This is a genomic window from Candidatus Pantoea gossypiicola, assembly GCF_008632075.1.
Classification (GTDB): domain Bacteria; phylum Pseudomonadota; class Gammaproteobacteria; order Enterobacterales; family Enterobacteriaceae; genus Pantoea; species Pantoea gossypiicola.
Map to the genome: position 1 here is coordinate 1 of NZ_VWVM01000012.1, position 57,671 is coordinate 57,671.

The following is a 57,671-nucleotide window of genomic DNA, read 5'->3' on the forward strand; positions in this document are numbered from 1 at the left end:
AGCATGAAGTTGAAGATAAACAACTGTCGCTTCATGAGGTGTGAAGAGAGGGCTCTAAGAGTCCGAACTTAGTACGCCCCTATGGGGCGGAAAACAAAGCCGCCTTCTATGAAGGCGGATTTTTACTTTATCAGTCAGTTACCTTTCAGTCACCAGTCGGACGATCAACTATCCCGGCCCGGTGAGCACCTCGATCTTCAGCCCGGTCGTAAAACCCATCGTCAGACGCGATCTGACGGTAACCGGCTCGGCGGTGGCCGCCGACCAGGATGTGAACCTGCGGGCCGGGCGCGACGTGGAAATCGGCGCGGCGACGGAGACCGAGAGCCATTATCAGCTGGAGGAGAAGAAAAAGAGCGGCCTGCTGGGCAGCGGCGGCATCGGCTTCACCGTCGGCAAACAGTCGACCCGCCATGAAATCGATGAGAAGGGCACCACCCAGAGCCAGAGCGTCAGCACCGTCGGCAGCAGCCAGGGCAGCGTAAACATTACGGCGGGCAACCGTCTGCACGCCGGCGGCGCGGACCTGGTGGCGGGGAAAGACCTGAACCTGACGGGCGACAGCGTAAGCATCGATCCGGGCTATGACCAGCGGACGCGCACCGAGAAAACCGAGACGAAGCAGAGCGGACTGAGCATCGCCCTGTCAGGCACGGCGGGCAGCGCGCTCAACACGGCGGTCAGCACCGCGCAGCAGGCCAGGAAGTCGGGTGACGGGCGGGTCAGCGCGCTGCAGAACACTCAGGCGGCGCTGAACGGGGTGCAGGCGGCGCAGGCATATCAGATGGACGGGCTGAACACCGCCGCGGCGGACGCACATAATGCAGCCGGCGACCTGAAGCCGGGTCAGGACGGCTATCAGGCGGGATCGACCAGCACCCTCGGCGTCAGTGCCTCGTACGGCAGCCAGTCGTCGAAAAGCGAAACGCGGACTGAGAGCAGTCAGTCGAAGGGCAGTACGCTGACGGCGGGCCGGAATCTTAACGTCACGGCAACCGGCAAAAACGGTACGGCCCAGAGCGGCGACATCAGCATCACCGGCAGCCAGCTGAAGGCGGGCGGCGACCTGAGCCTGGCTGCGGCGCGTGACATCCTGCTGCAGTCGGCGCAGAACACCCAGCGCACCGACAGCAAGAACAGCAGCAGGGGCGGCAGCGCCGGGGTCGGCATCGGCGCAGGGTCGGGCGGCTACGGCATCAGCGTGTCGGCGGGCGTCAACGCGGCGAAGGGCAGCGAAAACGGCAACGGGCTGACGCACAGCGAAACCACGCTGGACGCGGGCAGTCAGCTCAGCCTGACCAGCGGGCGCGACACCACGCTCACGGGCGCGCAGGCAAACGGCAACAGCGTGAAGGTGGACGCGGGCCGCAACCTGACGCTGACCTCAGAGCAGGACAGCGACCGCTACGACAGTAAGCAGCAGAGCGCCAGCGCGGGCGGCAGCTTCACCTTCGGCTCAGCGACCGGATCGGCGGGCGTGAACGTGAGCCGGGATAAGATGCACAGCACCTGGCAGAGCGTGACGGAGCAGACCGGGATTTTTGCGGGTCAGGGCGGCTTTGACGTCACTGTAGGTGAGCACACGCAGCTGAACGGTGCGGTCATCGGTTCCACCGCCACCGCCGGTAAGAACAGGCTCGACACCGGCACGCTGGGCTTCAGCGACATTGAGAACCACGCGGACTATAAGGTGGAGCATCAGAGCGCGGGGATAAGCAGCGGCGGAAGTATCGGGGGTGAGTTCGCCGGGAACATGGCGAACGGGATGCTGGCGGGGCTGAACGGCAGCGGCAGCGCTTCGTCGGTGACGAAGTCGGCGGTGAGCGAAGGCACGATAATCATCCGCTACCCGTCGAAGCAGGTGCAGGACGTTGCAGAGTTAAGCCGCGACGCGGAGAATGCAAATCCGGGCCTTGAGGTTATCTTCGACAAGGAGAAGGAGCAGAACCGGCTCAAGGCGGCGCAACTCATCGGGGAAATCGGGGCGCAGGCGGGGGATATCGCCAGAACGCAGGGCCAGATAGCGGGCCTGAAGGCGCAGCAGGACCCGTCAGCGCTGGCGGCGGCGAGGGAAGAGCTGGCCGGAAAAGGGAAGCTGAACCCGACGTCAGATGAGATAGCGAAGCAGGCTTACGACACGGCGATGAAGCCGTTCGGCACGGGTTCGGCCCTTCAGCAGGGCATCAGCGCGGTGACGGCGGCGGTACAGGGGCTGTCGGGCGGTAACGTTGCACAGGCGCTGAGCGGCGCGGCCAGTCCCTACCTGGCGACAGAAATACACAAGCTGACAGAAGGCAGCCCTGAAGCGCAGGCGATGGCGCACGCGGTACTGGGTGCGGTAACCTCTTACGCATCCGGCAACTCAGCGCTGGCGGGTGCGGCGGGCGGAGTCAGCGGCGAACTGATGGCGAAGCTGGTGATGAACCAGCTGTATCCGGGCAAAGCGGTCAGTGAACTGACTGAATCAGAGAAGCAGACGATCAGCGCGCTGGGGACGCTGGCAGCGGGCCTGGCAGGCGGCGTAGTGGGTGGAAGCACGGCGGATGCGGTGGCGGGAGCGCAGGCGGGCCAGAACGCGCTGGAAAACAACGCGTTAAGTGATATTGCGCAGGCGCAGTCTGAAGGTAAAACGCCGGAACAGAAGGCCGGTAAGTACGTTGAGGCGGAAAACGAGCGCTATAAAGAGGTCAACTGCGGCGGAATGAGCGCCGAAGCCTGCTCGGTGAAGATGTACACGGAGCGGCGTGAAGCACTGAAAGATATGGCTTCGCTGGGCACTGACTTCGTGCCTGTTGTGGGTGATATCAAAAGCTTTGCTGAGGCACAGAGCGCGCTTGATTACCTTGTGGCTGCAATCGGTATCATTCCAGGCGCGGGAGATGCGGCAGGTAAATCCATCAAGGCGGCACAAACGGCGCTGGCTAAAGGTGATGTAGCGGAAGCATCAAAACTGCTTAATAAAGCCAGTGATGAAATATCAGGATATTTACCGAGTCCTGGCCAAACATCTTTACCAGGTTCTGGAATTGGATCTAATGCTGCATTCTCAGTTAACAATGCACAATTAGGTAAAAAACTTGGAAAACACGTTGAAGATTTTGGTGGTAATGCATCGAACGCAGCAGATAGGCAGCGCGTATTAGATATTATCAATGATATCGGTTCTCATCCAGATAAAGTTATTGCTGGAAAGTTTGCGGGACAAGGTACTGACGTTGGTGCCAGTCGTGGAAATGTGTTTTTTAGGATAAAGGGTAATAATGTTGTTGTTACCAAGCCAGATGGTAGTTTCGTCACTATCCTTAAAGATGGTATTAATAATACATCAGTAAAAAATGCACTAAAGGGTGATCCGAAATGATTAATATTGTAAAGGGATATGAAGAATGGACTCGCAGTGTTGTTGAGAAAAAACTTCTAAGGGTTAATGGGGTAATTTATTCGCTTGAAAACCATGATTATATTCACCCTCAACAATTACAGCTTGTTTTTTCAGAAGTTGAAGAGATGGAGAGCTTTAAATGTGGAAAGGATGGCTCGACGCTTGAATTAACAGACTTGCCTCTCCAGGGAAGTGATCTTGGTGAATATGGAAAAGAAACGGTTGTTGATATTTCACACATTTATCCGATCGTTAATTATATTGGAAAAATACTTTTAAAAGTATTTTTAATGTCTTCTTCATTAGAGGATGCATTTGTAGGTGTGAAACTTGTATTTGAAGGTGAATTAAGCCTCTTTATTATGAATGTTGGGGATGAAATAAATATGTTGGAATCTTTGTCGTCATCATATGAACAAGACGAAGGTATTAAATATCAACAGTTATAAATTAAAATCTGAACCTCGCTTTACTGACGTCCTTTTTTACTTTAATGAGCAGTTTTTCGCGTACAGCAGGTTGGGAGTAGAGAGTAAGGCGTAGTAGGCCATCGTCATCGGCGTGAGCACACGCAGCTGAACGGTGCGGTCATCAGCTCGACGTCCACCGCCGATAAGAACCGGCTCGACACCGGCACGCTGGGCTTCAGCGACATTGAGAACCACGCGGACTATAAGGTGGAGCATCAGAGCGCGGGGATAAGCACCGGCGGCGGCATCGGCGGTCATTTCGAAAGCAACATGACTCAAAACGTGCTGGCGGGGCTGAACGGCAGCGGCAGCGCGGAGAGCACCACGAGGTCGGCGGTGAGCGAAGGCACTGTCGTTATCCGCGATAAGGAAAAACAGGCTCAGGACGTTGCAGATTTAAGCCGCGACGTGGCAAACGCGAATCCGGGGCTGGACGTCATCTTTGATAAAGAGAAAGAGCAGAACCGGCTGAAGGCGGCGCAGCTGATAGGCGAAATCGGGGCGCAGGCGGGGGACATTGCCAGAACGCAGGGCCAGATAGCGGGCATGAAGGCGCAGCGTGACCCGTCAGCGCTGGCGGCGGCGAGGGAAGAGCTGGCCGGAAAAGGGAAGCTGAACCCGACGTCAGATGAGATAGCGAAGCAGGCTTACGACACGGCGATGAAGCCGTTCGGCACGGNGAAAGAGCAGAACCGGCTGAAGGCGGCGCAGCTGATAGGCGAAATCGGGGCGCAGGCGGGGGACATTGCCAGAACGCAGGGCCAGATAGCGGGCATGAAGGCGCAGCGTGACCCGTCAGCGCTGGCGGCGGCGAGGGAAGAGCTGGCCGGAAAAGGGAAGCTGAACCCGACGTCAGATGAGATAGCGAAGCAGGCTTACGACACGGCGATGAAGCCGTTCGGCACGGGTTCGTCGCTTCAGCAGGGCATCAGCGCGGTAACGGCGGCGGTGCAGGGGCTGTCGGGCGGGAACGTGGCGCAGGCGCTGAGTGGGGCGGCCGCGCCGTATGTGGCGGAAAAGATACATGAGCTGACGACGGACGCGAACGGTAAGGTGAATACCGAAGCGAACCTGATGGCGCACGCGGTGCTGGGTGCGGTAACCTCATATGCGTCGGGCAACGCGGCGCTGGCGGGCGCATCGGGCGCGGCGATGGGCGAGTACATTGCGCAGCAGCTGTATCCGGGCGTTAAGCGTGAGGACCTGTCTGAGGAGCAGCGACAGACGATAAGTGCGCTGGGTACGCTGGCGGCGGGTCTGGCTGGCGGCTTCGCTGGTGACAGTACGGCGGATGCGGTGGCGGGCGCGCAGGCGGGAAAAACGTCGCTGGAAAACAATAATCTTTTACTGCCAAGACCAGTAGTTGTGCCTGTTCCTGGATTACCAATGAGTCCGGGCGACAAAGTTGTTCAGGACGCTAACAACAATATTGCATCGGAACTGGATAAGGCTGTGAAAGGGTCAGGAACTGAGGCGGATACGCCGCCGATTACGGATGGCCCTTCGATCGTTGAAGCACGTGACGAAGCTGCAAAGACCCGCGATCCGAATGTGGCGAAGGCTCTGACAGATGCGGAGAAAACGGAGCTGGGTGGTTCAGGCTCAGGAACGCCAGGCGGCTGGGGACCTCAGGATGAGGAGAATGCGCGGAGTAATAAAAGTAACCAAAACAATAATTTTGATCGTTTCAAAAAAGATGACCTTGTTTCTTCAGCCAATGAGCCAATTAACGAACAGGGTTTATCCGCAGCGGCGAGAGCATGGGAGAAACATGCTGGCAGGCCTGGCGGTGTTTTTGAACCATTAAAAGGTAATCCAGCTCAAAAAAGCGAAGCTGCGAATAAGTTTGTAAACGAAGTTTTGAATAATACAAATACTGTAAAAACAGATCTTTCCAGAGGAGGTGTAGAGTATAGGCTTCCTGATGGAAGAGGAATACGCTATAACTCTGATGGTTCATTTTCTGGTTTCTTAGATCCTAAAACGCCGAGATAAAAATATGGATAATAGCTTCGAAATAACCTTCTTCAGTGATTCTAAATACGAAGAAATTACAGCAGAGATCTCTTACAAGGACCAAATACTTTGCCAATTAAATAAAGATAAGGGACCCGAGAATATTGAAATTGAGTTTTTTTCGGATGCTAGGTTATTAGCTGATCAGGATAGAATGAAGTTCAGCTTGAGTACTTTTTTACAAGTAATAACTGAAGCAACGGAAGAATTAAAAATATCTTAACTTGCTGTGAATCCTGGCCAGTCTGGCAAAACGTGCTGGCGGGGCTGAACGGTAGCGGCAGCGCGGACTCGGTAACGAAGTCGGCGGTGAGCGAAGGCACTGTCGTTATCCGCGACACATCGAAGCAGATGCATGACGTGGCGGACCTCAGCCGCGACGTAGCAAACGCAAATCCGGGGCTGGACGTTATCTTTGATAAAGAGAAGGAGCAGAACCGGCTGAAGGCGGCGCAGCTGATAGGCGAAATCGGGGCGCAGGCGGGGGACATTGCCAGAACGCAGGGCCAGATAGCGGGCATGAAGGCGCAGCGTGACCCGTCAGCGCTGGCGGCGGCCAGGGAAGAGCTGGCGGGAAAAGGGAAGCTGAACCCGACGCCAGATGAAATAGCGAAACAGGCTTACGACACGGCGATGAAGCCGTTCGGCACGGGTTCGGCACTTCAGCAGGGCATCAGCGCGGTGACGGCGGCGGTGCAGGGCCTGTCGGGCGGGAACGTGGCACAGGCGGTAAGCGGTGCGGCCGCGCCGTACCTGGCAGAAAAGATACATGAGCTGACCACGGACGCGAACGGTAAGGTGAATACCGAAGCGAACCTGATGGCGCACGCGGTGCTGGGTGCGGTAACCTCCTATGCGGCGGGCAACGCGGCGCTGGCTGGCGCATCGGGCGCGGCGATGGGCGAGTACATTGCGCAGCAGCTGTATCCGGGTGTCAAGCGTGAGGACCTGAGTGAAGAGCAGCGGCAGACGATAAGCGCGCTGGGTACGCTTGCGGCGGGTCTGGCTGGCGGCGTCGCTGGTGACAGTACGGCGGATGCGGTGGCGGGCGCGCAGGCGGGTAAGAATGCACTGGAAAATAACGCACTGAGTGATATTGCGCAGGCGCAGGCTGAAGGAAAAACGCCGGAACAGAAGGCCGGTGAGTACGTTGAGGCGGAAAACGAGCGCTATAAAAAGGCCAACTGCGGCGGCATGAGTGCCGAAGCCTGCTCGGTGAAGATGTACACTGAACGGCGTGAAGCACTGAAAGATATGGCGTCAGCGGGTGTAGAGTTCGGTAGCGACTTCATCCCTGTTTACGGCGACATAAAGAGTTTTGCGGAAGCGCAGTCGGCTCTCGATTATTTGGCAGCGGTAGTCGGTATTATACCGGGCGCAGGTGATGTTGCCGGTAAGGCCATCAAAGCAGCAGAAACGGCACTGAAGAAAGGTGATGTTGCTGAAGCATCGAAGCTGATTAATAAGGCCAGCGATGAAATATCGGCCTACAGTTCAGCTACCTATCCAAAACTGAAAGAAGATCTGATCCAGCAAAATCTGAATAATATCGCGAAGCAAGATCCCAGACTGGCGGCGGTTGTCAAAGGTGATAATGGAAAGCTGAACTATGGTGTTGGTACTGGCACTAAAGAGGAAGCTGATCGGCTGGGTAAAATTTGGGTGGGAGACGGAGCCAGACCAACAAGTGATGGCACAGGATTAGTCAGTGCTGATGGAACCAGAATTTATAGATCCCCTAAAGAAAAGCCAAATGCTCCAGATTCATTAAATCCAACGGGAACTCAGGCTAACTTTGAAAGTTATACAAAAAATATTGAAACAGGAAAAATGGATAAAACTGGTAATGGTCATTTGAATATTTCAGGGGGAAATAAATGAAAGCATCTCTGAGAAGTATTAGTTGTGATTGGCTTGATTTATCAAGTTATGAACCTGAAGAAGATGATTGTTTTCAATTTTTAGCCCATTTATGTATAGGGCCATCAGGAGAAAAAGGAATAAATCATTTTGAGGTTTATGTTTGTACCCCTGAATGGCTCTGCAAACACCACTGGCTGCCAGAATTGATGCGCCATACGCTTCTTGTGCGTAAATACGATCTGGATGAGATCACCAAAACCATTACGGATTATATCGACCAGTGCGAAGGGAGAGACTGGATGGATATAGCGCATAAACTCTCCCGCGTCTTTGCCTGGGAATATGAAGATTATCAGCCTTAAACGTTAAATCCCGGCCAGTGAGCCACAGCAACTGGCAGAGCGTGGCCGAACAGACCGGGATTTTTGCGGGTAAGGGCGGCTTTGACGTGACGGTGGGTGAGCACACGCAGCTGAACGGTGCGGTCATCAGCTCGACGTCCACCGCCGATAAGAACCGGCTCGACACCGGCACGCTGGGCTTCAGCGACATTGAGAACCACGCGGACTATAAGGTGGAGCATCAGAGCGCGGGGATAAGCACCGGCGGCGGCATCGGCGGTCATTTCGAAAGCAACATGACTCAAAACGTGCTGGCGGGGCTGAACGGCAGCGGCAGCGCGGAGAGCACCACGAGGTCGGCGGTGAGCGAAGGCACTGTCGTTATCCGCGATAAGGAAAAACAGGCTCAGGACGTTGCAGATTTAAGCCGCGACGTGGCGAACGCAAATCCGGGGCTGGACGTCATCTTCGACAAGGAGAAGGAGCAGAACCGGCTGAAGGCGGCTCTGCTGATAGGCGAAATCGGGGCGCAGGCGGGGGATATCGCGCGGACGCAGGGTGAGATAGCGGGCCTGAAGGCGCAGCAGGACCCGGCAGCGCTGGCGGCGGCCAGGGAAGAGCTGGCCGGAAAAGGGAAGCTGAACCCGACGTCAGATGAGATAGCGAAGCAGGCTTACGACACGGCGATGAAGCCGTTCGGCACGGGTTCGGCACTTCAGCAGGGCATCAGCGCGGTAACGGCGGCGGTGCAGGGGCTGTCGGGCGGTAACGTTGCACAGGCGCTGAGCGGGGCGGCAGCGCCGTACCTGGCGCAAAAGATCCACGATCTGACCCAAAACAACCCGGAAGCGCAGGCAATGGCGCATGCGGTTATTGGTGCGGTAACGTCTTACGCGTCGGGTAACTCAGCGCTGGCAGGCGCAGCCGGAGCGGTCAGCGGCGAACTGATGGCGAAGCTGGTGATGAACCAGCTGTATCCGGGTAAAGCGGTTGGTGACCTGTCGGAAACCGAGAAGCAGACCATCAGCGCACTGGGTACGCTGGCGGCGGGCCTTGCGGGCGGCGTGACCGGTGACAGCACGGCTGATGCTGTGTCGGGTGCGCAGGCGGAACAGAACGCCGTTAACAATAACCTGTTTGGCGGAACGGAAGACGGTCAGGAGACGTTCGTGCGGGAGCACGGTAAAGACGTGCTGTCATGTACAGACGATCCGTCTTCAGCCAACTGCCAGCGTGGTGAGGCGGTGAATAAAGCGATAGCGGTCGCTTTAGGTGCCGGTGCCGCAGGCGGTGCGGTTGTTGCGGCGACGCCGGAGCTGATAGCGACGGTACAGGCGGCGATAAGCGGATGCGGAGCAAATCCGGTGCTGTGTGCCAATGAGGTCAGCATCTGGGTAGCAGAAATGGCCGCAGGTGATGCTTTACCGGCGGGACTGACGGTCGCCACGGTCAGCAAAATGCCTGCTGAAACGCTATCAGAACTGAAAGCACTGATGACCGTTGAGAAACAGACCGGAAGTAAGGTTACGAATGAATCGCTGGAAAGCGTAGTAACAACTTCCGGCGGTAAAGGAAACTGGAATAAGGATCTCAATAATCCTCAGCCTAATACTGTTTATAACGTTGATGGTGATAAAATTTATAAAACGGATCACTTATCAAGACCAAGTCAGGTAGAGGCCACTCTCAGCCCTAACGTTAAAGACAGAAATACTTATCAGCAATGTAAAGCAGGTAAGTGTGGGGTTGCAGGAGATGAAGGTGGCCATTTAATAGCCTCCATTTTCAACGGGCCTGGCGAAAAGCTGAACCTTCTGCCAATGGATGGTAATCTGAATAAAGGTGCCTGGAAACAGATGGAAAATACCTGGGCAAAAGCGCTGAGTGAAGGCAAGGAAGTGAAGGTCAATATTCAGCCATCATATGTGGGTGATAGTGTCAGGCCGGACAAGTTCTACGTAGAATATACGATAGACGGGGGACGACCTATCGAGGAAACCTTCAAGAATGCACCGGGAGGAAAATAGTGCGGACAGACCAAGAAATCTACAATGATATTGGTTCAATATTACTGGCAGTAGTTCCTGATGCTGCATTAAAGGTAATCATGCGGGCAGAATTATCCTCTGAGAATGATCACTGTAAATGTGAATTTGATTATGTAGATAAACTTACAGGAAATACGAAATGGTTTTCTGCGGGATCAAGAGCTAACAGTGATCTACTAGATCTTCTTGTTGAGCTAAGAAATTATTTTGTTGCTAACTTTAACTCTCAGGAAAAGCCGTTCTGGCACGGTTGTGAAGTCACTGTAGATATTGAAACGCTCAAGATAAATATTGATTTCAAATATGATGATTAAGTAAAAGATCCCGGTCATTGCACCGGGATCTTTGCTTTTAAGCCCCTAATCCTCCCACTTACCGCCGCTGCAACCGAATCACACCGGGCGCAGTGGTAACCTCCAGCTGTTCCGCCTCAGTGATACCGAAACCGGTCAGCCAGTCGCCGCCGATAATCACTTCGCCGTTATCCCGTACCCAGTCAGCTCCCGGATTTTGCCACTGCTGGCTGGCTTCGCAGAGTTCTTTCCACTCCGCTTCATCGGTCACGGTTGTCACTGTCAGCGCGTTATCCCGCAGCATCAGCCGGATCGGTGTGCCGGTGGTAAATCCGAGTGCGGCCAGCTGACCGCCTGTGATGGTCAGCTCCGGGACGGGTTCCTCAATAAAAGTGATGTTCATACGTTCTCCTCCGTGAGGTGAGTAGTGCGGATAATCAGCTGGCCCTGTTCGGCGATGATGCTGACCGGCTGGCCTTTAATAAATCCTAACTGTTCCAGCCATCGTCCTTTGATGGTCAGTTGAGGTAAGGGGTTCGGTCTGCCGCCGTTGGGGCGGTATCCGACGATGCTTTTGCGTGCTTGGGGTACAGCAGGTTCTGACGTAGAATCTTTTCCAGCCATAATTAACTCCTACCTAGTTAGTTGTGGTCAGCGGGCTGCTGGTGTTCCACCACCTTCAGCCCGCGCTAATAATCTTTCGTTATGCTCTTCCTTTCCTGTTTTCTCCTGTTCAAATATACATCGTCCGCTTTGTAAACTCGCTGAAAGCTAAGTAATAGATTGCGAGGCATCTCTGAAAAACGGATTGTTTTTCCATTAACCATTTCGTTTACATCCTCTTCCCCATATCCTCTCCAGCATCCGTAATCGGCTATTTAGTTCTATTGGTGTGTCGATTTCCGGCATCGCATGCGAGCGAAATGGAGATGACAGAGAAAGGGATGACAGGCATGATGACACCACAAACGACACCACACGAGAGTCAGGCTATGAGCACTATCCACTTCAGGATTGATGACGACGTTAAACGACTTGCCATGCAGGCAGCCGAGCGCCAGAAGAAGACGCTGACTGAGGTTATGCGTCAGCGAGCGGAAGAGCTGGCTGCTGAAGAGCGGCACTATCAGGACAGTAAACATGATGCATGGCTGGAAGAGCAGATAGCGGCGGCATTCAGTCGTTATGATGCCGGCGAAAGTGAGTTCATCAGTAACGATGAAATGAATACCCGCATGGAAGAGCTTAAAGCGCAGGCCGCGCAGGGAACATTGTGATATCAGCCGTTCAATGGGAAAAACAGGCGCAGGCGGACAGGGAAATAATATTTCGTTATCTGTATCGTGAGGCTGGCCTGCTGGTAGCCAGTGCAACAGACGATAAGTTTACCCGGTTGGCCAGTCTGCTTAGCGAAAACCCGCGGGCTGGCACTAAAGTCGGAACAGAAAAACAGCTTAAACTGGTGGTGCCACGCTTACCGTTCATTATCATCTATGTAGCTGAAACAGATGCGGTTCGCATCCTGCGTATACTGCACACATCCCGAAAAATATCGGGTCGCTATCAAAGATAGTCTGCCACTCGAGCCTGCATCAGGTTGTCAGGCTCACGAGCTACGGTAGAGAGAGCGGTGCGCTCAGGAGGCCGATGAAATCATCAGCCCCAGCCACCGCACCCATTACGCCGCAGGCGGCGTCGTCCGCGCAAAGCTCTCACGCTCAAACAGCGTTTCCGCCAGCTTCACCAGCGCCGGACGCTCAACGCACCAGTTTGGCACCACGCGGCGGAAATTGAGGTAGCCAATCATGCAGCCAGTAGCGATATCCGCCAGATTAAGCTGGCCGTTGTTAAGCCATTTGCCCTCCGCGGCCTTTGCTTCCAGCATATCGAGACTGCGCTGAATCTTTTCACGATTGCGCAATAGCACCTCTTCCGACTGCAAATCCCCCGGACGCATTTGCTCGCGCACGATCACCAGCGCGGCATCACTGACCCCATCCGCCAGCTTCTCCAGCTGGCGAATGTTAAGTGCCTCAAGCGGATCGGCAGGGAGTAAAGCCGGCTCCGCGCCGCGTAGTTCCAGAAACTCGGCGATGATGCTGGAGTCGAACCAGATTTGCTTATCGTCAGCAACCAGCGCCGGGACTTTGCCCAGCGGATTGTAGTGCGGCACGTGGCTGTCATCGCTGTAAGGCGATGCGTTAACGAATTCAAACGTAATGCCTTTTTCCAGCATGATAATCGAAATCTTACGCACAAACGGGCTGGTATAGCTGCCAATCAGTTTCATCGGGTTCTCCGGATTCAGTGACTATTCGCCAGGAAACATAAAGGGATTGAGACTGCTGCGAGCGAAGCCTTCCTGCTCCATCCGTGCATCCAGTATCAGCGACGCCAGGTCATCGGCCACCGGTTCGATCGCCGGATCTCTCTCCTGATAAAGCATCTTCAGGTAGGTGCCGCAGTCGCCACAACTCTCCGCCTTCACCGCCGCATGCTCGCTGTCGAGCGACCAGTAGTGCAGATCACGGGACTGCTCGCACTGGGTACATTTGCTGCGCACCACGTGCCATTCACTTTCGCATAGATTGCAGTGCAGATAGCGCGCACCTTCATGGCTGCCCATATGTACCACGCTGGCGACCGGCATACTGGCGCAGACCGGACAGAACTGGCGCTGATCGCCCATCTCAGCGCGTGCTTTGCCTGGGATCAGGGCCGCCATCTGCGCCCAGTAGAGCGAAAGCGCCGCCCAGATAAAGGGCGCTTTATCGCTGCTGACCAGCGCATAGTCGCCGGTAAACAGCGCGCTGGCCAGTGTCTCCAGCTCGTTGGCGGACGCCTTTTCCAGATTCTCCAGCACCGCCAGCGCCTGCCCGCTCATCTCCGGCTTCAGTTCGGCAATCAGCGAGTGCAGCAGCCGTTGCCAGTGCGCATCGCGCGGCAGGGTGTGAATGTTCAGTGGCGGCTTGCCCTCGCTGGCACTCTGCGTCAGTCGGGCATGCAGGTCGATGTGCAGCGGATGGTCATACAGCACAATCTCCTGCGCTTCAGCGATCATCGCCGCAAAGCGCAGATAATCGCCAAGTGGATTTTTCGCCGCCAGGTCGCGCAGTCGCGCGGCACGACGGCTGTATAAATTTTTCAGCCGTGGAAAAAGTAACGGCGGAATCATCTCCGCCGTTGTCTTTTCGCTTTTCTCCAGCTGGTCCTGCGGGATTATGCGAATACTCATCAGGGGCGTTTTTCCTGTTTTATTGACGGATTACGCTGCTCACGATACCAGCGAGGGTGATGCTGTCTGGCCCATTCCGAGCTGACCCAGCCTTCCACCATCGCGGTCAGTGTGCCTTTGACCCACAATGCAGCATAAATATGCACCATAATGACGATGATCAGCGCAACCGCTGACACCGAATGCACAACCAGCGCCAGACGAATCAGCGGAATGGCAAAGGCATCAGCAAAGTAGGGTCGCCAGATCACAATGCCGCTGGCAAGCAGCAATACTAAGCTGATGATAGCAGCCCAGAACACACACTTCTGACCAAAGTTATATTTACCGGTATCGCCGACCTCTTCGTTCAGCGCAATCCGGTGAATATTTCTGGCCCAGTAAAGGTCATCGCGATTGATCAGGTTGTGTTTCCAGTAACGTAAAAACATCAGCATAAAAGCGGCAAACATCACCACGCCAACAAAAGGATGCAGAATACGCGCCAGTTGTGGCGTGCCAAAGATCTGCATCAGCCAGTTAAACGACGGAAAGAAAAACCCTAATCCGCTTAACGCAGCCATGACAAAGCAAATCGCGACGATCCAGTGATTGATACGTTCAGGTGCGCGATAGCGCACCAGATGATCGGGCTTTTTCATTATTGATGTTCCTCAGGCTGATCGTCGTTGTCGTCATGCTCTTCAGTGACGCGATTCGGGCCAACGCCGACATAGTGGAAAATGGAGGCGGCAAACGTGGCGGCAAAACCGACCGCCGCCAGCGGTTTCCAGATCCCCTTCCAGAAGGTCACGGTCGGGCTGATGCCCGGATTAGCAGGCAGACCGTGATAGAGCTGGGGCTTATCAGCATGATGCAGCACATACATCACGTGAGTGCCGCCCACGCCTTCCGGATTGTAGAGACCCGCCTGCGCAAACCCGCGTGACTTCAGCTCCGCCACGCGTTCCTCCGCCAGCGTCAGCATGTCGCTTTTACTGCCGAAATGAATGGCACCGGTCGGACAGGTCTTCACACAGGCAGGTTCCTGGCCGACACTGACGCGATCCACACACAGCGTGCATTTGTAGGCGCGGTTATCCTCTTTGTTTAGCCGTGGCACGTTAAACGGGCAACCGGCGATACAGTAACCACAGCCGATGCACTGCTCAGACTGAAAATCGACGATGCCGTTGGCATACTGAATGATGGCGCCTGCCGACGGACAGGCTTTCAGGCAGCCGGGATCGGCGCAGTGCATGCACCCATCTTTGCGAATCAGCCAGGCCAGCTTGCCGTTCTCTTCGACTTCGGAAAAGCGCATCACCGTCCAGGATTTGGCGGTCAGGTCGGTGGGATTGTCATAAACCCCGATGTTGTGGCCAACTTCATCGCGGATGTCGTTCCATTCGGAACAGGCGACCTGACAGCCTTTGCAGCCGATACAGGTGGTGACGTCGATAAGTTTCGCCACTTCGATCTTGTGATCGCGCGCCTGCGGCGGCGGGGTAAAACCATTGGTCGCAGAGCGACGGATAATATCTTGTGATTGATAAGCCATAGTCATCTGCCGTTACGCTTTTTCTACTTTCACTAAAAATCCCTTGTACTCCGGGGTCTGTGAGTTGGCATCGCCAACCGAAGGCGTCAGCGTATTGGCGAGGAAGCCTTTACGCGTGGTGCCTTCAAAGCCCCAGTGGCAGGGAATGCCCACGGTATCAACCGGCTTGCCGTCAATCATCAGACGCTGCAGACGACGCGTCACCACCGCTTTAGCTTTGATATAGCCGCGACGTGATGTGACCTTAACGGTGTCTCCGGCCTGAATGCCTTTCTCCTCAGCCAGCTCGGTGCCGATCTCGACAAACTGCTCCGGCTGCGCAATCGCATTCAGCAGGGCATGTTTGGTCCAGTGGCGGAACAGCTCGGTGATGGAGTAGGTGGTGGCGACGCAGGGATAGTCGGCGACCTCACCCAGATGCGCGGCGTCGCTGCTGAACAGACGGACCACCGGACTGTGACGCTGCTGCGGATGCAGGGGGTTGTCGGCGAGCGGGCTTTCCATCGGTTCGTAGTGCTCCGGGAACGGGCCGTCGGCCATTTTATCGAGTGCAAACAGGTGGCCGAGACCATCGGGCTGCATGATAAACGGCCCGGCCTGCTTCTGCGGCGACAGCGTTACCGGATAATCCGGTACGTCGATGCCGTGCCAGCGTGCGCCATCCCACTCAATCAGGCGGCGCTGCGGATCCCAGGCTTTCCCCTGCGCATCAGCGGAGGCGCGGTTATAGAGAATGCGGCGGTTAGCGGGCCAGGCCCAGGCCCAGCCTGAGACCGCTCCCAGTCCCGACGGATCGGCGTTGTCGCGTCGGGCCATCTGGTTGCCTTCTGACGTCCAGCTGCCGCTGTAGATCCAGCAGGAACTGGCGGTGGTGCCGTCGTTACGCAGCTCAGAGAAGCTGTTTAGCTGCTGACCTTTTTTCAGCAGCAGTTTGCCACTGGCGTCGTAAATATCGGCCAGCGCCTGACCGTTGTTCTCCTGCGCCACCTCTTCCGGCTCAGGGTTAAACGGATCGCGGTAATCCCAGCGCATCGCCATCAGCGGCTCAGGGGCTGCACCGCCTTCCTGACGATAGAGCGCGCGCAGACGCATAAACAGGTTGCCGAGGATTTTGCCGTCGTGCAGCGCTTCCGCTGGCGGCTCGGCGGCTGCCCAGTGCCACTGCAGCCAGCGCGACGAGTTCGCCACCGAACCTGACTCTTCCGCGAAGCAGGAGGAGGGCAGACGAAACACTTCGGTCTGGATGGTCGATGGATCGACGTCGTTGAACGCATCGTGATGCTGCCAGAAGCTGGCGGTTTCCGTGCGAAGCGGGTCGATCACCACCATATATTTGAGGCGGGAAAGGGCCCGGACCGCTTTGTTTTTGTCCGGGAAGGCAGCCAGCAGGTTGAAGCCCTGGATCAGACAGCCGTTCAGCGCACCCTGCTCCATCATCTCTGCCTGCGCCATGCAGTCATAGGCCTTGTCCCACTTCGGCAGCCAGTCGTAGCCCCACTGGTTCTCCGCCGTGGCGTTATCACCGTAGAAACTCTTCATCAGGCTGACGAAAAACTTGTCGGTGTTCTGCCAGTAGTTGACCTGGTCCGGCAGTGTCGCCACCGGGGTGGCCTGTTGCAGGTAAGTTGCCAGCGTCGTCATCTTCTCAGACGGCAGCGGCAGATAGCCCGGCAGGCTCTGCGCCAGCAGGCCGAGGTCGGTATAACCCTGCACGTTGGAGTGACCGCGCAGCGCGTTAATACCGCCACCCGGCATACCGATGTTGCCCAGCAGCAGCTGGATCATCGCCGCCGTGCGGATAATCTGCGAACCGTTGGTGTGGTGGGTCCAGCCGAGCGCATAGAGGATGGTTGCGGTGCGATTGGGCACGCAGGTTGAGGCGAGCTGCTTGCACACCGTAATAAAGGCGTCCTGCGAAGTGCCGCACATCCGCGTCACCATTTCCGGGGTGTAACGGCTGGCGTGGGTTTTCAGCAGGTTCAGTACACAGCGTGGATGGCTGAAGCTCTCATCGCGTCGGGCGTGGCCGTTTTCATCCAGCTCATAGTGCCAGCTCTGGCGATCGTACTGACGGGTTTCCGCATCGTAGCCGCTGAATAACCCGTCGCTGAAGCTGAAGCCTTCGCTGACTATCAGGGCCGCGTTGGTGAAGGCGCGAACATACTCCTGCTGAATCTGATTGTGTTGCAGCAGATAGTTGATCACCCCCATCAGGAACACCACATCACTGCCCGCTCGCAGTGGCGCGTAGAGATCGGCGACTGCCGCAGAGCGGTTAAAGCGCGGATCGACCACGATGACCTGCGCATTGTTACGGGTTTTGGCTTCAATCACCCATTTAAAGCCAACCGGATGCGCCTCGGCGGGGTTGCCGCCCATGATCATCACCACGTTGGCGTTTTTGATGTCATTCCAGTTGTTGGTCATCGCACCGCGACCAAAGCTCGGGGCCAGCGCCGCCACGGTCGGGCCGTGACACAGGCGCGCCTGGTTTTCCAGCGCCAGAATACCCAGCGCGCGGGCAAATTTCTGATCGAGCAGGCCGGTTTCATTACTGGCGGCGGAGGAGCAGAGCATCGACGTGGTCGGCCAGCGGTTTACCGTCACGCCAGCGGCGTTGGTCGTCTGGAAATGAGCATCGCGATCCTGCTTCATCAGGCGGGCAATGCGGTCAAATGCCTCATCCCAGCTGATGCGCTGCCATTTATCGGAACCCGGTGCACGGTATTCCGGGTATTGCAGGCGCTGTTCGCTGTGAATAAAGTCGAGCACGCCTGCGCCTTTCGGGCAGAGCGATCCGCGACTGACCGGATGGTCAGGATCGCCTTCGATATGGTAAATCGAGGCACGGGCATTTTTTGCGCCATCGCCCAGGCTGTAGATCAGCATCCCGCAACCGACTGAACAGTAGGTGCAGTTATTGCGTGTTTCTCTGGCACGAATGAGTTTGAATTCTCTGACGCTGGCTAACGCTGTGGTGGGGGCAAAACCAAGTAATGCCGCGCTGGTGCCCGCCAGCCCGCCAGCACAGATTTTGAAAAAACTCCGTCTGTTAATCTGCATCTTATCGTTCTTCTTTATTGGCTTCATTGCGAAGCCTTGCAAAATAGCAGTCCTGATTGCCTGTAAGTTGACCAGGGTCAACAGGTTAGTCATTAGTAATTCTTTTTCTCAATTTTGTTAAAAATCCTCGGTGGTGGATTTGCGCTGCAAGCAGATTTTCAGACAGCGCAGATAATTACTGTTGTTTTATGCTTACCGATGTTAATGCGTGAAAGAGAACCATTCGCATTGTGCCCGCCAGCAGGCGTGGCTACGCCTTTTGGGGGAGAAAACCGCATGAATTGCCCCGCTGTTTATTTGCGCTGAATGGGGCTAAAAGGCAGAATCAAAGCACGCCAGTGCCCGGCCTCACCGGGCACTGAATGACATAATTTATTAACAACAGGTCATACTTTTTGAAAGCTATCCAGCCTGACTCAGGCGAAGATTTAACAATTCAGGCCGGCGTCAGCAGGGCGCAGGTGTGGCAGCGTAAAGATTTGACCGATGCGCAGGATGACTGGCTGGCGGATGAAGTGCCGGTGGCGCTGGTCTATAACGGCATCTCACACGTGGTGATGATGACTACGCCCAAAGATCTGGAGGCGTTTGCGCTGGGCTTCTCGCTGTCAGAGGGCATTATCGATGCGCCGGGCGACATTTTCGGCATGGACATCGTGCCGGGCTGTGACGGCATTGAGGTTCAGATTGAGCTTTCCAGCCGCCGTTTTATGGCGCTGAAAGCGCAGCGTCGCGCGCTGGCAGGCCGGACCGGCTGCGGCGTGTGTGGCGTTGAACAGCTGGATCAGATTGGCAAGCCGCTCCCTCCGCTGCCGTTTACCCAGACCTTTGCGCTGGAGCAACTGGATCGGGCGCTGGGTCAGCTGAAAGATTATCAGCCTGTCGGACAGAAAACCGGCTGCACCCATGCGGCCGCGTGGACCCAGCCCGACGGTCAGCTGGCCGGGGGTTGTGAAGATGTGGGTCGCCATGTGGCACTGGATAAGCTGCTGGGGTATCGCAGCCAGTCAGAGTGGGGACCGGGCGCGGTGCTGGTCTCCAGCCGCGCCAGCTATGAAATGGTGCAGAAGTCCGCCATGTGCGGCGTCGAGATCCTGTTCGCGGTTTCAGCCGCGACCCGCCTGGCGGTTGAGGTGGCTGAGCGCTGCAATCTGACGCTGGTCGGCTTCAGTAAACCCGGCCGCGCCACGGTCTACAGCCATCCTCAGCGACTGCGTTAAACCACCATCACCTCTGGCAGCGTCTGCTGCAATGCTTCAAGGGCGGCACCGTTGTCGCCGCCGCTGTCGGTAATCAGCATGGTGATCGTCTGCGGCGGCGCGTAAACCGTGCGGCTGACTACGCCCAGTTTGGTGTGATCGGCCAGCAGATAGCAGGCTGCAGATTGCTGCACCATCGCTCTGGCAATAGCCGCTTCATGCGGGTGAAAACTGCTGGCACCGCGATTCGCCTCAATGCCGACCGGCGACAGCAGCGCGACGTCGGCGCGATAGCGGACGATTTCACCCACGGTGATTTCGCCACGCGTCTGGTGCGCACCCGCTGTCATCATCCCACCGAGCAAAATAATCTGATTATTCAGCGGCCGATCTTCTTCTCCGGCGCTCAGCGCCAGCGCGGCCTGCAGGCTGTTGGTGACTATCGTCAGGCCGGAAAGGGCGTGGAGCGCCTCTGCCAGCAGGGTGGTGGTGGTGCCCGCATCCAGAAACAGCGTCTGTCCCGGCTGCAGCAACTGCGCAGCGGCGCGGGCAATGGCGCGCTTCTCGCGGGTCTGCGTACTGCGGCGTTGCGTCAGCGGCGGTTCAGCCGCCGTTTCAATCGCTACCAGTCCACCGTGAACGCGGCGCGCCAGACCCTGCGCTTCCAGCTCAATGATATCGCGGCGCGCGGTTTCGCGAGACACCCCCAGCTCCCTGATAATGCGCTCGGTACTGACCTGATTAAGTCGGGTCAGTAAGGCGCGAATACGATGAAGGCGCGTTTCCTGCAGCATAGAGGTTTCCTTATAAAGCGCGAAGAGCACGGATGATACGCCACTGACGCGAAAGATGCCGTCTGAATCAGAGGGAAGCTTAGCGCGGGGAACGGCCAGCGCCATGTGTATTTTGTTGTATTTGTGTATTTGGTTGCATTTTGGATTCAGGAAGGCATGATACAGGGGTCAACTCTTCCTCCTTCATCCTTGTCACGGGAGTCATTATGGCCACGCGTTCCACCATTATGGATACCAACAGTTTCCGCGCCGAACATGCCGATGCGCTCGACAGCGAAACGCGCAAACTCACCGATAAACGCAGCAAAGTGCTTGGCGAATCCTATCGCCTGTTCTATCGCAAACCGGTTCATCTGGTGCGGGGTGAAGGGCAATATCTGTGGGACGCGGCGGGCGATAAATATCTCGACGTCTACAACAATGTGGCGAGCATCGGCCATTGTCATCCGGCCGTGATTGAGGCGGTGACGCAGCAGATGAAAATGCTGAACACCCACACCCGTTACCTGCATGAGAATATCCTCGACTACAGCGAAGCGCTGCTGGCGACTACGCCTGCGGCGATCGATCGCGCGATGTACATGTGCACCGGATCGGAAGCGAATGATCTTGCTATCCGTGTGGCGCGCGCTTTCAGCGGCGGTACCGGGATTATTGTCAGTAAAGAGGCTTATCACGGCACCAGTGAGCTGACCTCCGGCGCTTCTCCGGCGCTGGGCAGTGGACAGCCGCTGGCACCCACCACGCGGCTGGTAATGCCGCCGGATGCGTATCGTGTGGATGCGCCGGAGTTGGGCGACTGGTTCGCTGACCAGATTCAGCAGCAGATTGATGATATGGCGGCGAACGGCATTAAATTTGCCGGTTTCCTGGCGGACTCGATCTTCTCCTCAGACGGTGTGCTGCCCAATCCGCGTGGCTTCCTGAAAAAAGCGGTCGAGGTAGTGCATGCCAATGGCGGCATCTTTATTGCCGATGAAGTGCAGCCTGGCTTTGGCCGTACTGGCGACGCCTTCTGGGGTTTTGGCCGCCATGATGTGGTGCCTGATGTGATTACTACCGGCAAGCCGATGGGCAATGGCATTCCGGTGTCCGGGCTGCTGGCAAAAAGTGAGGTGCTGGCCGCCTTCAGCGACTCAATTCCCTACTTCAATACCTTTGGTGGCAATCCGGTGGCGATGGCGGCGGCGCAGGCGGTGCTGAACGTGATCACCGAAGAGGGATTACAGGAACACAGCCGCGTGGTCGGCGCGAAGCTGCTGGCGGAGTTGCGGACGCTGATGGATCGTTATGAGTGCGTGGGCGATGTGCGCGGTGCCGGGCTGTTTATCGGCTTCGAACTGGTCACCGATCGTCACAGCAAAACGCCGGACAAAACCCTGGCGCTGAACCTGATCGAGAAACTGCGTGAACATCGTGTGCTGACATCTGTCGCCGGCCCGTATGGGAATGTACTGAAACTGCGTCCGCCATTGGCTTTCCAGGAAAGCGACATCGACTGGCTGGTTGGCGCACTCGACAACTCCCTGCGCGAGCTGGGTCAGTAAGGCACAGGGCAGGGCAGATGCGGCGTCCGGCCGGAACGCATGCCCGCTGACGGCCAGGCCACAGCGCGCCGCACGTCCTGTCGGATGAGGCAGAAAAGGCAGGGTCAGCAGCAGCATGCTGTAAAAACAACGGGTTGCTTTTGCCGGGTTTCGCAAATCCTTATGGTTAATAGGGCATTGATTACCCTTTTACGCTACATGAATTTAACTATAATGATTCGACTGCTTACGCGGCACGCCCCGAATTCGTCGTGCTGCTCACACTAAATGGAGAGGAAGAACATGAGTTATTCACTGCCATCCCTGCCTTACGCATACGACGCACTGGAACCGCATTTCGACAAGCAGACGATGGAGATCCATCATACTAAACACCACCAGACCTACGTGAACAACGCGAACGCGGCGCTGGAAGGTACTGAATTTGCTAATCTGCCGGTAGAAGAGCTGATCACCAAACTGGATCAACTGCCAGCAGACAAAAAAGGCCCACTGCGTAACAACGCTGGCGGCCACGCTAACCACAGCCTGTTCTGGAAAGGCCTGAAAACCGGCACCACGCTGCAGGGCGACCTGAAAGCGGCTATCGAGAAAGATTTTGGTAGCGTGGAAAAATTCCAGGAAGAGTTCGAGAAAGCCGCTGCGACCCGTTTCGGTTCTGGCTGGGCCTGGCTGGTTAAGAAAGGCGACAAACTGGCTGTGGTTTCAACCGCAAACCAGGATAACCCACTGATGGGCGAAGCGGTTGCCGGCGTTTCTGGCTTCCCGATTATCGGTCTGGACGTGTGGGAACACGCTTACTACCTGAAGTATCAGAACAAACGTCCTGATTACATCAAAGCGTTCTGGAACGTGGTTAACTGGGACGAAGCGGCAGCCCGCTTCGCGTCTGCTAAATAAGTTAACCAAACGTAAACGCAATGAAGATAAACCGGTGAAATCTATTTCGCCGGTTTTTTTTGTCCTTATTTTGTGCATTGCCAAAATGAAATGAAAATCGTCAATTATTGGTTTTAATGTTATTCCACATTAACTTTCCGTTGATATTGGCTATGTTATGTTCGGTGACATTCCTGCTTAACTCACTGTGTGTCGCTGACTATGTCAATTATCACTACTCACGAAACGACGACCGAATCCTCTGCTTCGCTTTTTTTCCAGTTAATCAGTGGGAAATACATTCCGGATAAACTCTGGATCAGTAAACGTTTCCGTCTGAAATTTGCGTTAAGAACCTTAATATCGCCGCTGACCACGCTGCATTATCTGGATGCGCTATCGCATCTGCCGCAACTTCCCTTGCTGATGAGCACCCAGGGATTGCTGCCCGCCAAGCTGCACCGGCCTTATCTGCGTTCAGGTCTGAGTATTGCTGCGCGTGCGCAGGCGATTCTCGACCACTACACGCTGATGAACAATCTCGAAAATCCTATGCTGCGTCAGCTGCTGCAGAGTGCTTCAGATAGTCCGCTGGCCACGCTGACCGGAAAAAATGGCGAGGCCTTTTTACTCTCATGCAGTTCCGGTTATTTTGATCGCGAAGGGGAAGTGACGCTGGTATTACGTTATAACGACGAAATTATTGCTTCGCTTTCTTTTTCGATTCTTAACGAGAATAACCAGCGCACCTTATTAATTGGCGGGTTACAGGGGCCGCGAAAACATATTAATAATGAGATGATCCGCGAAGCGACCAAAGCGGCTCACGGTCTCTTCCCGAAACGCCTGTTAATGGAAGCGGTATTTATTGTGGCGAAGCAGTGCGGCGTGGAAAGTATTCAGGCGGTAGGCGATGAGACGCATGTATTCCGCAGTCTGCGTTATCGCCACAGCAAAGGGGATAAGTTCTTTGCCAGCTACAGTGAATTCTGGCTGTCGCTGAGTGGTGAAGCGCGCAGGGATGGGATGTTTACGCTGCCGCTGAGTCTGCCCCGTAAAACGCTGGAGGAGATTGCCAGTAAGAAGCGGGCAGAGTATCGCCGCCGTTATGAGCTGCTGGATGCGCTGGCGGAGCAGGTTTATGCCGCCGCCGGCGAACGCAAAGCCGATGTCGATCAGGCTGCTGCCTGATCGACCTGTCAGAATGCGGTTTTAGCGAAGCCCGTCATCACTTTAAGACCCATCTCACGTCCCAGCGCGGTCATTGGATGCACCACCACCAGGCCGCGTACGCTTTTCTTCAGCGCACCCAGATTTGCCTGCTCTTTTTTGGTAATTTCGCGGCTGAAGCCCATTTTCTGCAGCTTCTGCGCTTCGGCACTCAGTTTTTCGACCCGCTGACCGCGCAGACGCTCAATCTCAATGACCAGCGTTTCTTTCTCTTTCAGCAACGCGCCCAGTTTCTCGGTATCACCCGACTCCAGTAACTGCGGCTCTTTGCGGTTCAGTGCGTCCAGCTTATCGCTGAGAAGTTTAATTTCGTTCTTTTCTTGCTCTTTCATGACAACAACTCGTTGAGGAAAACAGGCCAAGGATACACCAAATCTGACGTATATTCCCGGCCAGGTTAAGACGAAAAAGGCGTCGTGATGACGCCTGACAGGATTAGCTACCGGACTTTTTAAACGCCTGCTTCATACTGATGCGGGCGATCAGTTCGGTCAGCGACAGGACCATGGTGGACCGCACCATCTGCAGATAGCGCTGCTGTTGCATGCTGCGCAGCTCAGCATCATCGGTGTGAAACACCGGCGCAGGTGGCCAGGCAGTCACACAGTGCAGTTCACTAAACGGGCCGAGGATCTCATCGTCGGTGAAACGATAATCGCCGCTGTCGTGATTCAGCTCTTCACGCAGTGCCAGCAGCAGCTCAGCATCTTCATATTCGTGGCGACTGATTACGCCAAGTCCGTAAATGAGTTTCAGGCGAACCGAGAGTTCGCCCAGAGGGCCATCGCCCAGCAGCAGCGGTTCAACCGCATATTTAACCGCATAGTCATCTTTACGAAACACCTGCAGCACCAGCAGATTGACGGCTTCAGCCAATAGCTCAACGGCGGCGATCAGAAAGCTTCTCACCGAACGACCGGCGTTCAGGCGCTCAAGCACCCTGTTCTCAAAAGCCTGCTTCTCTTCCATTATTGCCTGCATGGGTTCAATACCGCCGTCGGGCGCAGGCGAACTGCGCCCGGCTTGCATCACTAACACGCGCGCATTATGCCATAGCGTGCCAGGCGCTCACCACAGAAGCCACGACTTCGCTGTCGGCATCCAGGCCTGAAATCTCAGCCAGCGTCGCCTGTGGGCCTTTTTCGGCCAGCAGCGTCGCCAGCTCCTGCGCCTGTGGGTCCTGATCGCTGTGATAGTGCATCGCGGCGGCAATGCCCTGCACCAGGCTGGCGTGCGGTAAACCATACTCCAGCGTGCCCAGCGTCGGCTTGATCAGGCGATCGCCCGCGCTGAGTTTACGCAGCGGCTGACGACCCACGCGCTCCACATCATCTTTCAGATACGGATTTTCAAATCGGCCCAGAATCTTCCGGATGTACGCCGCATGCTTCTCCGCATCGAAACCGTAACGCTTAATCAGTACCGCGCCGCTCTCCTCCATTGCGCCTTTCACCACGGCCCGGATTTTTTCGTCAAGGATGGCGTCACGAATGGTCTGGTGACCGGCCAGCTGGCCGAGATAGGCGGTAATGGCGTGACCGGTGTTCAGGGTGAAGAGTTTACGCTCAACAAAGGCCATCAGATTATCAGTCAGCTCCATGCCCGGAATGGCTGGCAGGTCGCCTTTAAACTGGGTTTTATCCACGATCCACTCGCTGAAGGTCTCAACGGTCACTTCCAGCGGATCGGTGCTGCCTGCTTCAGACGGGGGCACGATGCGATCGACAGCGGAATCCACAAAGCCAACATGCTGCTCCAGCCAGGCGTGATACTGCTCCGGCAAGGCTTTCAGCACGTGCTGTTTCAGCTGGCTGGTGCCGCGTACCATGTTTTCACAGGCGATAATATTTAACGGACGAGTGTTGCCGTTGTCGCTGCGTTTTGCCAGCCCTTTAGCCACACTGCCGGCTATACGCTCCAGAATCTGCGGACCCACAGCGGTGGTGACCAGATCGACTTCAGACACCAGGGTGATGATTTCATCGCTGGTGCTGTTGACCGCACTGACGCCTTTAACGGTTTCCACTTTGGCCTGCTCGCCAACCACATGAACGGGATACTCATGACGCGCGTTCAGTGCATCCAGCACCGTCTGATTCACATCAGCAAAAACCAGTTCGATACCTGCATCAGCCAGTAATTTGCCGATAAAGCCGCGACCAATGTTTCCTGCTCCGAAATGTAACGCTTTCATAATTTTTGACCCATATCAAATGACGATGGGGCGGGCAAACCCGCCCCAGGGAAAATAATTGCTGTAAATTACGCGATTACAGGCTTGCCTGACAGCAGATCCAGCACTTCCTGCACGCTGGTAGTGTTGGCCAGCTTCTCAATCACGCTGTCATCATCCAGCGCGTTGGTCAGGCTGGTGATCACCTGAATGTGCTCGTTGTTGCGGGCCGCAATACCAATCACCAGGCGCGCCACATCGTCCGGCTCTTCGCCGAACAGAACGCCTGCCGGATACTGACAGAACACTACGCCGGTTTTCAGCACGCGATCTTTCGCTTCAACCGTGCCGTGTGGCACTGCGATCGACTCACCCAGATAGGTCGGCGTCAGTTTTTCACGCGCCAGCATCGCATCAATATATTCAGGTTCAACATAACCGCCTTTCACCAGCTGTTCGCCGGCAAAGCGAATCGCCTGCTCTTTGTTACTGGCGGTCAGACCGAGGAAGACATTATCTGCGCCCAGTTTAAACAGGTGCGCATTGCCTTCATCAAAGCTGTCTGAGAGCGCGGTGTTCACCGTTTCACGATGCACATCGCTGCGGTTAGCTGCCACCAGACGTTCGGTCAGGGTGCTGTAGAGCGCGCTGTCGAGGAAGTTATTCAGCGAGATATGCTGCGCATGTGGTGCCTGGCGAATGGCGCGTTCAGTCAGGTCACGATGCGTAATCACCAGATCGACATCACCCGGCAAGGCGTTGATCGCAGTGTTGGTTACCGACACATTGCTCAGACCGGCATCCTGCACTTTCTTGCGCAGCACGCCTGCACCCATGGCGCTGGAGCCCATACCGGCGTCACAGGCAACAATGATTTTTCGCACATGATGCAGCTCGACGCTCATCGCATCGCTGGCGACGGCACCGCCCGCTATGCTCTGGCCTTTAGACTGCGCTTTCATCTCATGCATGCGCTGGGTCGCGGCTTCAATATCGTCATCTTCTTTGACTTTGCTGGTTTTCAGCAGGATAGCGGAAACCACGAAGGAGACGGCGAAGGCGGCAGCAATAGCCGCGATGTTCGCGAAGTAAGCACCTTTTGGCGTCATTGCCAGTACGGCCAGGATAGAACCCGGTGAGGCAGGAGAGACCAGACCACCGTTCAGCAAGGTCAGCGTGAAGACGCCAGTCATACCGCCCAGGATAACCGCCAGCAGCAGACGAGGGGCCATCAGCACATAGGGGAAGTAGATTTCATGGATGCCGCCGAGGAAGTGGATAATTGCCGCACCGCCCGCAGACTGTTTAGCACTGCCACGGCCAAAGAACATGTAGGCCATCAGCACGCCCATACCCGGACCCGGGTTGGCTTCGATCAGGAAGAAGATCGACTTGCCCGCTTCGCTGGCCTGCTGGATGCCCAGCGGTGAGAAGATGCCGTGGTTAATGGCGTTGTTGAGGAACAGGATTTTGGCCGGCTCCACGAAGATGGAAGTCAGTGGCAGCAGGTTGTTCTGCACCATCAGATTCACGCCCGCGGCGAGAATGTGTGACAGACCTTCAACCAGCGGACCAATCGCCAGGAACGCCAGTAGTGCCAGGATCATCCCGATAATACCGGCCGAGAAGTTGTTAACCAGCATCTCGAAGCCGCTTTTGATTTTGCCGTCAATCGCCCGGTCAAACGACTTAATCGCCCAGCCGCCCAGCGGACCGGCAATCATCGCACCGAGGAACATCGGCATATCCGCACCGACAATCACACCCATGGTCGTAATCGCGCCGACCACGCCGCCGCGATCGCCGCCCACCAGACGCCCACCGGTAAAACCGATCAGCAGAGGCAGCAGGTAGGTGATCATCGGGCCAACCAGTTTGGCCAGCGTTTCGTTAGGGATCCAGCCTGTTGGAATAAACAGTGCGGTGATGATACCCCAGGCGATAAACGCCCCGATGTTCGGCATCACCATATTACTCAGAAAGCGACCAAAGCTCTGTACTTTGACCTTCACTGATGAGGACATAAACCCACCCCTTATTGAGACGCGCTGCAATAGGAGAGCGCGCTTGTTTTTGTTTAGCCACCCCGACTCACAGCCGGTGGTATTACTGTATGCACGCGGACTCTATCACGCGAATTTAACGCTGCGTAGCAGGTAAGCAGCGTGTGACTTTGATCACTGTTTTAAGGGGGGTGTAAGGGGGTTTAGTGTGATATTCATCACAGTATGGCTATCGCAAGGGGCAATTTCATACCTGAAATGAGAGAGGGTGGTCTCTTTAGTGTGATGCTAATCACATTAATTAGGGCGCTGTTTATTTCTGAAGTGTGATTTTAATCACAATATAAAACTGCCGGAAGCACAATTTCTGCTCGGTTTTAAGAGGTGTGATCAATAGTTGCTCAGTTCTTCAGGTATCCTGATGGTCAATCAGGGGAAAGCGTTGTAAATAGTCAGAAGGGATAAAAGATAATGGTTTTCCCTGGGCTGGTGCATTGCAGAAGAATTACAATTAAAAAAATTAAAAAGCTCTGTGTATGTCAGCGCCCAAATTAAAGTGGTTGAGCATTGAATAGAAAAAACGTGAGTTCCGACAGCCGAGTTTATTAAGTGCTTTATGCTTATAAATCAGAACAGTTTTATCGCATATGCCTAATGACATGCCGATCATGTTAATGCTGTCACCTTTGATTAGCCTGTTTAAGACCTGCGATTCTCGTTTAGTAAAATGCACTGATGCCGGAGTTATTCGGTCACTGTCTCCTTTTGCATGTATTAACCCACCCATGACAGATTGTAACATCTTAACCAGGGGTTGCCTTCGTTCAATCAGCTGTGCATTGACAGTAACAAAATCTGATGTGAGTTTCTGATACTTGTTACTGTATAAAAAAAAGATGCTGTTTCTCAGCGCAGCGTTTTTAATAACTCTGAACGTATCGTTATCAATTTCAGTGATAAAGTTAAATATATCCAGAATAAAAACCGACTCTACATGGTTCATAAGCATCGTCAGCAATAGCGACGAGTTGTATGCACTGGTTGTATAAGTTTCCCCTCTGTAATCAGCTACGCCACGCCTGAAAAACATATCGTCTGTTATAAAAATAACAGACTTTTTTATACTTCCGGATTCCACAAGTTCCATATTCATTGCCTCCGCGTTCGGTTCAGAAAAATTATACCAAATGAAAGGAACAATCAATTCATGCAGGTTGTATATTAATTCCTAAAAACAGGGGGAGATCTTTATTTCTCGCAGCGTTTTCATAATAGTTTTACTATCAAAAATTATGCGGAAGGAATCGATGTGACTCAGTTATTGTTAATTATTGCCTTGTTTTTTTTGATATTCTACAGTGCTTATCTGCATATCAAAGTCCGCAAAAGAAAGAAGATCATTAGCCGGAGGAAAGACAACAGGCTGTAAGTAATTCATTTCTGTGCCAGCCAGGAATGGCAGGAAGGTATTATTGATCGTGTAATATGATTATGTGGATTAACAGAATGGTTTTAATGTTAAAGGTTGATGAAAATATCGAGTTATTATTTCGCGTGAATTAACTTTACTCTTCATTTCAGGAAAAAGTCATAAGCGCTTAAATAGCGAAAATGAATTTAACAGATGAATGATTCGCGCATCAGACAGGAATACACTCTTCCTGGCTGATGCGGCACTTTAGCGCAGAGTGGCAGATACCACCCTGAAATGAAGATTAGCGAATTGATCCCTGCGTAATCTGCTGGGCCTGAGGAAGCGCCTGAGCATTGGCTGATAAGGTGCTCATCAGCGCGTTATATTGTGAAGCCTGATCCTGCGTCGGGAACTGCACGCCGCCATCATTGAAGCTGACACGGTTTCCCTGCGTTTGCAGGAAATCGCCGGTCTGCACGGCACCCTGGCTCAGCGCCTGGAGTTTTGGCAGCAGCGGAATCAGCTGATTGGCGGGCACCGTCACCACTTTGTTGTAGGCGGTGTCATAGACTTTTTTCAGGTCATCCGGCTGCTTCAGGGCTGCTTTGCTGCTGTCCGCCTGCATTTTTGCACTTTCAATCTGCTGGGTAACGATCACCAGTGCACTGTTCGCCTGACGCAGGGAATCACGACGGCTCAGATAATCCTGCGGAACGCGAATGGCCGAAAGCTCATCCACTACCGGACGCATACCCTGCTCAACGGCCTTGTTCGCCTGCTGTGAGAAGCCATACATGATGGCGTAATCGCTGGCGAAGTTGCCAAAGCTCTGTTTCTGATTCTCGCTAAGGCTGGGCAGATGTTCGCCGCTGCGCATGACGGTGTTCTGGAGGAAATCGATAAATGCTTTGCGCTGCTCGCCTTCTTTATCACCGCACGCGGTGAGTTGCAGCGCAATCAGTGCGCCAGCGAACATCATGCCGCCGCGTGCCATAAGGCGTGTAAGTCCTGAAGCCATGGGTTCAACTCCTGTCGGTGATACTGTCGGATGTCCAGGTAAGAATGGGCTAAAGAATAGAACAAACCCGCATCACGGCACAATGTGAAACCACCTGTGAAACAGATGCTTTCTGAAACACCGGTTAAAGAACGGGATCGTGTGCACGTCAGTGCAAGCTGCTTTCCCTGCTATTGCGGGCTTCAGCGTGCAGCTGAAAGGCACGCTTAGCGGCCTGACGCGCGCTGGCGCGGCCTTAAAACACCACTGCCTGTCCATCTTTACGACTCTCGCTGGCTGCAATATAGAAGCCCTGCGGATCGCGTACGATTGCCTGTGCGCCACCAAAGTTGTAGTTACTCAGAGGGTCTTCCAGCACCACATTGTGCCCCATACGGCGCAGCGTGCTCAGGGTATTGCGATCGAGAGTGGATTCAAACACCACCTCGCGTCCCTGTACCACGCGCCAGCGCGGCGCATCAATGGCGGCCTGCGGATTCTGGCGGTGCAGCATAATGCGCAACGCCAGCTGAACGTGTCCCTGCGCCTGCATCGGGCCGCCCATCACGCCAAACGCCATCAGCGGCTGGCCCTGCTGATCCAGCGCAAAGGCCGGAATGATGGTGTGGAAGGGCCGCTTACCGCCTGCCACAACGTTGGGATGCGCCGGGTCGAGTGAAAAGCCCGCGCCACGGTTTTGCAGGCTGATGCCGGTATCGGGTACGACCACGCCGGAGCCAAAGCCCATGTAATTGGACTGGATGAAAGAGACCATCATGCCGCTGGCATCCGCTGCTGCCACATACACCGTGCCGCTTTGCTGCGGAGATCCAAAGCGGAAATCGCCTGCCTTGTCAGGATCAATCAGCGCGGCCCGCTGGCAGATGTACTCTTTGCTTAGCAGTAACTCAGCCGGAAATTCGAGGTGATCCTCGTCGGAGACATAACGGTCCAGATCAACCAGCGCCAGTTTCATCGCCTCAATAGAAAGATGCAGCCACTGCGGTGAATCAGGTGCATAACGATTGATCTCCCACGCTTCCAGAATGCCGAGCGCAATTAAGGTCGCGATCCCCTGACCATTCGGCGGCAGCTCCTGCACCGATCCCCCGGCAAACGGATGCGACAGCAGGGTCACCCAGTTGGCGCGATGGTTTTTCAAATCCTCCAGCGTCAGCGCCGCGTTATGTTCACGAGCAAAGGCTGCCATCTTCTGCGCCAGTGCGCCGCGATAAAAACTTTCGCCCTCAGTCTCAGCGATCTCCTGAAGGGTGCGGGCCTGCGCCGGGTTGCGAAACAGCTCGCCCATGCGCGGTGGTCGGCCCTGCGGCGCAAAGCAGTCGCTGAAGCCAGGCTGATCCTGCAGCTTGTCATAGCCGCGCTGCCAGAGCTGGCCAATCAGCGGCGATACCGGAAAGCCGTCGCGCGCATAGTCGATTGCCGGTTGCGCCAGGGTAGTCAGCGGTAAGGTGCCGAAGCGCTGCGCCAGTGTCACCCATGCCGAGACGGCTCCCGGCACAGTGACAGACTCCCAGCCGGTTTCAGGCATCGCGCTCAGAGCGGCAAAGCGTTCGGGATGCCAGGCAGCGGGTGCCCGGCCTGACGCGTTTAAGCCATGCAGCGAGCTGCCGTCCCAGACAATCGCAAACGCATCACTGCCGATGCCGTTTCCGGTCGGCTCCAGCACGGTTAAGGCGATGGCGGTGGCGATAGCCGCATCCACGGCGTTCCCGCCCTGTTGCAGCATCCGTAAACCCGCCTGCGCCGCCAGCGGTTGTGAGGTCGCGACGGCATTGCGGCCCATCATCGGCACGCGATGAGACGGATAGCTGACGTTAAAATCTGTTTCACGCATCGCTTTTCCTTAAAGAGGTCAGGAGAGAATTTTTCCGTCGTCAGTACGCGATTAACGGCTGCACGTTTAGCGCGCAAAGGACTTGCTTTTAGCCGCCAGCTGCACCGTTATGAGGCGTCAGCCGTTTCGTTAGGGTGACTGTTGATTTATCTGACGATACCGGGGCGTTCATAATAAAAGATTTCCCCGCACTGCACTGTGAACCGCCGCGCGCCAGGGGCCAGGTGCTGGCCAGGACTATTCTTAAATTAATCAGAGCTGTGAATATAAGTGTTCAGGAAGTAAACCATTGGCGTATATTTTGCACTCACAAGGTGAAGGGGTGTAGTGCTTCACAGAAATGAGAATATGCCAGAGCAAAGCTTGATGGCATCCACATAAATTGCAAACACCATTTGATTTTTTTGCGCGCTATAACAGCACAAAAATCAACTGCCTCAGCAGGTTAGAGGCGCTGGAACATTTCCGGCAAACCATAATGAAAAAAATAATTATAAATTGCGCGGCAAATAGTCAGGTCTCTATCCATACTTAGTCTCCCGGCATTTGTTGCATTGATCTGACATCTTTAAAGCAGTGCACCGCAGGCTGTGTCCCGTAATGGTTTTTATCATAACAAAAACAAACCCTTGCGGGATCCAGCCTGAAACAGGCCCGGTTTCAGAGTCCTGACTTCAGGCTCGTACCTCTCTACTTTACTTTCACGTGCTTCATAGTGAGTTTTAAGGAGTTCTCTATGGAATTAAAAGACCCGATGTTTGAATTGCTCAGCAGCCTTGAGCAGATTGTTTTGACACGTGATGATCGCGCCGCCGAGTTACTTATTCAGCGTCAGCAACCCGCCCAGCCAGAACCGCAGCGTCTGCGTGAAATGACCGGCATGCAGGTTGATGAATTTGCAAAAGTAATGGGCGTGAGCGTCTCTTCCGTGAAAAGCTGGGAAGCACGGCGTACCCGTCCTTCCGCGACGGCGCAAAAATTAATGAAGTTATTGCATGCCAATCCCTATCTGGGACGGCAGTTGCTTGAATAAACAGGTATTACGAAGAGAACCCGCCGCTGGCGGGTTTTTTTATGCACGCATTTCGCTGTATTTAGCGGCCTGTTTCACAAACCAGCTCTCTGGCACGTTGTAGGGTGGCTCCCGCAGCTGGGCAAGGCCGTTTTCAATGATCGTCGACGCCTGTTGCCATAACTGTGCATCGCCCTCCTTCAGCAGCGCAATCTGTATCTGTTTTTCCACCAGATAGACCCGCGCAAAGTCAGGATCAAAACGCACAATCGCGCGGGTATTGTCGATGATGTCAGCCAGTTTGATGGTCTGCGCTTCAGGACTGGCGCTGGCCGTATGGCGAAAGTGCGCCAGTTTACGAGCCGCCCGATTTTTTGCGGCGGTGGGTGTGCTGTCGGTCAGCATTTCCACCAGACTGGCTACACGTTGACCAAAGTGGGCTTCGATATCCCCCAGCGTGGCAGAGGTATCTTCTACGGTGTCGTGCAGCCAGGCGGCTGCTAACATGGCATCGTCATGAGTGACGCTGCGCACCAGTTCCACCACGGCTGCCGGATGAACAACGTAAGGCTCATCGGTATATTTGCGGCGCTGACCGGCACCAGCATGTGCCTCAGTGGCGAAACGACGCGCCTGTTCTTCCAGTGAATCCTGCATGCTATTTCTCCTGACAAAAAAGTTTGCTTGCAATTATCTAGCGCGCTATCTATATTAATCACCATGAACTGTGATCAAGATGACAAAAAAGTGAAAACGATGCCACTGTTGGTCGATCAGCAACTCTGCTTTGCGCTTTATTCTGCCAATCTGGCGATGAATAAAGTCTATCGCCAGTTGCTGAGCCAGCTCGACATTACCTATCCGCAGTATCTGGTGATGCTGGTGTTGTGGCAGAAAGATGATGTCACGGTGTCAGAGATTGGCGAGCAGCTTTTTTTAGACTCGGCAACATTAACGCCACTGCTGAAGCGGCTGGAAAGCGCAGGTCTGATTTACCGCCAGCGCACCCGGCAGGATGAACGCCAGGTTGCGGTAACGCTGACTGAGGCTGGCCGCGCGCTGCGCGTTAAGGCTGAAGCGATTCCTGAAGCGGTTAAATGTGCCACAGCCTGTGACGATGACGCCCTGCTGGCGCTGAAATTACAGCTCGATGGGTTGCGTGATAACCTGAATCAATCACGATAAATATTGCCGACGGATGCGCTGCATCCGTTGAACCTCACCGCCTGATTACGGTTAAATAAGTCGCGGGCGATTAAATAGCGTAACGGAGAAATGTCATGTCTTTAGAACAAGTGGTTTACCGCGCCAAAGCCAAAGCAACCGGTGGTCGTGATGGTCGTGCAACCTCTTCTGACGGTGTACTGGACGTTAAACTGGGCGTGCCAAAAGAGATGGGCGGTGCAGGCGGTGAAGTGACTAACCCTGAGCAGCTGTTTGCTGCAGGCTACTCTGCCTGCTTCCTGGGCGCGATGAAGTTTGTTGCAGGCCGCGACAAAATCGCGATGCCAAAAGATGCGTGGATTGAAGGTGAAGTCGGTATCGGTCCGATCCCTGACGGCTTTGGTATTGAAGCCACGCTGAACATTCATCTGCCAGAGATGGATGAAGCAGAAGCGCAGAAGCTGGTTGATGCGGCGCATATCGTTTGTCCTTATTCAAACGCTACCCGCAATAATATCGACGTTACACTGAACATCATTCGCTAAGCGTACTGCGGGCCTGATACCATCAGGCCCGCATTTTTTCACATCCTCTCTCCTGCTGTTTTCTGCGTCAGTCAGCCAATAGCTACTGTCAGCCATGTACAAAAAATGTGCTAATCCGGTCGACAAAGATTATTTTCTGGTCTATCAAACGCGGCCATGCTTTACTGAGCCACCTTGCGTTATAGCCAGTAAATCCGTTCAGAATTTTCCTTCATCTTGTCCGGTCCGCTTATTCAGCGAACTCTGCCGCGTTTCGGCAGTCACATAAAAGATTTGGTCAAGCGCTTCACACCGGAGAAACCCCTTTTTTCATGAATTATATTAAAACCCTGACCCAGCAGAAGTTATCGCTATTGCTGGCGCTCTACCTCGGTATTTTGCTGAACTTACCGATTTTCTACCGTCGTTTTGACGGTTTTCTCAGGCAATCCACGGTAACGAACTGGCTCACTGCCGTTACCGAGGTAGTTGCCATTGTGCTGCTGACGTTCTTCCTGATGCGTCTGCTGTCGCTGGGCGGAAAGTGGTTTTATCGCGTGCTGGCCACGCTGATTGTTCTGATATCTGTTGCCGCCGCCTATTACATGGCGTTTTTTAACGTCGTGATTGGCTACGGTATTGTGGCGTCGGTGATGACGACCGATACCGATCTTTCTAAAGAAGTGGTTGGCTACCATTTCATCCTGTGGATGGTGCTGGTCAGCGCGCTGCCGCTGCTGATGATCTGGCGCAACAGGCTGAGCATGACGCTGAACGAGCAGCTGCGTACGCCAGGACAGCGCCTGAAACCGACCCTGATTATGCTGCTCTGTGTAGCGCTGGTGTGGCTGCCGATCCGTTATTTCGACAAGCTGCAGAAGCATAATGAAGAGATTACTAACATCGATCTGCCGAGCTACGGCGGCGTAGTCGCCCACTCGTATCTGCCTTCTAACTGGCTGGCGGCTGTAGGTCTGTTTGCCTGGACCCGCGTAGATGAGTCGCTGCAAAACGAGGAACTGCTGGATCCGGCGAAGAAGTTTACCTATGTTGCGCCTGCCGGTCTGGACGACACCTATGTGGTGTTTGTGATTGGTGAGACCACGCGCTGGGATCACATGGGTATGCTGGGCTATGAGCGTGACACGACGCCTAAGCTGTCGAAAGAGAAGAATCTGGTCGCATTCCGGGGTGAATCCTGCGACACCGCGACCAAGCTGTCGCTGCGCTGCATGTTCGTGCGCGAAGGCGGCACCATGGATAACCCTGGCCGCACGCTGAAAGAGCAGAATGTGTTTGCGGTGATGAAAGAGCTGGGCTTCACCTCTGAGCTGTTTGCGATGCAGAGCGAAGTCTGGTTCTACGACAACATCAATGCCAACAACTTTGCCTTCCGTGAGCAGATTGGTTCAGAAAAGCGTAATCAGGGTAAATCGGTAGACGACATGCTGCTGGTGCCGGAGATGAAAGCGTCACTGGATCGTTTCCCGAAAGGTAAGCATCTGGTGGTGTTGCACACCAAGGGTTCACACTATCTTTATTCACAGCGTTATCCGCGCAGCTTCGCGAAGTATCAGCCAGAGTGTATGGGCGTCGACGAGACCTGCAGCAAAGCGCAGCTGATCAACGCTTATGATAACTCAGTGCTCTATGTCGATAGCATGCTGGACAGCGTGCTGGATCAGCTGCGTGATAAGAAGGCGATCGTTTTCTATGCTGCCGACCACGGCGAGTCGATCAGCGAGAATATGCATCTGCACGGCACGCCGCGTGAGATGGCCCCGCCGGAGCAGTTCCGCGTCCCGATGATGGTCTGGGCGTCAGATAAGTATCTGGAAGACAGTCAGAACCGCAGTAACTTCGAACGCCTGCAGGCGCAGCAGCGTGTGGGCCGGACCCATCGTCACGTTGAGTTGTTCGATACCATTCTGGGCTGTCTGGGTTATACCTCGCCAGATGGCGGCATTAACCCGGCTAACAACTGGTGTCAGGCTCCGGCTAAAAGTCAGGCTAAAGCGCTGTAGCGGTGGTCTGAAAGGGACATGCAGATGGTTGATTTCGGGTAACCGCATGCTTTCCAGGCGATTGGCGGCAAAAGCATAAAAAGCGGTTGACGCTGTTCGGGGGTAGCAGTAACATGCGCCCCCATCGGCGAGTAGCGCAGCTTGGTAGCGCAACTGGTTTGGGACCAGTGGGTCGGAGGTTCGAATCCTCTCTCGCCGACCATATTTAAGAAACCTGTCTGAAAAGACAGGTTTTTTTTTCGTCTGAAGAAAAGAGGATGAGAACCTCCGAAGGAGGTTTGAGCCGAGCGTAGCGAGACAACGTTGCTTTAGCAACGGCCCGAAGGGCGCTGCTCGCAGAGCAGAGTAATCCTCTCTCGCCGACCATATTTAAGAAACCTGTCTGAAAAGACAGGTTTTTTTTCGTCTGAAGAAAAGGGAAAAACTCACCGCTGAGCAGGCTTCAGGGAGCATACGCCTTCCGCAAAGACGCAAAAGACGCCATCCCTGGCATGCTCAGCGCGACCCATCCCTGGCCCGCGATGCTTTGCTGCAGGCGTATACTCCCTTCGCTTCACGTCTGGCAGACGCATCGGGTACGTACAGAAGCACTACAGACGGCTGGCAGATCTAAACCCTAGGAATCTGACCGCAGCGCATAAATTCAAGGCGTAGGGAACACGGGCAGAGGAGGAAAGCGTCCCACGCCATGGACGGCGTGGGCCGAGCGTTCAGGGATGGTTTAAGCGCCTTTCCGATCTGCCCGTGTTCCCGAAGCAGATCTCGATCTTAACGCCATACGTGCCACCGATAGTCCTTAACGCCACTCCCGCTTACCACATTTTGTTTTGTTGCTCGCCTCGCTACCTTCCAGAAGGTTCCAGTAAAACCCCACTGCCGCGCGTTCCGCTTACCAGCCCCTGTTATTGTCACTTTCCCGCTGGCAGGCCTTGCCATACAGGAGTTGCGATCATAATTCGCGACACATTCTTCTTATGACCGAAAGCGGCAACATGCTGATTTCTTATGCTTCTTTCCCAGCATATTCCGCTGGTTGAACGTCATAACGCACGGTGAATCGTTCAGTTATTCAACATTTGCCGGTAAAAGTTTTAAGTTTTTTAGCGGTGAGAATCACTAGCGATAGAGCAGCAATCCAGCACAATGCACGGAATTCAGGCCAGCTACGCTGTGCATTGTATGGCTTTTAGACAGAAACGGTTTTTATTACCGTTGCATGCTATTCCTCACACTCTGTGTAAATAAGTAACCGTTGTATTGACGTTCTTTGCAACTGTTGACAAATTGATGCGTCAATAAACGCGCAGTTACGGAATTTTCTGAATGCACAATCTGCGTCAGAAAAAACATAAAAAACGCAGCGCGCGTTAACCACCTGTTCGGTGGTACGCCTGAACCGCATAAAAAAATCAGAGGTCGGGCAATACACACAACATCACATCACAATGGAGCAAAAGCATGATCAACTCCCTGGCTAAATCCGGGATGCTGAAGGTCGGTCTGAGCCTGATTGCTATGACTGTCGCCGCCGGTGTTCAGGCAAAAACCCTCGTTTACTGTTCTGAAGGTTCTCCGGAAGGCTTTAACCCGCAGTTGTTCACCTCGGGCACCACCTACGATGCCAGCTCACGTCAGATCTACAACCGACTGGTTGAGTTCACTATCGGCACCACCGAACTGCACCCTGCCCTGGCAGAGAAGTGGGATGTCAGTGAAGACGGTAAAACCTACACCTTCCACCTGCGTAAAGGTGTGAAGTGGCAGACCACCAAAGATTTCAAACCGACGCGCGACTTCAATGCGGATGATGTGGTGTTCACCTTTGAGCGCCAGCTGGATAAAAACAACGCCTATCACGGCGTCTCTGGCGGCAGCTACGAATACTTCGAAGGCATGGACATGCCGAAGCTGATCAGCAAAATCGAAAAAGTGGACGAGAATACCGTGCGCTTTGTGCTGACGCGTCCTGAATCGCCGTTCCTTGCTGACCTCGGCATGGACTTCGCCTCGATTCTGTCGAAAGAGTACGCAGACAACATGCTGAAAGCGGGCACCCCGCAAAACGTTGACCTGAACCCGGTCGGTACCGGTCCGTTCCAGCTGCTGCAGTACCAGAAAGATTCGCGCATCCTTTACAAAGCTAACCCGGATTACTGGGGCACCAAGCCGAAAATCGACCGCTTAGTCTTCTCCATTACCCCGGATGCGTCGGTGCGTTACGCCAAGCTGCAGAAGGGCGAATGTCAGGTCATGCCGTATCCAAACCCGGCTGACATTGCGCGTATGAAGCAGGACAAAAACATCAACCTGTATGAGCAGGCTGGCCTGAACGTCGGCTATCTGTCGTACAACGTTGAGAAAAAACCGCTGGATAACCTGAAAGTGCGTCAGGCACTGACCATGGCGGTCAACAAAAAAGCGATTATCGACGCCGTTTATCAGGGTGCAGGTCAGCCTGCTAAAAACCTGATCCCACCAACGATGTGGGGCTATAACGACGACGTAAAAGACTACGCCTACGATCCCGAGAAAGCCAAAGCACTGCTGAAAGAAGCGGGTATGGCAGACGGTTTCTCTATCGACCTGTGGGCGATGCCGGTTCAGCGTCCGTACAACCCGAACGCACGTCGCATGGCGGAAATGATCCAGAGCGACTGGGCGAAGATTGGCGTGAAAGCCAAAATCGTGACCTACGAGTGGGGCGAATACCTGAAACGCGCCAAAGCGGGTGAGCACCAGACCGTCATGATGGGCTGGACCGGTGACAACGGAGATCCGGATAACTTCCTGGCGACCCTGTTCAGCTGTTCAGCGGCCAAAGATGGCTCTAACTACTCGCGCTGGTGTGATAAATCCTTCGAGGATCAGATTCAGCCAGCTCGCGCCACCGCCGATCAGGCGAAGCGTATTGAGTACTACAAGCAGGCTCAGGTTGTGATGCATGACCAGGCACCGGCGCTGATGATCGCGCACTCAACGGTATATGAACCGGTCAGCAAAAAAGTCTCCGGTTACAAAGTCGATCCGCTGGGCGGACACTACTTTGCTCAGGTAGACATTAAAGAATAATTGTCGCCTTTTCCGGGGCGGCTGCGCGTCGCCCCGGCTTTATCTCCCTGTTTTACTGGAAACGGTAGAGGCGCAGCCTGGCTGCGTCGCGGTCGGGCCTACCCGATCGTCAGATGTAAGCAATAACAACCCGCGCGGCGACGGTCGCACGGACAAGAGAGAACCCGGATTATGCTGCAGTTCATACTCCGACGTCTGGGCCTTGTCATCCCAACGTTTATCGGTATTACATTACTCACCTTCGCGTTTGTTCACATGATCCCCGGCGATCCGGTGCTGATCATGGCCGGCGAGCGCGGTATTTCTCCTGAACGTCATGCACAGTTAATGGCGCTGTTAGGTCTGGATCAGCCGCTGTGGAAACAGTACCTGAACTACATTAACGGCGTATTACATGGCGACCTGGGCATTTCACTGAAGAGCCGCATCCCGGTCTGGGATGAGTTTGTTCCGCGCTTCAAAGCGACGCTGGAACTTGGCATCTGCGCCATGATATTTGCCGTGGCTATTGGCATCCCGGTTGGGGTGCTGGCGGCGGTAAAGCGTGGTTCGATTTTCGATCACACCGCCGTGGGTATCTCACTGACCGGCTACTCCATGCCGATCTTCTGGTGGGGCATCATGCTGATCATGCTGGTCTCGGTGCAGCTCAACCTGACACCGGTTTCCGGGCGGGTCGGCGACACCGTCTTCCTGGATGACAGCATGCCGCTGACCGGCTTTATGCTGATCGACACCTTCTTCTGGGGTGAGCCGGGCGACTTCCACGATGCGGTGATGCACATGATCCTGCCCGCCATCGTGCTCGGCACCATTCCGCTGGCGGTGATTGTACGTATGACGCGTTCGGCAATGCTCGAAGTACTGGGTGAAGATTACATCCGCACGGCGCGCGCCAAAGGCCTGACGCGGATGCGGGTGATCGTCGTGCACGCGCTGCGCAACGCCATGCTGCCGGTGGTGACGGTCATCGGCCTGCAGGTCGGCACGTTGCTGGCCGGGGCGATTCTGACTGAAACCATCTTCTCGTGGCCGGGGCTGGGGCGCTGGCTGATTGAAGCGTTGCAGCGCCGTGACTATCCGGTGGTACAGGGTGGTGTGCTGCTGACGGCAGTACTGATTATTGTGGTCAACCTGCTGGTTGATCTGCTGTATGGCGTGGTTAACCCGCGCATACGTCACAAGAAATAAGGGGGCATCATGTCTGTTGTTGATCCCGGCAGCGTTACCGTTGCACCCAAGCCGATGACCCCGTTCCAGGAATTCTGGCACTACTTCAAACGTAACAAAGGCGCGGTCATCGGCCTGGTCTACATCATCATTGTGCTGCTGTGCGCTATTTTCGCCGATGTGCTGGCCCCGCATGCGCCTGCTGAGCAGTTCCGCGACGCGCTGCTGCATCCGCCGGTCTGGCAGGAAGGCGGTAACTGGAGCTACATTCTGGGCACCGACGACGTGGGCCGCGATGTGCTGTCGCGTCTGATGTACGGGGCGCGCCTGTCGCTGCTGGTAGGCTGTCTGGTGGTGGTACTGTCGCTGATTTTCGGCGTGATATTTGGCCTGCTGGCCGGTTATCTTGGCGGCGTGGTCGATGCCATCATCATGCGTGTGGTCGACATCATGCTGGCATTGCCCAGTCTGCTGCTGGCGCTGGTGCTGGTCGCCATCTTCGGTCCCTCAATCGTTAACGCCTCCATTGCGCTGACCTTTGTGGCACTGCCGCACTATATCCGTCTGACCCGCGCCGCGGTGCTGGTGGAAGTGAACCGCGACTATGTGACCGCCTCCGGCGTGGCCGGTGCCGGTATGCTGCGCCAGATGTTTGTGAATATTCTGCCTAACTGCCTGGCACCGCTGATCGTGCAGGCGTCATTAGGTTTCTCCAACGCCATTCTTGATATGGCGGCGTTGGGCTTTCTCGGTATGGGTGCGCAACCGCCAACGCCGGAGTGGGGCACCATGCTCTCCGACGTGCTGCAGTATGCGCAAAGTGCCTGGTGGGTCGTGACCTTCCCTGGATTGGTCATTCTGCTTACCGTGCTGGCATTTAACCTGATGGGCGATGGTTTGCGTGATGCCCTCGACCCGAAACTCAAGCAGTAAAGAGGCACCGAGATGGCGTTATTAAATGTAGACAAACTATCGGTGCATTTCGGCGACGATAAAGCACCGTTCCGTGCGGTTGACCGCATCAGTTATCAGGTTGAGCAGGGCCAGGTCGTCGGTATCGTGGGCGAGTCCGGCTCCGGTAAATCGGTAAGTTCACTGGCGATCATGGGACTGATCGACTTCCCTGGCAAAGTGATGGCGGAGAAGCTGGAGTTCAACCAGCGCGATCTGAAACGGATCTCTGAAAAAGAGCGCCGCCAGCTGGTGGGCGCAGAAGTGGCAATGATTTTTCAGGACCCGATGACCAGTCTGAATCCCTGCTACACCGTGGGTTTCCAGATTATGGAAGCGATCAAGGTGCATCAGGGCGGCAATAAACGCACCCGGCGTCAGCGGGCAATCGACCTGCTGAACCAGGTGGGGATTCCCGATCCCGCGTCGCGGCTTGATGTCTATCCTCACCAGCTGTCGGGCGGCATGAGCCAGCGCGTGATGATTGCGATGGCGATCGCCTGCCGGCCTAAGCTGCTGATCGCCGATGAGCCGACCACGGCGCTCGACGTGACCATTCAGGCGCAGATCATTGAACTGCTGCTGGATCTGCAGCGGCAGGAGAACATGGCGCTGATCCTGATTACGCACGATCTGGCGTTAGTGGCAGAAGCGGCGCACCACATTATCGTGATGTATGCCGGTCAGGTGGTGGAGAGCGGTAAAGCGACCGATATCTTCAAAGCGCCGCGCCATCCTTATACGCAGGCGCTGCTGCGTGCGCTGCCGGAGTTTGCGGCCGATAAAGCGCGTCTGGCGTCACTGCCAGGCGTGGTGCCGGGCAAGTATGACCGCCCGGCTGGCTGTCTGCTTAACCCACGCTGCCCTTATGCGACTGACCTTTGTCGCCAGGAAGAACCGGAACTGCGCACCATTCCAGGACGTCAGTCCAAGTGTCACTATCCGCTGGATGATGCCGGGAGACCCACTTATGAGTCATGAAATCACGAAAGATCAGTTCCTGCTGCAGGCGATTGATCTGAAAAAACACTACCCGGTGAAGAAGGGTCTGTTTGGTCAGGAGCGTCTGGTTAAGGCGCTGGATGGCGTCTCTTTTAATCTGGAGCGCGGCAAAACGCTGGCGGTCGTCGGCGAGTCAGGCTGTGGTAAATCCACGCTGGGCCGCCTGCTGACGATGATTGAAACCCCGACCGAAGGGCAGCTTTACTGGCACGGTCAGGATCTGCTGAAACACGATCCCCAGGCGCAGAAGCTGCGGCGTCAGAAAATCCAGATCGTGTTCCAGAACCCGTATGGCTCACTCAATCCGCGTAAGAAAGTCAGCCAGATTCTGGAAGAGCCGCTGGTGATCAATACCCAGCTGACCAAAGCGGAACGTCGCGAGAAGACGCTGGAGATGATGGCGAAAGTGGGCCTGAAAACCGAACATTACGATCGCTATCCGCACATGTTCTCAGGCGGTCAGCGTCAGCGTATCGCTATCGCACGTGGACTCATGCTCGATCCGGACGTGCTGATTGCCGATGAGCCGGTTTCGGCGCTCGACGTTTCGGTACGTGCTCAGGTGCTGAACCTGATGATGGATTTGCAGCAGGACATGGGACTCTCCTACGTCTTTATCTCCCACGATTTGTCGGTGGTAGAACACATTGCCGATGAGGTGATGGTGATGTATCTCGGCCGTTGTGTCGAGAAGGGCAGTAAAGAGGCGATTTTTGCTAACCCGCGCCATCCTTACACCCAGGCTTTGCTGTCAGCGACGCCGCGTCTGAATCCGGACGACCGTCGTGAGCGCATTAAACTGACCGGCGAGCTGCCCAGCCCGCTCAATCCGCCGCCAGGCTGCGCCTTCAATGCGCGCTGCCACCGACGTTTTGGCACCTGCGTACAGCTGCAACCGAAGCTGAAAAACTATGGTGGTCAGGAGATTGCCTGCTTCGCGGTTGATCAGGATGAGAATCAGCCGGTGGGTGTGGCAGAAAAGGTCAGCTGAGGATTGTCGGTTCAGGCCGTTAATTCAGTGGCGGCTCAGGGAGCATACGCCCTCCGCAAAGACGCCATTCATGGCCTGCGATGCTTTGCTACAGGCGTATGCTCCCCTCTCCTGAAGAGGGTTAGCCGTCTGTGGTTCTGATTTGGTAATGCAATACACCCTGAGCCGGTACAATTTCTTAAGACGAAGGCTCCTTACTGGAGCCTTTTTTTATCTCAATTGCGCTGTAAACCGCACCGTCGGGAGACCCGCCATCACATTTCGGTTATTTTCCCTCTTTTTCCGTTATCAGATTTAACCTGTTTTTCTTCTGGCGAAATGAGCAGCCAAAAAAGATAAATACTCCAAATCCCTTATGACAGCGATCAGACTTTTTTGCGCCTGCGGCAGCCCGATCGTGGCATAACATTGCGCTTATCGTGTCCCGCCTGGCTGTGCCAGTGGTTGTCATAGCGGCTAAGTCTTAAAAATTATTGAAACATCGCAGATTAATTTAACTTAAACATCACTTATTAATTATAGGGGCTAATCATCTTATATTGGCTTTATTCCGCTGTAAGTGAATCTTTATGATTAAACTATTTTATTGAATCTGCTTTATTTGTAATCAGGTTTTTCTGACTGACATTAAAGGGATGTGTTATATTCCAGGAAAATTCCTCCCTTGTTGCAGGCCACGGCCAATGAAGAATAATTACGATGATTTGCAGCGTTTTAAAGAGAAAACGCAAACGCTCGACATCGACTTTAAAGATATGTCTGGCCAGGCGCAGGAAGCGGCGGAACACAGTAAATGGGCTTTAATTCGCCAGCTGGCAAAAGAGGACCATCAGACCTCATTGGGGGGCGGTCAGCGTATCGACCTGCCGCAGCCGCAGCCACTGCGCGGGGATGAATTTACCGCGCCACCGCCTGAGGCACCGGCAAGGCCTGCCACACTCAGCGCGCAACCGACGACATCAGCCCGCAGCGCAATTCTCGATAGTCTGTCAGGCAGCAACCTGCCCACAGCCCGCACGGCTGAACGTGACCCTTCATCACTGTTTCCGCCGCCACCGCAAAAACGGGCTTTAGCTGAGCCTGTTGCTGTATCACATGCTCAGCCCGTCCGGCCCGCCATGGTGGCGGATTTAAAGCCCGCTATGACGCCTGCCACCCCCCATTCTGAACCGGAACGGTTTGGTGCGTTGTTCCGCTCACGCGACAGCGAACCGTCGAATCTGCCGAAAGAAACCTTACTCAAACCGTTACTGGAGAAGATTGCGCTATGCCGTTAGTTTGTGTGTGCTCGCCGAAGGGAGGCGTGGGGAAAACCACGCTGGCGGCGAATCTGGCCTGGAGTCTGGCGCGTTCCGGTAGCAAAGTTCTGGCCATTGATTTTGATGTGCAGAATGCACTGCGTCTTCATTTTGGCGTGCCGCTGCATGATGGCCGCGGATTTGTGGCGCGCTCAGAAGAGCAGGCGGACTGGAGCCAGTCGATTCTTACCACCGGCGGAAATATCTTTGTCCTGCCCTATGGCGATGTCACCGAGCCACAGCGCGAACGGTTCGAAGAGAACCTGATGAAAGATCCCCACTTTATTAAGCGTGGTCTGGATACGGTACTTAATTATCCCGGTCTGGTGATTGTCGCTGATTTTCCGCCTGGTCCGGGCCCGGCCCTTAAAGCAATGACGGCGCTGGCCGATATGCATTTAGTGGTGATGTTAGCGGATACCGCCTCTGTGTCGTTATTACCGCAGATTGAAGAGAACCGGATGACCGGGAAACCGCTCAATAATAAGCATGGGCACTATTTTATCCTGAACCAGTGCGATAACCGCCGGAATATTAATCGTGATGTCACTGCATTTATGCAGCAGCGTCTGGGCGATAATTTACTGGGCGTGGTTCACCGTGATGAAAGTGTGGGTGAAGCCAATGCTTCCCAGCAGTCCGTATATGATTTCAGCCCTGCCTCAGCAGCGGCATTTGATATTGAACTGATCGCCAAACGGGTCAGCAGCATTCTGAATATCACCGTGGGAAATGGTGAAGTTCAGGCTCCCATCCGCACAAATCATTTTTAGTCGGCTACTGCAGGCGACTGACTTAAACAGCTCTTCTCAGGGTGAATCATGAGTAAAATCGGGTTTTACCTGCTGCTGCTGGTGCTTGCACCCGTTGCCGCGGTGATCATCATTACGCCGATGGACAGCCAGAAACAGTATATTTTTGGTCTGATCAGCATCGGCATGATGTTTTTATTGGGTTTCAGCAAGAGCCGCAAAATAACCGTGGTGATGGTGATTCTCTCTGCCCTGATGTCCAGCCGTTATATCTGGTGGCGCACCACTGAGACGCTGCACTTTAATTCCGAAGTCGAGGCGATATTAGGGATTGGCTTATATCTGGCGGAGCTTTACGTCTGGCTGATCTTAATTCTCGGCTTCCTGCAAACCACCTGGCCATTAAAGCGCACCATTGAGCCATTGCCGGACGATACCCGTCTGTGGCCGACGGTCGATATTTATGTGCCGTCTTACAATGAAAGCCTGGATGTGATGCGCGATACCGTGCTGGCGGCGCAGTGTATCGACTACCCGCGTGACAAACTCAAAATCTATCTGCTGGATGATGGCAAGCGCAGCGAATTTGCCCGCTTTGCGGCGGATGTCGGGGTAGGGTATATCACCCGCGACGACAACAAACATGCCAAAGCCGGTAACCTCAACCATGCAATGAAAATCACCAAAGGTGAACTGATTTGCATCTTCGACTGCGACCACGTGGCGACCCGCACCTTCCTGCAGGCGACGGTGGGACCGTTTCTGAAAGATCCGAAGCTGGCGCTGTTGCAGACGCCGCACTACTTCTATTCGCCCGATCCCTTTGAGCGTAATCTGCGCGCTGCGCGCAGCATTCCCAACGAAGGCGCGCTGTTTTATGGCCCGGTGCAGCAGGGTAACGACAACTGGAATGCCACTTTCTTCTGCGGCTCCTGTGCGGTGATCCGTCGTTCGGCGCTGGAAGAGATTGGCGGCTTTGCCGTTGAAACTGTCACCGAAGATGCACACACCGCCCTGAAAATGCAGCGCCTGGGCTGGGGTTCAGCGTTCCTGTCGATCCCGCTGGCGGCCGGCCTGGCGACCGAACGTCTGGGTCTGCATATCATCCAGCGTACCCGCTGGGCGCGCGGCATGACGCAGATTTTCCGCGTCGATAATCCGCTGTTTGGCCGTGGCCTGAAGTGGCAGCAGCGTCTTTGCTACCTCAACGCCATGCTCCACTTCCAGTTCGGCCTGCCACGCGTCGCCTTTCTGACCGCGCCGCTGGCTTACCTGCTGTTTAACCTGAATATTATTCATTCGTCGGCATCGCTGATTTTTGCCTACGTGCTGCCGCATCTGGTGATGTCGCTTTATGTTAACTCACGCATGAATGGCCGTTTCCGTTACACCTTCTGGGGTGAGATTTATGAGACGGTGATGTGCTTCCATCTGGTCATTCCGACCATCCTGACGCTACTGTCGCCGAAACATGGCAAGTTTAACGTGACCGACAAAGGCGGTGTGCTGGATCAGGGCTTCTTCGATTTCCACATCGTGCGTCCGCACGTGATTGTGGCGCTGTTGCTGGGCATCGGGATTGTTGCTGGCGTAGTGCGTGCAGTGATGCATGACTATTTTGGCGTCGACCCATACGTTATTGCGCTCAACGTCGGCTGGGCGATTTTCAGCCTGATTATTCTGATGGCGGCGATTGCCGTGGCGCGCGAAACCAAACAGGTGCGTAAAACCATCCGTGTTGACGTACAAATCCCGGCGATTATTCACTACGCCAGCGGCATTTCATCACGCACCCTGACCAGCAACCTGTCGATGGGCGGTGCACAGCTCGATGCGCCGGATGGCCGTCATGAAACGGACGAAATTGAAGAGATTGATCTTCTGCTGAAATCCGGCGCGATCACCATCCCGGTGAGTAAGATTTCTGGCGATGACGAGAGCATTCGCCTGCGCTTTGAGGCGATGCCGCTGGCGCGCCGTCGCGAACTGGTGCGTGTGGTGCTGGCACGTGCGGATGCCTGGATCCAGCCAGAGTATAAGCAGGACAACCCGCTGATTTCACTGGGCACCATTATCCGTACCGTATTTGAGCTGTTCTGGCTGACCTGGAGGGGCCGCCACGATAAACGTAAAAAAGTCGACCCGGTTGTCGCGGCGGCGAAAGAGGATGGCGCGGCATGAAAATCCTGACGCATACGTTGCTGGCCAGTTCACTGACCGCCGCGTTATGGCTGACGCCCGCTGGCGCGGAAACGTCGACGGCGATGGATAGCAGCAGTGCCGCGCCGGTAAACAGTGCGGCTCCAACGCCGCCTGAGGCTGCTGCAACCACCCAGCAAGCTGAGGCCACTGCAATCTCGAAATCTGCTGATGCCACCGCGAGTGCGCCGGTAAACAGTGCGGCTCCGACGCCGCCTGAGGCTGCTGCAACCACCCAGCCAGCTGAGGCCACTGCAACCTCGAAATCTGCTGATGCCACCGCGAGTGCGCCGGTAAACAGTGCGGCTCCGGCGTCGTCTGCGGCCGCTGCAACCACACAGTCAGTCGATGTCACTGTCAGTGCGCCAGCGGAAAACCAGGCCCCGGCCAGCGATGCGGCGTATGCGACGCCACCTGCAACGCCTGTTAATAATGCTGCCACACCGGATGCCGGTTCAGCGCAGGTGACGACCCCGATGAGTGTGGGCGGGTCAGCAATGCCGTCAGTGCCATCCGCGGCCCAGCCCGAGGAATCTGCACCGGCCTCTGCGCCACAGCGCGCAGTACCGGATGCCACGCCGTCATCAACCAACGCTTCTTACGCACCAGCGGGTGAGGCAACATCAGCGCCTCAGGCGTCAGCGAGCGGCGAGTCTTCTTCCGTCGCGCCGGCCACAGCGTCGGTGACGAGCAGTGGCGCAGTGACGCAGGATAGCAGCGCGCTTTCCACGGTGCCGCTGCCACAGGGGCTGAGCAATGCCGATCCGGCGCTGGAAGCGGCTGCCAGTGCGCTGCCCTACGCGCCGGGCCAGGCGACTGCACCGGTTGCAGAACCGCAGCCACCCATCGCGGCGGCCATCAATCAGCCGATCAGCAGTGTGGTTTCTGTGGCCCAGATGGGCCAGGCGCGTGGTATCACGCTGACCGGCGGTCAGTTACAGTCGGGCATCACCTTTACTCTCCCCAGCGATGAAGTGATTACCAATGCGCGACTCAGTCTGACGCTGCGCGTCTCCGCCGCGCTGGCGGCACGCAACACCTCGCTGCAGCTGATGCTGAATGGTCAGCCGCTCGGCACGCTGCCGCTGGGTGCCACGGACAGTGACGTCAGTGATTATGAGCTGGATATTCCGGCGGCGATGGTGGTGTCGGACAACAACCTCAGTTTTAAAATCAACGATGCAGACAAGCTGCTGTGTGAGAAAGAGAGCGCGCAGCAGTATCAGGTCACCATTCTGCCGAATACCGCGCTGCACCTTGAAGGACAGAAGCTTAATATCGGCACCCGCCTGCGCAACTTCCCGCGTCCCTTCCTGGATCCGCAGCGGATGACGGCGTCCACCATCACGATGGGTTTTGCCAGTAACGTCTCACCTGATGCGGTCAGCGCGGCGGCGCTGGTGGCTTCCTGGCTCGGCATTCAGAGTGATTATCGCGGCATCCGGTTCCCGGTGGTACGCGGCGAACTGCCGGAAAACAACGGCATCCTGTTTGGTCATCCTGGCGATCGAATCGGCACGCTGACGTTCCCGGCCAGTAATGGCCCGATGCTACAGGTGGTGGATAACCCCAGTAACCCGGTTTACAAATTGCTGCTGGTCAGTGGCAACAATGACGATCAGCTGCGTCAGGCGGCGAACCGTCTGACGACCCAGCCATTCACTACCGATGAGAGCCAGCTGCAGGTTCCTGTACAGACCATTGGCAACCGCAAACCTTACGATGCGCCGCGCTGGATTAACACTGACCGTCCGGTCCGCCTGAGCGAACTGCTGCGTAAAGATCAGAGCCTGACCAGCAGCGGCATCTGGCATGATGCGCTGCGGGTTAACTTCCGCGCCGCGCCTGATCTGTTCCTGTGGGATGGCGACACCGTGCCGGTCAATCTGCACTATCGCTTCCCGTCTGAAAGCTGGATTGATGAGGACAACTCGTTCCTTAACGTCATGCTCAACGGCACGTTTCTGCGCAACCTGACGGTCAACAAAGTTGGGCTGCTGGAGAACGCCTGGCATCGTTTAGGCGGTGATGCGCGTCAGGAGCAGTATCAACTGAATCTTGAACCTTATCTGATCTATGGCGATAACCAGCTGGCGCTCTACTTCAATATCAAACCGCGCGCCGATGCGCCCTGCGGCGTGCTCCTGAACAACAATATCAAGAGCCGGATTGAAGAGGACGCGTGGATCGATCTGAGCCATACCCGCCACTTCAGCATGTTGCCGAACCTCTCATACTTTGTGGGTGCCTCGTTCCCGTTCTCGCGGCTGGCTGACTTCGGCCAGACCACGCTGCTGCTGCCGGAAACGCCCAGCGATGCCGAGCTGTCGACGCTGCTGGATCTGGCGGCGCGGGCCGGAACCGCGACCGGCGTGGCGCTGACGCAGAATCAGGTGCTGTTTGGTCTGCCCACTGGCGGCACCCATCTGGCGCGAATCCAGCAGAGCGATCTACTGGCGGTCAGCACCACCGGCAACAGCGCCTTCAATCAGGCGATGCTGGCGGCGTCACCCTATGATGCCACCAGCAGCACCTTTGGGGTGAAAGAGCCGGACACGCTGGAAAAATTACGCGGCTGGCTGACCGGCGACTGGAGTCGTCAGCAGCTGGATGCCGATCGTTACTTCTCTTCCAACGAAGCATGGCGGGGCTTTCTCAGCTACCGGTCGCCGTGGAATCGCGATCGGCTGGTGGTGATGACGGTGGCAACCAGCGACGATCAGCTGTTACGACTGCACAACGATTTAAGTTCGGCACAGATTAACGCTGCAGTACGGGGTGATACCGCGATTATCACGGATGAAAACGGTATTCGTAGTTTCCGCGTCGGTGCACAGTTCCCCAGCGGCGAGATGCCCTGGTACATGATGGTGGTGTGGTATGCCAGCCAGCACTCAGTGCTGCTGGCGGTGGCGGCGATGCTGCTCTCTGCACTGGTGGGCAGTGCGGCCTGGGTGATGCTGAAGCGTCATGCCTGGCGGCGTCTGAACCCAAAGCAGGGCCATGATTCCGGCAGGAAGTAAGGACAACAATAATGAAAAAAAATCTGTTAAGTGCCGGTATCCGTAAAGCGTTACTGCTGGGCAGCGCGCTGGTCCTGTCACCGCCGCTGCTGGCGGCGGAAAGCGCCAATCCGGCGTTGCAGGCTCTGTTCGATCAGGCCTCCTACTGGCATCAGAAAGCGCATGACGACCTGGCGAAAGCCTCGCTGCAAAAGGTGCTGATGGTTGAACCCGGCAACACTCAGGCGCTTTATCTGCTGGCCCTCTATTCACAGCAGGGCGGCGACACGGCTGCCGCAGCACAGTATCGTGCCCGTCTCAGTCAGGTCTCCCCCAGCGATCCGCACCTGAGCGAGCTGGATAATGCGCGCCAGATGCAGACCATTCCACAGGCGCAGCTTTCGCTGGCGCGTCAGCAGGCGCGCAGCGGCAACATTCCGGCGGCGTTACAGACCTGGCGCAATACCTTCAGCGGTAATGAGCCGCCACCAGGCGTCGCGGCGGAATATTATCTTACGATGGCGGGTGACCGTACGCTGCTGCCGCAGGCGGTTGAGGCGCTGCGGCAGTTTGCGGCTCAGCATCCGCAGGACACCGGCGCGCGGCTGGCGCTGGGTAAAGCGCTGAGCTATCAGGAACCGACCCGTCGCGAAGGCATTGAGGTGCTGAGTTCGCTGGCAAGTGGTAATCAGGATGCCGATCGTTCACTGCGCCAGGCGCTGCTGTGGCTCGGTCCGCAGCCGTCAGATGCGGCACTCTATCAGACCTGGCAGCAGCGTCATCCGCAGGACGCTGCCGTTATCGACTACTACCGTAAAAATGTGGGTGGCGCAGAAAAAGGGGCCGGATTCAGCGCGCTGAACAGCGGTGACGTCGGCGGAGCGCAGTCCAGTTTTGAAAAAGTGCTGGGCGCGAATCCCCAGGATGCCGATGCGTTAGCGGGCATGGGCTATGTGGCCCAGCGAGCCGGACGTTATCAGGAAGCGGCTGATTATCTGCAGCGCTCTGCTCAGCAGGGCGGCGATCAGGGTTCCTCGCGCCAGCAGCAGGCCGATGACGCGCGCTTTTACGCCCAGCTGGCCAGCGCGCAGCAGGCGCTGAAAAACGGCGACAGCGCGCAGGCGCTGACCTTAAGCGAACCGCTGGTCCAGGCTGACGGTGAAAAAGGGCTGGCCGCCAGGCTGTTCCGCGCCGACGTGCTGCGCCGCACCAATCAACCGCAGCAGGCTGAGCAGATCTACCGCACCATTCTGCAAAGTGATGCGGACAACCGCAGCGCCAAAGAAGGGCTGTTCTACGTTCTGCGTCAGCAGAATCGCAGTGCCGAAGCCAGTACGCTGCTCGGGGCACTGCCCGACAGCGTTCGTCAGAGCGTCACGCCACGGGCCAATGAAGCGGATGCGCTGCGTCAGCAGGCAAAGCGTCAGCTGGCGGCCGGTAACAACGCTGCTGCCATCGCGACGCTGCAGCAGGGTATTCAGCGCTATCCCTCCGATGGCTGGCTGCGGCTCGATTTAGCCCGGCTTTATCGTCAGCAGGGCGATACGCTGCTGGCGGCCAACGTGATGCAGCCGGTAATGCGCAACGGGGCCAGCACCAGCGAACTCTATGCCGGTGCGCTGAACGCCAGCGAAAGCGGTGGCTGGCAGCAGGCCAGCGCGTTGCTGGCACGCATTCCTGCCAATGCGCAGACGGCGGCGATGCGTGAACTGGCGCAACGGGTGAATTTCAATCTGCAGATGAGTACCGCCGATCAGTACCTGGCGCAGGGCGCGACGGCCGCCGCCGTCAATACCCTGAAAGCGCTCACGGTCACGCCGCCCGCTAATCCGGTGGATGCCGGCAACCTGGCGCAGAAGCTGGCAAAGGCGGGCGATCTCACCAGCGCGGTGTCGGTGGTGCGCACGAACCTGCAGCGTGGCGTGCAGGGCAATGCGGGCGATTATGCCGCGCAGATGGCGGTGCTGAATCAGGCAGGCCTCGGCAGTAAGGCGCAGCGCTTCCTCAGCAACCCGGAGCTGCAGGCGCGCAGTACCCCGACGCAGCTGGCCGGTATTCGTAACGGCTATCTGATTAACGAAGTGGATCGCCTGCGGCAGCAGCGGCAGTACGCGGTGGCCTATGACAAGCTGATAGGTGCGCTGCAGCAGGATCCGCAGAACCGCGATCTGATGTTCGCGATGGCCCGTCTCTATCAGGACGGTAAGATGAACCGGGATGCGGGTGTCGTGTATGACTACCTGATGACTCAGGATACGCCGACCCAGGATGCGCGTGTCGGGGCCATCAACGTCGCGCTGGCGCAGAACAATGTGCAGCGCGCCAGTGAACTGAGCCGCGGCCTTAACAGCGCCACGCAGACGCCGGATCGCCTGCTGCTGCTGGCGCGGGTCGCGGAAGCCAACGGCGAGCATTCACAGGCGATGGCATATCTGCGTTCGGCACGCGGGCAACTGATTGGCCTGCAGGGCGCGCAGTCTGGTAGTGTGCCGACCGTGGGCGGCCTGGCGCTGGCGGACAATCCGTTTATCAACCGCACCACCTCGCCGGTGGGACGTTCACCGTCCAGCTACGGCACCGTGCTGCCGTGGCAGGCGGCACCAGTAGCGGCTACTGCGGGCGTGACAACGCAGGATGAACCGGCAGCGGGCAGTAAAACCGTTTCTCAGCAGTCACAGATTCTGCATGACGTCGACACCATGATGGATTCGCTGCAGGAGAAAACCGGCACCTGGAGTCAGGGCATGGTGCAGGTACGCGGGCGCGATGGCGAGTCGGGCCTGAGCAAGCTGACGGAAGCCAAAGCACCGCTGACCTTCTCTACCGTGCCGTTTGAACAGGCGCGCCTCGATTTTACCGCCACGCCGGTCTCACTGACGGCGGGCAGTGGCGCAGCCGATGCCTGGCGGCGTTTCGGCACCAATGCGCTGAGCCAGGGGCGCGTGGTGGCCGCAGGCGGCGCGACGGTTAATGACCTGCCCAACGCGACCACCGATTCGCAGACCGCTTCTGGCGTCGAGCTGAATCTGGCGCTTAAGGGCGACAGCTACAAAGTGGATATCGGCAGTACACCGCTGGGCCAGGATCTCAGTACGCTGGTCGGGGGTGTGCAGTGGTCACCGAAACTCACCGATTTCCTGACGCTGATCCTGACCGGTGAGCGTCGCGCGATTACCGACAGCCTGCTCTCTTATGTCGGCGCAGAAGATAAAGCCAGCGGCAAACGCTGGGGACGCGTCACGAAGAACGGCGCGAACGCCCTGTTAAGCTACGATAATGGCGATGCGGGCTTCTACGCTGGCGGCGGCGCTTACAGCTACCTTGGTGAGAATGTTGCCAGCAACAACAATCTGCAGGCGACCGCCGGGGCGTACGTTCGTCCGTTCCACAGTGACGACCGCGAGCTGAAAGTGGGCATGAATCTGGCGTGGATGGACTTCTCAAAAAACCTCAGCTACTTCAGCTATGGGCAGGGCGGCTACTTCAGCCCGCAGAACTACGCGTCGGTCTCGTTCCCGATAGAGTTCACACGCAAATTTGACGATTTAAACGTCAATATCGGCGGTGCAGCCGGTTATCAGACCTACAGTCAGGATAAGAGCGCGTACTTCCCGGCGGATGCCAGCCTGCAGTCAGAGCTGGAAGCCCTTGCTGCCAGCGGCAGCGTGAAAGACGCTTACTACTCTGGCGGCAGTAAAAACGGCATCGGCTATAACCTGCACGCCGGAGCGGACTACAAACTCAATAAAGATGTGACGATTGGCGGCCAGCTGGGTTATGACACCTTTGGTGACTACAACGAAAGCAGCGCCCGGCTCTATGTCCGTTACCTGTTCGGAGAGAAGTAATGAGTGAGCATACGGGGATATCACATCCTTATCAGCCGGGCTGGTTTGACCTGGTCAGCGTGCTGATTGGCGGGATGATCGCCAACGCCGGTCAGCAGGAGGCGGAAGCCTTTCTCTACAGGATGGGTGAATCGCTGGCGACCCGCTATCCTTTGCCAGCGTCTCGCACCGTGCAGGATCTGGAGCGCGAGGCCAACCTGCAACTGGCGCGGTTTAACTGGGGCTTTGTGCAGCTTCAGCCGGAAGAGAAGGCGCTGCTGATTGCGCATCACGCCTTACCGGCAGGCGACAGTCTTCATTCTCCGGCTGACTGGCAGGCGGCGTTTGGTGCGATCATCGCCGGGCTTTTTTCAGGCTGGTTGCAGGGCCAGGGCGGCAGCAGAACGGTGCCGGTGACGCTTGAACTCAACGATGGCAGTACGCTGCACTATCGATATCAATAGGATCAGAAATGAAACGTAAGCCATTCTGGATGGGTTGGATCTGCTCTGTTTTACTGCTGGCCTGCAGCGCGCAGGCAAGTGCCAGCGGCTGGGATACCTTTAAAAGCCGTTTTCTGACCGCCGAAGGGCGGATCACGGACACCGCCAATAACAATGTCAGTCACACCGAAGGTCAGGGGTATGGCATGTTGCTGGCAGTGGCCAACAACGATCGCGCCACCTTTGATCGGCTGTGGCAGTGGACGCGTACTCAATTGCGTAATCCGCAGACCGATCTCTTCTACTGGCGCTATGTGCCGGGCAGTGATAATCCGGTGGCCGACAAAAATAACGCCTCGGATGGCGATGTGCTGCTGGCATGGGCGCTACAGCGTGCCGCACAGAAATGGCAGGTGGAGAGCTATCAGCAGGAGTCTGATCGCATTCAGCGCGCCATCATCAAGCTGGATGTCACCCGCTTTGGCGGTCATACCGTCCTGCTGCCGGGCGCGCAGGGTTTCAATAAAACCAGCTACGTGGTGCTGAATCCCTCGTACTTCCTGTTTCAGGCGTGGCGGGAGTTTGGCGAGCGCAGTCATCTGCAGGTCTGGGATAAGCTGATTAATGATGGTTTTGATCTGCTGGGTAAGCTGAGTTTTGGCAAAACCGGCCTGCCACTGGACTGGGTCGCGCTGAATGCGGATGGGTCGGTTGCGCCGGCTGTCGGCTATTCAAACCGCTTCAGCTACGATGCGATTCGCGTGCCGTTGAACATCTGGTGGTACGATCCGCACAGTCTGGCGCTGGTGCCGTTTCAGCGCGTCTGGCAGGGTTACAGTCGCATGCTGACCCCCGCCTGGTTTGATGTGCTGGCGAATGCACCCGCCCCTTATCACCTTGAGGGCGGTCTGCTGGCGGTACGTGATCTGACGCTGAATGAGACCGGCTATCTGAGTGATAAGCTGGCTTCCGATCAGAACTACTTCTCTGCCAGCCTGCAACTACTGACCTGGCAGGCGTTTCAGGAGAAGCGCTGATCAATCGCAGAACGGCGCTGGCCGCCGTTCTGCGGCTGATAACCCGGTGTGTCAGTCGCTGAGCCGCGCCTGACACACACTTCTGCTGTCCGGCGGTAATGCGTTACTGCGGGTAGGGCACCCAGTCGCCGCCGTTGAGCCTGATCCAGGGCTTGCCCTGATACATCACCACCACCGCACCGTCGTTTTCCGACACCACCGGCGTCTGCGGCAGCTTGTCGGTCAATACCGACATATTGACATTCGGCGCGTTAAATACCTGCCCATCCACCACCCGCGACACAATTTCTGAGATTGCCAGCAGGCTGGTCGGCGCATCAATATTGAGAGGCTGACCCTGATGCGGGGCTTTCATGCCGACAAATTTAATCCCCACCGGCACATGCGTAATGGCAGGGCTGGGAATATCCCGCAGGCCTGACATCTGCATCTTATCGCCCTGCAGTGCGGCACCATGCTCCGGCACTACCAGCACCATCACCCGGCGGCCCGACTTCTCCAGCTGAGTGAGGAAGGCGTCGATTTGATCAAACAGCAGCTGAGCGCGTGGCTTCCACGGGGCGGTCTGGGTGCTGCCCAGCTCACGGGTGCCGTCGTGCAGCGGGATCAGGTTGTAGAAGGTGGCGCTGCGGGCATCGCTGCTCTTGCTGCGATCGTCGAGCCAGCGCTGCATTAACTGAGCATCGTTAAGTACCGGCGAGCCGTCGAATGAGTTCAGCTCCGGGGCAATGCCCGCCTGCGACATCAGCGGTGCCTGAATATCGCCACCCTCGCGCAGTTCCTTGAGATAGTTACCGAACACGCCGCTGTGATCCATCATCAGCTGCTCTTTAAAGCCCAGCTTCGCCAGATTATCGAACAGGT

Annotated in this window: 44 protein-coding genes, 1 tRNA gene, 1 other RNA gene and 3 pseudogenes (1 of these 49 running past the window's edge); 32 read left to right on the forward strand and 17 right to left on the reverse strand. The window is 55.8% G+C overall.

What is annotated here, in order from left to right; all coding sequences use genetic code 11:
* Nucleotides 1–229: 229 nt before the first annotated feature.
* From F3I20_RS15395 to F3I20_RS15430, 8 genes and pseudogenes are all read left to right on the forward strand, one after another.
* A pseudogene (locus F3I20_RS15395) lies at nucleotides 230–2,608 on the forward strand (hemagglutinin repeat-containing protein); the annotation flags it as partial.
* A gap of 749 nt (nucleotides 2,609–3,357) precedes the next feature.
* Nucleotides 3,358–3,831, forward strand: a complete 474-nt coding sequence (locus F3I20_RS15400) for a hypothetical protein (protein WP_150013397.1) — start codon at nucleotides 3,358–3,360, stop codon at nucleotides 3,829–3,831.
* Between the two features lie 114 nt (nucleotides 3,832–3,945).
* A pseudogene (locus F3I20_RS15405) lies at nucleotides 3,946–5,190 on the forward strand (VENN motif pre-toxin domain-containing protein); the annotation flags it as partial.
* A gap of 381 nt (nucleotides 5,191–5,571) precedes the next feature.
* A pseudogene (locus F3I20_RS24645) lies at nucleotides 5,572–5,847 on the forward strand (tRNase toxin domain-containing protein); the annotation flags it as partial.
* Between the two features lie 330 nt (nucleotides 5,848–6,177).
* Nucleotides 6,178–7,749, forward strand: a complete 1,572-nt coding sequence (locus F3I20_RS15415) for a VENN motif pre-toxin domain-containing protein (RefSeq protein WP_223822599.1) — start codon at nucleotides 6,178–6,180, stop codon at nucleotides 7,747–7,749.
* Nucleotides 7,746–8,093: an immunity 8 family protein gene (locus F3I20_RS15420; protein WP_150037917.1), complete on the forward strand. Its 348-nt coding sequence runs from the start codon at nucleotides 7,746–7,748 to the stop codon at nucleotides 8,091–8,093. Before F3I20_RS15415 ends, F3I20_RS15420 begins: the two co-directional genes overlap by 4 nt.
* Before the next feature lie 41 nt (nucleotides 8,094–8,134).
* The gene (locus F3I20_RS15425) at nucleotides 8,135–10,099 is read left to right on the forward strand and encodes a DNA/RNA non-specific endonuclease (RefSeq protein ID WP_223822600.1); all 1,965 of its coding nucleotides are present in this window, start codon (nucleotides 8,135–8,137) and stop codon (nucleotides 10,097–10,099) included.
* Nucleotides 10,099–10,434, forward strand: coding sequence for a hypothetical protein (locus tag F3I20_RS15430; protein WP_150037919.1), 336 nt, complete (start codon nucleotides 10,099–10,101; stop codon nucleotides 10,432–10,434). The genes F3I20_RS15425 and F3I20_RS15430 overlap by 1 nt, the downstream gene beginning before the upstream one ends.
* A gap of 58 nt (nucleotides 10,435–10,492) precedes the next feature.
* Here F3I20_RS15430 and F3I20_RS15435 read toward each other — a convergent pair whose 3' ends face one another.
* On the reverse strand, nucleotides 10,493–10,816 hold the full coding sequence (locus F3I20_RS15435) for a SymE family type I addiction module toxin (protein WP_150037920.1): 324 nt from the start codon (nucleotides 10,814–10,816) through the stop codon (nucleotides 10,493–10,495).
* Nucleotides 10,813–11,037 (reverse strand): SymE family type I addiction module toxin, encoded by a 225-nt coding sequence (locus F3I20_RS15440; RefSeq protein WP_150013383.1) that lies wholly within the window; start codon nucleotides 11,035–11,037, stop codon nucleotides 10,813–10,815. The genes F3I20_RS15435 and F3I20_RS15440 overlap by 4 nt, the downstream gene beginning before the upstream one ends.
* A 368-nt stretch (nucleotides 11,038–11,405) precedes the next feature.
* Here F3I20_RS15440 and F3I20_RS15445 point away from each other — a divergent pair, with 368 nt between their 5' ends.
* A complete protein-coding gene (locus tag F3I20_RS15445; protein ID WP_150013409.1) occupies nucleotides 11,406–11,690 on the forward strand; it encodes a damage-inducible protein J in 285 nt (94 codons plus the stop codon).
* Nucleotides 11,687–11,986, forward strand: a complete 300-nt coding sequence (locus F3I20_RS15450) for a type II toxin-antitoxin system RelE/ParE family toxin (protein WP_150013381.1) — start codon at nucleotides 11,687–11,689, stop codon at nucleotides 11,984–11,986. Before F3I20_RS15445 ends, F3I20_RS15450 begins: the two co-directional genes overlap by 4 nt.
* Nucleotides 11,987–12,091: 105 nt before the next feature.
* Here F3I20_RS15450 and F3I20_RS15455 read toward each other — a convergent pair whose 3' ends face one another.
* Genes F3I20_RS15455 through fdnG form a run of 5 tightly spaced genes read right to left on the reverse strand, consistent with a single transcriptional unit; the run spans nucleotide 12,092 to nucleotide 18,251 of the window.
* Nucleotides 12,092–12,703, reverse strand: coding sequence for a glutathione S-transferase (locus F3I20_RS15455; protein WP_150013379.1), 612 nt, complete (start codon nucleotides 12,701–12,703; stop codon nucleotides 12,092–12,094).
* 21 nt (nucleotides 12,704–12,724) lie between these two features.
* Nucleotides 12,725–13,648, reverse strand: a complete 924-nt coding sequence (fdhE, locus tag F3I20_RS15460; protein ID WP_150037921.1) for a formate dehydrogenase accessory protein FdhE — start codon at nucleotides 13,646–13,648, stop codon at nucleotides 12,725–12,727.
* Nucleotides 13,648–14,289, reverse strand: coding sequence for a formate dehydrogenase cytochrome b556 subunit (gene fdoI / locus F3I20_RS15465; RefSeq protein ID WP_150037922.1), 642 nt, complete (start codon nucleotides 14,287–14,289; stop codon nucleotides 13,648–13,650). Before fdoI ends, fdhE begins: the two co-directional genes overlap by 1 nt.
* Complete coding sequence (gene fdxH, locus F3I20_RS15470) at nucleotides 14,289–15,188, reverse strand: formate dehydrogenase subunit beta (RefSeq protein WP_150037923.1); 900 nt, start codon at nucleotides 15,186–15,188, stop codon at nucleotides 14,289–14,291. Before fdxH ends, fdoI begins: the two co-directional genes overlap by 1 nt.
* Before the next feature lie 12 nt (nucleotides 15,189–15,200).
* On the reverse strand, nucleotides 15,201–18,251 hold the full coding sequence (gene fdnG, locus F3I20_RS15475; RefSeq protein WP_150037924.1) for a formate dehydrogenase-N subunit alpha: 3,051 nt from the start codon (nucleotides 18,249–18,251) through the stop codon (nucleotides 15,201–15,203).
* Between the two features lie 395 nt (nucleotides 18,252–18,646).
* Between fdnG and fdhD the strand changes: the two genes are divergently transcribed.
* The gene (gene fdhD / locus F3I20_RS15480) at nucleotides 18,647–19,471 is read left to right on the forward strand and encodes a formate dehydrogenase accessory sulfurtransferase FdhD (protein ID WP_150013369.1); all 825 of its coding nucleotides are present in this window, start codon (nucleotides 18,647–18,649) and stop codon (nucleotides 19,469–19,471) included.
* Here the strand turns inward: fdhD and F3I20_RS15485 are convergent.
* Nucleotides 19,468–20,244, reverse strand: coding sequence for a DeoR/GlpR family DNA-binding transcription regulator (locus F3I20_RS15485; RefSeq protein WP_150013367.1), 777 nt, complete (start codon nucleotides 20,242–20,244; stop codon nucleotides 19,468–19,470). The genes fdhD and F3I20_RS15485 overlap by 4 nt on opposite strands.
* A 206-nt stretch (nucleotides 20,245–20,450) precedes the next feature.
* On the opposite strand from F3I20_RS15485, the gene F3I20_RS15490 reads away from it, so the two are divergent.
* The 3 genes from F3I20_RS15490 (at nucleotide 20,451) to F3I20_RS15500 (ending at nucleotide 23,861) form a co-directional block, all read left to right on the forward strand.
* Nucleotides 20,451–21,791, forward strand: coding sequence for an aspartate aminotransferase family protein (locus F3I20_RS15490; protein WP_150013365.1), 1,341 nt, complete (start codon nucleotides 20,451–20,453; stop codon nucleotides 21,789–21,791).
* Nucleotides 21,792–22,073: 282 nt separating this feature from the next.
* Nucleotides 22,074–22,691 (forward strand): superoxide dismutase [Mn], encoded by a 618-nt coding sequence (gene sodA, locus F3I20_RS15495; protein ID WP_135910493.1) that lies wholly within the window; start codon nucleotides 22,074–22,076, stop codon nucleotides 22,689–22,691.
* Between the two features lie 201 nt (nucleotides 22,692–22,892).
* Nucleotides 22,893–23,861 carry a VirK/YbjX family protein gene (locus F3I20_RS15500; RefSeq protein ID WP_150013363.1) on the forward strand — a complete coding sequence of 323 codons (969 nt, stop codon included), beginning with the start codon at nucleotides 22,893–22,895 and terminating at the stop codon, nucleotides 23,859–23,861.
* Between the two features lie 8 nt (nucleotides 23,862–23,869).
* On the opposite strand, the gene F3I20_RS15505 is transcribed toward F3I20_RS15500, so the two are convergent.
* The 7 genes from F3I20_RS15505 to F3I20_RS15535 form a co-directional block, all read right to left on the reverse strand.
* A complete protein-coding gene (locus F3I20_RS15505) occupies nucleotides 23,870–24,232 on the reverse strand; it encodes a YibL family ribosome-associated protein (RefSeq protein ID WP_150013361.1) in 363 nt (120 codons plus the stop codon).
* Between the two features lie 103 nt (nucleotides 24,233–24,335).
* Nucleotides 24,336–24,929 carry a mannitol operon repressor MtlR gene (gene mtlR, locus F3I20_RS15510; RefSeq protein WP_190285958.1) on the reverse strand — a complete coding sequence of 198 codons (594 nt, stop codon included), beginning with the start codon at nucleotides 24,927–24,929 and terminating at the stop codon, nucleotides 24,336–24,338.
* Nucleotides 24,930–24,945: 16 nt separating this feature from the next.
* Nucleotides 24,946–26,094, reverse strand: coding sequence for a mannitol-1-phosphate 5-dehydrogenase (mtlD, locus tag F3I20_RS15515; protein ID WP_150037925.1), 1,149 nt, complete (start codon nucleotides 26,092–26,094; stop codon nucleotides 24,946–24,948).
* Between the two features lie 68 nt (nucleotides 26,095–26,162).
* Nucleotides 26,163–28,097, reverse strand: a complete 1,935-nt coding sequence (locus F3I20_RS15520) for a PTS mannitol transporter subunit IICBA (protein WP_150013357.1) — start codon at nucleotides 28,095–28,097, stop codon at nucleotides 26,163–26,165.
* A gap of 499 nt (nucleotides 28,098–28,596) precedes the next feature.
* The gene (locus F3I20_RS15525) at nucleotides 28,597–29,229 is read right to left on the reverse strand and encodes a helix-turn-helix domain-containing protein (RefSeq protein ID WP_150013355.1); all 633 of its coding nucleotides are present in this window, start codon (nucleotides 29,227–29,229) and stop codon (nucleotides 28,597–28,599) included.
* A gap of 562 nt (nucleotides 29,230–29,791) precedes the next feature.
* Complete coding sequence (locus F3I20_RS15530) at nucleotides 29,792–30,508, reverse strand: DUF3053 domain-containing protein (protein WP_150013353.1); 717 nt, start codon at nucleotides 30,506–30,508, stop codon at nucleotides 29,792–29,794.
* A 235-nt stretch (nucleotides 30,509–30,743) separates the two neighbouring features.
* Nucleotides 30,744–32,342: a gamma-glutamyltransferase family protein gene (locus F3I20_RS15535; protein WP_150013351.1), complete on the reverse strand. Its 1,599-nt coding sequence runs from the start codon at nucleotides 32,340–32,342 to the stop codon at nucleotides 30,744–30,746.
* Between the two features lie 736 nt (nucleotides 32,343–33,078).
* On the opposite strand from F3I20_RS15535, the gene F3I20_RS15540 reads away from it, so the two are divergent.
* Complete coding sequence (locus tag F3I20_RS15540) at nucleotides 33,079–33,375, forward strand: HTH-type transcriptional regulator (RefSeq protein ID WP_010257438.1); 297 nt, start codon at nucleotides 33,079–33,081, stop codon at nucleotides 33,373–33,375.
* 39 nt (nucleotides 33,376–33,414) lie between these two features.
* Here the strand turns inward: F3I20_RS15540 and F3I20_RS15545 are convergent, their stop codons facing one another.
* On the reverse strand, nucleotides 33,415–34,011 hold the full coding sequence (locus tag F3I20_RS15545) for an HD domain-containing protein (protein WP_150013349.1): 597 nt from the start codon (nucleotides 34,009–34,011) through the stop codon (nucleotides 33,415–33,417).
* Between the two features lie 63 nt (nucleotides 34,012–34,074).
* Here F3I20_RS15545 and F3I20_RS15550 point away from each other — a divergent pair, with 63 nt between their 5' ends.
* The 17 genes from F3I20_RS15550 (at nucleotide 34,075) to F3I20_RS15630 (ending at nucleotide 56,807) form a co-directional block, all read left to right on the forward strand.
* Complete coding sequence (locus tag F3I20_RS15550; protein ID WP_150013347.1) at nucleotides 34,075–34,539, forward strand: MarR family winged helix-turn-helix transcriptional regulator; 465 nt, start codon at nucleotides 34,075–34,077, stop codon at nucleotides 34,537–34,539.
* A gap of 95 nt (nucleotides 34,540–34,634) precedes the next feature.
* Entirely contained in the window at nucleotides 34,635–35,063 is a 429-nt protein-coding gene (locus F3I20_RS15555; RefSeq protein ID WP_013359635.1) for an organic hydroperoxide resistance protein, read from the forward strand.
* A gap of 311 nt (nucleotides 35,064–35,374) precedes the next feature.
* Nucleotides 35,375–37,066, forward strand: a complete 1,692-nt coding sequence (gene eptB / locus F3I20_RS15560; RefSeq protein ID WP_150013345.1) for a kdo(2)-lipid A phosphoethanolamine 7''-transferase — start codon at nucleotides 35,375–35,377, stop codon at nucleotides 37,064–37,066.
* Nucleotides 37,067–37,191: 125 nt separating this feature from the next.
* Nucleotides 37,192–37,268 (forward strand) — tRNA-Pro (locus F3I20_RS15565).
* Nucleotides 37,269–37,302: 34 nt separating this feature from the next.
* Nucleotides 37,303–37,432: non-coding RNA, RtT sRNA (locus tag F3I20_RS15570), on the forward strand.
* Between the two features lie 1,092 nt (nucleotides 37,433–38,524).
* Nucleotides 38,525–40,135 (forward strand): dipeptide ABC transporter periplasmic-binding protein DppA, encoded by a 1,611-nt coding sequence (dppA, locus tag F3I20_RS15575; protein ID WP_150013343.1) that lies wholly within the window; start codon nucleotides 38,525–38,527, stop codon nucleotides 40,133–40,135.
* Nucleotides 40,136–40,306: 171 nt separating this feature from the next.
* Nucleotides 40,307–41,326 (forward strand): dipeptide ABC transporter permease DppB, encoded by a 1,020-nt coding sequence (dppB, locus tag F3I20_RS15580; RefSeq protein WP_013359638.1) that lies wholly within the window; start codon nucleotides 40,307–40,309, stop codon nucleotides 41,324–41,326.
* Between the two features lie 9 nt (nucleotides 41,327–41,335).
* Nucleotides 41,336–42,238, forward strand: a complete 903-nt coding sequence (gene dppC, locus F3I20_RS15585; protein ID WP_150013341.1) for a dipeptide ABC transporter permease DppC — start codon at nucleotides 41,336–41,338, stop codon at nucleotides 42,236–42,238.
* Between the two features lie 12 nt (nucleotides 42,239–42,250).
* On the forward strand, nucleotides 42,251–43,237 hold the full coding sequence (gene dppD, locus F3I20_RS15590; protein WP_150013339.1) for a dipeptide ABC transporter ATP-binding protein: 987 nt from the start codon (nucleotides 42,251–42,253) through the stop codon (nucleotides 43,235–43,237).
* The gene (gene dppF / locus F3I20_RS15595) at nucleotides 43,227–44,249 is read left to right on the forward strand and encodes a dipeptide ABC transporter ATP-binding subunit DppF (RefSeq protein ID WP_150013337.1); all 1,023 of its coding nucleotides are present in this window, start codon (nucleotides 43,227–43,229) and stop codon (nucleotides 44,247–44,249) included. The genes dppD and dppF overlap by 11 nt, the downstream gene beginning before the upstream one ends.
* A 683-nt stretch (nucleotides 44,250–44,932) precedes the next feature.
* Nucleotides 44,933–45,526, forward strand: coding sequence for a cellulose biosynthesis protein BcsO (gene bcsO, locus F3I20_RS15600; RefSeq protein ID WP_150013335.1), 594 nt, complete (start codon nucleotides 44,933–44,935; stop codon nucleotides 45,524–45,526).
* Nucleotides 45,517–46,320 (forward strand): cellulose biosynthesis protein BcsQ, encoded by an 804-nt coding sequence (gene bcsQ, locus F3I20_RS15605; RefSeq protein ID WP_150013333.1) that lies wholly within the window; start codon nucleotides 45,517–45,519, stop codon nucleotides 46,318–46,320. The genes bcsO and bcsQ overlap by 10 nt, the downstream gene beginning before the upstream one ends.
* Nucleotides 46,321–46,368: 48 nt before the next feature.
* Complete coding sequence (gene bcsA / locus F3I20_RS15610; protein ID WP_150037926.1) at nucleotides 46,369–48,480, forward strand: UDP-forming cellulose synthase catalytic subunit; 2,112 nt, start codon at nucleotides 46,369–46,371, stop codon at nucleotides 48,478–48,480.
* A complete protein-coding gene (bcsB, locus tag F3I20_RS15615) occupies nucleotides 48,477–51,521 on the forward strand; it encodes a cellulose biosynthesis cyclic di-GMP-binding regulatory protein BcsB (protein ID WP_150019105.1) in 3,045 nt (1,014 codons plus the stop codon). The genes bcsA and bcsB overlap by 4 nt, the downstream gene beginning before the upstream one ends.
* An 11-nt stretch (nucleotides 51,522–51,532) precedes the next feature.
* Entirely contained in the window at nucleotides 51,533–55,348 is a 3,816-nt protein-coding gene (locus F3I20_RS15620) for a cellulose biosynthesis protein BcsC (RefSeq protein ID WP_150013327.1), read from the forward strand.
* Nucleotides 55,348–55,791, forward strand: a complete 444-nt coding sequence (gene bcsD / locus F3I20_RS15625) for a cellulose biosynthesis protein BcsD (protein WP_150013325.1) — start codon at nucleotides 55,348–55,350, stop codon at nucleotides 55,789–55,791. Before F3I20_RS15620 ends, bcsD begins: the two co-directional genes overlap by 1 nt.
* Nucleotides 55,792–55,799: 8 nt before the next feature.
* Complete coding sequence (locus tag F3I20_RS15630) at nucleotides 55,800–56,807, forward strand: family 8 glycosyl hydrolase (protein ID WP_150013323.1); 1,008 nt, start codon at nucleotides 55,800–55,802, stop codon at nucleotides 56,805–56,807.
* 103 nt (nucleotides 56,808–56,910) lie between these two features.
* On the opposite strand, the gene bcsG is transcribed toward F3I20_RS15630, so the two are convergent.
* A protein-coding gene (bcsG, locus tag F3I20_RS15635; RefSeq protein ID WP_150013321.1) for a cellulose biosynthesis protein BcsG crosses the window boundary here: on the reverse strand, nucleotides 56,911–57,671 show its end. It continues 904 nt past the right edge of the window; only the last 761 of its 1,665 coding nucleotides appear in the window; the start codon falls outside the window, past its right edge; its stop codon occupies nucleotides 56,911–56,913.

Excerpts from the sequence above, each read along its gene's own strand:
- F3I20_RS15400 (WP_150013397.1), top strand. The coding sequence starts at position 3,358 with ATGATTAATATTGTAAAGGGATATGAAGAATGGACTCGCAGTGTTGTT.
- F3I20_RS15420 (WP_150037917.1), top strand. The coding sequence starts at position 7,746 with ATGAAAGCATCTCTGAGAAGTATTAGTTGTGATTGGCTTGATTTATCA.
- F3I20_RS15435 (WP_150037920.1), bottom strand. The coding sequence starts at position 10,816 with ATGAACATCACTTTTATTGAGGAACCCGTCCCGGAGCTGACCATCACA.
- F3I20_RS15440 (WP_150013383.1), bottom strand. The coding sequence starts at position 11,037 with ATGGCTGGAAAAGATTCTACGTCAGAACCTGCTGTACCCCAAGCACGC.
- F3I20_RS15445 (WP_150013409.1), top strand. The coding sequence starts at position 11,406 with ATGAGCACTATCCACTTCAGGATTGATGACGACGTTAAACGACTTGCC.
- F3I20_RS15455 (WP_150013379.1), bottom strand. The coding sequence starts at position 12,703 with ATGAAACTGATTGGCAGCTATACCAGCCCGTTTGTGCGTAAGATTTCG.
- fdhE (WP_150037921.1), bottom strand. The coding sequence starts at position 13,648 with ATGAGTATTCGCATAATCCCGCAGGACCAGCTGGAGAAAAGCGAAAAG.
- fdoI (WP_150037922.1), bottom strand. The coding sequence starts at position 14,289 with ATGAAAAAGCCCGATCATCTGGTGCGCTATCGCGCACCTGAACGTATC.
- fdxH (WP_150037923.1), bottom strand. The coding sequence starts at position 15,188 with ATGGCTTATCAATCACAAGATATTATCCGTCGCTCTGCGACCAATGGT.
- fdnG (WP_150037924.1), bottom strand. The coding sequence starts at position 18,251 with ATGCAGATTAACAGACGGAGTTTTTTCAAAATCTGTGCTGGCGGGCTG.
- F3I20_RS15485 (WP_150013367.1), bottom strand. The coding sequence starts at position 20,244 with ATGCTGCAGGAAACGCGCCTTCATCGTATTCGCGCCTTACTGACCCGA.
- F3I20_RS15490 (WP_150013365.1), top strand. The coding sequence starts at position 20,451 with ATGGCCACGCGTTCCACCATTATGGATACCAACAGTTTCCGCGCCGAA.
- sodA (WP_135910493.1), top strand. The coding sequence starts at position 22,074 with ATGAGTTATTCACTGCCATCCCTGCCTTACGCATACGACGCACTGGAA.
- F3I20_RS15500 (WP_150013363.1), top strand. The coding sequence starts at position 22,893 with ATGTCAATTATCACTACTCACGAAACGACGACCGAATCCTCTGCTTCG.
- F3I20_RS15505 (WP_150013361.1), bottom strand. The coding sequence starts at position 24,232 with ATGAAAGAGCAAGAAAAGAACGAAATTAAACTTCTCAGCGATAAGCTG.
- mtlR (WP_190285958.1), bottom strand. The coding sequence starts at position 24,929 with ATGCAAGCCGGGCGCAGTTCGCCTGCGCCCGACGGCGGTATTGAACCC.
- mtlD (WP_150037925.1), bottom strand. The coding sequence starts at position 26,094 with ATGAAAGCGTTACATTTCGGAGCAGGAAACATTGGTCGCGGCTTTATC.
- F3I20_RS15520 (WP_150013357.1), bottom strand. The coding sequence starts at position 28,097 with ATGTCCTCATCAGTGAAGGTCAAAGTACAGAGCTTTGGTCGCTTTCTG.
- F3I20_RS15525 (WP_150013355.1), bottom strand. The coding sequence starts at position 29,229 with ATGAATATGGAACTTGTGGAATCCGGAAGTATAAAAAAGTCTGTTATT.
- F3I20_RS15530 (WP_150013353.1), bottom strand. The coding sequence starts at position 30,508 with ATGGCTTCAGGACTTACACGCCTTATGGCACGCGGCGGCATGATGTTC.
- F3I20_RS15535 (WP_150013351.1), bottom strand. The coding sequence starts at position 32,342 with ATGCGTGAAACAGATTTTAACGTCAGCTATCCGTCTCATCGCGTGCCG.
- F3I20_RS15540 (WP_010257438.1), top strand. The coding sequence starts at position 33,079 with ATGGAATTAAAAGACCCGATGTTTGAATTGCTCAGCAGCCTTGAGCAG.
- F3I20_RS15545 (WP_150013349.1), bottom strand. The coding sequence starts at position 34,011 with ATGCAGGATTCACTGGAAGAACAGGCGCGTCGTTTCGCCACTGAGGCA.
- F3I20_RS15550 (WP_150013347.1), top strand. The coding sequence starts at position 34,075 with ATGAACTGTGATCAAGATGACAAAAAAGTGAAAACGATGCCACTGTTG.
- F3I20_RS15555 (WP_013359635.1), top strand. The coding sequence starts at position 34,635 with ATGTCTTTAGAACAAGTGGTTTACCGCGCCAAAGCCAAAGCAACCGGT.
- eptB (WP_150013345.1), top strand. The coding sequence starts at position 35,375 with ATGAATTATATTAAAACCCTGACCCAGCAGAAGTTATCGCTATTGCTG.
- dppA (WP_150013343.1), top strand. The coding sequence starts at position 38,525 with ATGATCAACTCCCTGGCTAAATCCGGGATGCTGAAGGTCGGTCTGAGC.
- dppB (WP_013359638.1), top strand. The coding sequence starts at position 40,307 with ATGCTGCAGTTCATACTCCGACGTCTGGGCCTTGTCATCCCAACGTTT.
- dppC (WP_150013341.1), top strand. The coding sequence starts at position 41,336 with ATGTCTGTTGTTGATCCCGGCAGCGTTACCGTTGCACCCAAGCCGATG.
- dppD (WP_150013339.1), top strand. The coding sequence starts at position 42,251 with ATGGCGTTATTAAATGTAGACAAACTATCGGTGCATTTCGGCGACGAT.
- dppF (WP_150013337.1), top strand. The coding sequence starts at position 43,227 with ATGAGTCATGAAATCACGAAAGATCAGTTCCTGCTGCAGGCGATTGAT.
- bcsO (WP_150013335.1), top strand. The coding sequence starts at position 44,933 with ATGAAGAATAATTACGATGATTTGCAGCGTTTTAAAGAGAAAACGCAA.
- bcsQ (WP_150013333.1), top strand. The coding sequence starts at position 45,517 with ATGCCGTTAGTTTGTGTGTGCTCGCCGAAGGGAGGCGTGGGGAAAACC.
- bcsA (WP_150037926.1), top strand. The coding sequence starts at position 46,369 with ATGAGTAAAATCGGGTTTTACCTGCTGCTGCTGGTGCTTGCACCCGTT.
- bcsB (WP_150019105.1), top strand. The coding sequence starts at position 48,477 with ATGAAAATCCTGACGCATACGTTGCTGGCCAGTTCACTGACCGCCGCG.
- F3I20_RS15620 (WP_150013327.1), top strand. The coding sequence starts at position 51,533 with ATGAAAAAAAATCTGTTAAGTGCCGGTATCCGTAAAGCGTTACTGCTG.
- bcsD (WP_150013325.1), top strand. The coding sequence starts at position 55,348 with ATGAGTGAGCATACGGGGATATCACATCCTTATCAGCCGGGCTGGTTT.
- F3I20_RS15630 (WP_150013323.1), top strand. The coding sequence starts at position 55,800 with ATGAAACGTAAGCCATTCTGGATGGGTTGGATCTGCTCTGTTTTACTG.